This is a genomic window from Neolewinella litorea (assembly GCF_004803465.1).
Classification (GTDB): domain Bacteria; phylum Bacteroidota; class Bacteroidia; order Chitinophagales; family Saprospiraceae; genus Neolewinella; species Neolewinella litorea.
This window is the reverse complement of sequence record NZ_SRSF01000002.1, coordinates 516,480-574,150: the sequence shown is the minus strand read 5'-3', so window position 1 is coordinate 574,150 and position 57,671 is coordinate 516,480. Positions and strand designations below refer to the sequence as shown.

General features: G+C 61.6%; 43 protein-coding genes and 2 pseudogenes (2 of these 45 cut by a window edge). 24 read left to right on the top strand and 21 right to left on the bottom strand.

What is annotated here, in order from left to right; genetic code table 11:
• The 4 genes and pseudogenes from E4021_RS08115 to E4021_RS18565 all read left to right on the top strand — a co-directional run.
• Window positions 1-634: the 3' portion of an inorganic pyrophosphatase gene (locus E4021_RS08115; RefSeq protein ID WP_136458183.1), read on the top strand. 92 nt of this gene lie to the left of the window's left edge; the window shows 634 of its 726 coding nt (coding positions 93-726); its start codon lies beyond the left edge, outside the window; its stop codon occupies window positions 632-634.
• Between the two features lie 193 nt (window positions 635-827).
• On the top strand, window positions 828-1,922 hold the full coding sequence (locus tag E4021_RS08110) for an alpha/beta hydrolase (RefSeq protein ID WP_136458181.1): 1,095 nt from the start codon (window positions 828-830) through the stop codon (window positions 1,920-1,922).
• Window positions 1,923-1,962: 40 nt separating this feature from the next.
• Window positions 1,963-2,325: pseudogene (locus tag E4021_RS18570) on the top strand (cupin domain-containing protein); the annotation flags it as partial.
• A 63-nt stretch (window positions 2,326-2,388) separates the two neighbouring features.
• Window positions 2,389-2,784 carry a nuclear transport factor 2 family protein gene (locus tag E4021_RS18565; protein ID WP_406603359.1) on the top strand — a complete coding sequence of 132 codons (396 nt, stop codon included), beginning with the start codon at window positions 2,389-2,391 and terminating at the stop codon, window positions 2,782-2,784.
• 7 nt (window positions 2,785-2,791) lie between these two features.
• On the opposite strand, the gene E4021_RS08100 is transcribed toward E4021_RS18565, so the two are convergent.
• On the bottom strand, window positions 2,792-3,685 hold the full coding sequence (locus E4021_RS08100) for a helix-turn-helix domain-containing protein (RefSeq protein ID WP_136458178.1): 894 nt from the start codon (window positions 3,683-3,685) through the stop codon (window positions 2,792-2,794).
• Window positions 3,686-3,897: 212 nt separating this feature from the next.
• Between E4021_RS08100 and E4021_RS08095 the strand changes: the two genes are divergently transcribed.
• Entirely contained in the window at window positions 3,898-5,031 is a 1,134-nt protein-coding gene (locus E4021_RS08095) for a cupin domain-containing carboxymuconolactone decarboxylase family protein (protein WP_136458176.1), read from the top strand.
• Between the two features lie 29 nt (window positions 5,032-5,060).
• Here the strand turns inward: E4021_RS08095 and E4021_RS08090 are convergent, their stop codons facing one another.
• Window positions 5,061-5,828, bottom strand: a complete 768-nt coding sequence (locus tag E4021_RS08090) for a hypothetical protein (RefSeq protein WP_136458174.1) — start codon at window positions 5,826-5,828, stop codon at window positions 5,061-5,063.
• A 257-nt stretch (window positions 5,829-6,085) separates the two neighbouring features.
• Between E4021_RS08090 and E4021_RS08085 the strand changes: the two genes are divergently transcribed.
• The 6 genes from E4021_RS08085 (at window position 6,086) to E4021_RS08060 (ending at window position 11,714) form a co-directional block, all read left to right on the top strand.
• On the top strand, window positions 6,086-6,535 hold the full coding sequence (locus E4021_RS08085) for a hypothetical protein (protein WP_136458172.1): 450 nt from the start codon (window positions 6,086-6,088) through the stop codon (window positions 6,533-6,535).
• 54 nt (window positions 6,536-6,589) lie between these two features.
• Window positions 6,590-6,919 carry a hypothetical protein gene (locus E4021_RS08080; RefSeq protein WP_136458170.1) on the top strand — a complete coding sequence of 110 codons (330 nt, stop codon included), beginning with the start codon at window positions 6,590-6,592 and terminating at the stop codon, window positions 6,917-6,919.
• 81 nt (window positions 6,920-7,000) lie between these two features.
• Complete coding sequence (locus E4021_RS08075; protein WP_136458168.1) at window positions 7,001-7,948, top strand: SMP-30/gluconolactonase/LRE family protein; 948 nt, start codon at window positions 7,001-7,003, stop codon at window positions 7,946-7,948.
• 160 nt (window positions 7,949-8,108) lie between these two features.
• Window positions 8,109-8,930 (top strand): hypothetical protein, encoded by an 822-nt coding sequence (locus tag E4021_RS08070; protein ID WP_136458166.1) that lies wholly within the window; start codon window positions 8,109-8,111, stop codon window positions 8,928-8,930.
• A 92-nt stretch (window positions 8,931-9,022) separates the two neighbouring features.
• Window positions 9,023-9,721, top strand: coding sequence for a LytR/AlgR family response regulator transcription factor (locus E4021_RS08065; RefSeq protein WP_136458164.1), 699 nt, complete (start codon window positions 9,023-9,025; stop codon window positions 9,719-9,721).
• A gap of 382 nt (window positions 9,722-10,103) precedes the next feature.
• Window positions 10,104-11,714, top strand: a complete 1,611-nt coding sequence (locus tag E4021_RS08060; RefSeq protein WP_136458162.1) for a T9SS type A sorting domain-containing protein — start codon at window positions 10,104-10,106, stop codon at window positions 11,712-11,714.
• A gap of 23 nt (window positions 11,715-11,737) precedes the next feature.
• Here E4021_RS08060 and E4021_RS08055 read toward each other — a convergent pair whose 3' ends face one another.
• The 5 genes from E4021_RS08055 to E4021_RS08035 form a co-directional block, all read right to left on the bottom strand.
• Window positions 11,738-12,436, bottom strand: coding sequence for a T9SS type A sorting domain-containing protein (locus E4021_RS08055; protein ID WP_136458160.1), 699 nt, complete (start codon window positions 12,434-12,436; stop codon window positions 11,738-11,740).
• Window positions 12,437-12,477: 41 nt separating this feature from the next.
• Complete coding sequence (locus E4021_RS08050) at window positions 12,478-13,950, bottom strand: SUMF1/EgtB/PvdO family nonheme iron enzyme (protein ID WP_168797523.1); 1,473 nt, start codon at window positions 13,948-13,950, stop codon at window positions 12,478-12,480.
• A gap of 531 nt (window positions 13,951-14,481) precedes the next feature.
• Window positions 14,482-15,183 carry a T9SS type A sorting domain-containing protein gene (locus tag E4021_RS08045; RefSeq protein WP_168797522.1) on the bottom strand — a complete coding sequence of 234 codons (702 nt, stop codon included), beginning with the start codon at window positions 15,181-15,183 and terminating at the stop codon, window positions 14,482-14,484.
• Window positions 15,184-15,229: 46 nt separating this feature from the next.
• On the bottom strand, window positions 15,230-16,729 hold the full coding sequence (locus tag E4021_RS08040) for an SUMF1/EgtB/PvdO family nonheme iron enzyme (RefSeq protein WP_136458154.1): 1,500 nt from the start codon (window positions 16,727-16,729) through the stop codon (window positions 15,230-15,232).
• Between the two features lie 327 nt (window positions 16,730-17,056).
• Window positions 17,057-18,286 carry an ABC transporter permease gene (locus tag E4021_RS08035; protein ID WP_136458152.1) on the bottom strand — a complete coding sequence of 410 codons (1,230 nt, stop codon included), beginning with the start codon at window positions 18,284-18,286 and terminating at the stop codon, window positions 17,057-17,059.
• A 101-nt stretch (window positions 18,287-18,387) separates the two neighbouring features.
• On the opposite strand from E4021_RS08035, the gene E4021_RS08030 reads away from it, so the two are divergent.
• Window positions 18,388-19,953, top strand: a complete 1,566-nt coding sequence (locus tag E4021_RS08030; RefSeq protein WP_136458150.1) for a YifB family Mg chelatase-like AAA ATPase — start codon at window positions 18,388-18,390, stop codon at window positions 19,951-19,953.
• Window positions 19,954-19,969: 16 nt separating this feature from the next.
• On the opposite strand, the gene E4021_RS08025 is transcribed toward E4021_RS08030, so the two are convergent.
• Window positions 19,970-21,133, bottom strand: coding sequence for an OmpA family protein (locus E4021_RS08025; RefSeq protein ID WP_136458148.1), 1,164 nt, complete (start codon window positions 21,131-21,133; stop codon window positions 19,970-19,972).
• A gap of 142 nt (window positions 21,134-21,275) precedes the next feature.
• Between E4021_RS08025 and E4021_RS08020 the strand changes: the two genes are divergently transcribed.
• Window positions 21,276-21,767 (top strand): DUF4385 domain-containing protein, encoded by a 492-nt coding sequence (locus E4021_RS08020; protein ID WP_136458146.1) that lies wholly within the window; start codon window positions 21,276-21,278, stop codon window positions 21,765-21,767.
• Window positions 21,768-21,771: 4 nt separating this feature from the next.
• Here E4021_RS08020 and argE read toward each other — a convergent pair whose 3' ends face one another.
• Window positions 21,772-22,926, bottom strand: coding sequence for an acetylornithine deacetylase (gene argE, locus E4021_RS08015; RefSeq protein WP_136458144.1), 1,155 nt, complete (start codon window positions 22,924-22,926; stop codon window positions 21,772-21,774).
• Between the two features lie 140 nt (window positions 22,927-23,066).
• Here argE and E4021_RS08010 point away from each other — a divergent pair, with 140 nt between their 5' ends.
• Window positions 23,067-23,747, top strand: a complete 681-nt coding sequence (locus E4021_RS08010) for a hypothetical protein (protein ID WP_136458142.1) — start codon at window positions 23,067-23,069, stop codon at window positions 23,745-23,747.
• Between the two features lie 538 nt (window positions 23,748-24,285).
• The gene (locus E4021_RS08005) at window positions 24,286-25,443 is read left to right on the top strand and encodes an SPL family radical SAM protein (RefSeq protein WP_211096993.1); all 1,158 of its coding nucleotides are present in this window, start codon (window positions 24,286-24,288) and stop codon (window positions 25,441-25,443) included.
• Between the two features lie 454 nt (window positions 25,444-25,897).
• Here the strand turns inward: E4021_RS08005 and E4021_RS08000 are convergent, their stop codons facing one another.
• A complete protein-coding gene (locus E4021_RS08000) occupies window positions 25,898-32,581 on the bottom strand; it encodes a T9SS type A sorting domain-containing protein (protein WP_246050251.1) in 6,684 nt (2,227 codons plus the stop codon).
• A gap of 111 nt (window positions 32,582-32,692) precedes the next feature.
• Window positions 32,693-33,850, bottom strand: a pseudogene (locus E4021_RS18560) (FG-GAP repeat protein); the annotation flags it as partial.
• A gap of 407 nt (window positions 33,851-34,257) precedes the next feature.
• Here E4021_RS18560 and E4021_RS07995 point away from each other — a divergent pair.
• Window positions 34,258-34,563, top strand: coding sequence for a spore photoproduct lyase family protein (locus tag E4021_RS07995; protein ID WP_136458138.1), 306 nt, complete (start codon window positions 34,258-34,260; stop codon window positions 34,561-34,563).
• Between the two features lie 17 nt (window positions 34,564-34,580).
• On the opposite strand, the gene E4021_RS07990 is transcribed toward E4021_RS07995, so the two are convergent.
• Window positions 34,581-35,564, bottom strand: coding sequence for a tocopherol cyclase family protein (locus E4021_RS07990; RefSeq protein WP_136458136.1), 984 nt, complete (start codon window positions 35,562-35,564; stop codon window positions 34,581-34,583).
• Between E4021_RS07990 and E4021_RS07985 the strand changes: the two genes are divergently transcribed.
• Both E4021_RS07985 and E4021_RS07980 read left to right on the top strand, forming a co-directional pair.
• A complete protein-coding gene (locus tag E4021_RS07985) occupies window positions 35,563-36,117 on the top strand; it encodes a YciI family protein (RefSeq protein ID WP_136458134.1) in 555 nt (184 codons plus the stop codon). The genes E4021_RS07990 and E4021_RS07985 overlap by 2 nt on opposite strands.
• 205 nt (window positions 36,118-36,322) lie before the next feature.
• Window positions 36,323-42,268 carry an alpha-2-macroglobulin family protein gene (locus E4021_RS07980; RefSeq protein WP_168797520.1) on the top strand — a complete coding sequence of 1,982 codons (5,946 nt, stop codon included), beginning with the start codon at window positions 36,323-36,325 and terminating at the stop codon, window positions 42,266-42,268.
• Between the two features lie 144 nt (window positions 42,269-42,412).
• Here the strand turns inward: E4021_RS07980 and E4021_RS07975 are convergent, their stop codons facing one another.
• From E4021_RS07975 to E4021_RS07965, 3 genes are all read right to left on the bottom strand, one after another.
• Window positions 42,413-43,195: an IS5 family transposase gene (locus E4021_RS07975; RefSeq protein WP_136458130.1), complete on the bottom strand. Its 783-nt coding sequence runs from the start codon at window positions 43,193-43,195 to the stop codon at window positions 42,413-42,415.
• A gap of 125 nt (window positions 43,196-43,320) precedes the next feature.
• Window positions 43,321-44,046, bottom strand: a complete 726-nt coding sequence (locus tag E4021_RS07970) for a LytR/AlgR family response regulator transcription factor (protein ID WP_136458128.1) — start codon at window positions 44,044-44,046, stop codon at window positions 43,321-43,323.
• 38 nt (window positions 44,047-44,084) lie between these two features.
• Window positions 44,085-45,170 carry a sensor histidine kinase gene (locus E4021_RS07965; RefSeq protein ID WP_136458126.1) on the bottom strand — a complete coding sequence of 362 codons (1,086 nt, stop codon included), beginning with the start codon at window positions 45,168-45,170 and terminating at the stop codon, window positions 44,085-44,087.
• 113 nt (window positions 45,171-45,283) lie between these two features.
• Between E4021_RS07965 and E4021_RS07960 the strand changes: the two genes are divergently transcribed.
• Both E4021_RS07960 and E4021_RS07955 read left to right on the top strand, forming a co-directional pair.
• Window positions 45,284-45,547 (top strand): hypothetical protein, encoded by a 264-nt coding sequence (locus E4021_RS07960; protein ID WP_136458124.1) that lies wholly within the window; start codon window positions 45,284-45,286, stop codon window positions 45,545-45,547.
• Between the two features lie 25 nt (window positions 45,548-45,572).
• Entirely contained in the window at window positions 45,573-47,081 is a 1,509-nt protein-coding gene (locus E4021_RS07955; RefSeq protein ID WP_136458122.1) for a rhodanese-like domain-containing protein, read from the top strand.
• 114 nt (window positions 47,082-47,195) lie between these two features.
• Here the strand turns inward: E4021_RS07955 and E4021_RS07950 are convergent, their stop codons facing one another.
• Complete coding sequence (locus E4021_RS07950) at window positions 47,196-48,287, bottom strand: alkene reductase (protein WP_136458120.1); 1,092 nt, start codon at window positions 48,285-48,287, stop codon at window positions 47,196-47,198.
• A gap of 172 nt (window positions 48,288-48,459) precedes the next feature.
• Window positions 48,460-50,814, bottom strand: a complete 2,355-nt coding sequence (locus tag E4021_RS07945; protein WP_136458118.1) for an acyl-CoA dehydrogenase family protein — start codon at window positions 50,812-50,814, stop codon at window positions 48,460-48,462.
• Window positions 50,815-50,929: 115 nt separating this feature from the next.
• On the opposite strand from E4021_RS07945, the gene E4021_RS07940 reads away from it, so the two are divergent.
• Window positions 50,930-51,472 (top strand): GNAT family N-acetyltransferase, encoded by a 543-nt coding sequence (locus E4021_RS07940; protein WP_136458116.1) that lies wholly within the window; start codon window positions 50,930-50,932, stop codon window positions 51,470-51,472.
• 59 nt (window positions 51,473-51,531) lie between these two features.
• Here E4021_RS07940 and bla read toward each other — a convergent pair whose 3' ends face one another.
• Together bla and E4021_RS07930 are read right to left on the bottom strand one after the other, a co-directional pair.
• Window positions 51,532-52,272 (bottom strand): subclass B1 metallo-beta-lactamase, encoded by a 741-nt coding sequence (bla, locus tag E4021_RS07935; RefSeq protein WP_136458114.1) that lies wholly within the window; start codon window positions 52,270-52,272, stop codon window positions 51,532-51,534.
• 80 nt (window positions 52,273-52,352) lie between these two features.
• Window positions 52,353-52,826: a nuclear transport factor 2 family protein gene (locus E4021_RS07930; protein ID WP_211096992.1), complete on the bottom strand. Its 474-nt coding sequence runs from the start codon at window positions 52,824-52,826 to the stop codon at window positions 52,353-52,355.
• 303 nt (window positions 52,827-53,129) lie between these two features.
• Between E4021_RS07930 and E4021_RS07925 the strand changes: the two genes are divergently transcribed.
• Window positions 53,130-53,999: a sterol desaturase family protein gene (locus tag E4021_RS07925; RefSeq protein WP_168797519.1), complete on the top strand. Its 870-nt coding sequence runs from the start codon at window positions 53,130-53,132 to the stop codon at window positions 53,997-53,999.
• A gap of 18 nt (window positions 54,000-54,017) precedes the next feature.
• Here the strand turns inward: E4021_RS07925 and E4021_RS07920 are convergent, their stop codons facing one another.
• A complete protein-coding gene (locus tag E4021_RS07920; protein ID WP_136458110.1) occupies window positions 54,018-55,343 on the bottom strand; it encodes an MgtC/SapB family protein in 1,326 nt (441 codons plus the stop codon).
• Window positions 55,344-55,427: 84 nt separating this feature from the next.
• Window positions 55,428-55,814: a nuclear transport factor 2 family protein gene (locus E4021_RS18055; RefSeq protein WP_168797518.1), complete on the bottom strand. Its 387-nt coding sequence runs from the start codon at window positions 55,812-55,814 to the stop codon at window positions 55,428-55,430.
• A 157-nt stretch (window positions 55,815-55,971) separates the two neighbouring features.
• Here E4021_RS18055 and E4021_RS07910 point away from each other — a divergent pair, with 157 nt between their 5' ends.
• Window positions 55,972-56,613, top strand: a complete 642-nt coding sequence (locus E4021_RS07910) for a hypothetical protein (RefSeq protein WP_168797517.1) — start codon at window positions 55,972-55,974, stop codon at window positions 56,611-56,613.
• A 59-nt stretch (window positions 56,614-56,672) separates the two neighbouring features.
• Window positions 56,673-57,671: the start of a thioredoxin domain-containing protein gene (locus tag E4021_RS07905; RefSeq protein ID WP_168797516.1), read on the top strand. It continues 1,014 nt past the right edge of the window; the window shows 999 of its 2,013 coding nt (coding positions 1-999); it begins with the start codon at window positions 56,673-56,675; the stop codon falls past the right edge of the window.

Genomic DNA, 57,671 nt, shown 5'->3' with positions numbered 1-57,671 from the left:
TCCGGAGGTCGTGAGTACCTTCATCGAGGTGATCCCCTCGGATACGGTCAAGTACGAAGTGGACAAGAAGTCGGGCTACCTCATCATCGACCGCCCGCAGAAGTTCTCCAATATCGTCCCCGCCCTCTACGGCTTCATTCCCCAGACCTACTGCAAGAACCACGTGGCCGATTTCTGCATGGAAAAGACCGGCCGCGAGGGCATCCTCGGCGACGACGACCCCCTGGACATTTGTGTCCTCACCGAACGGGAAGTAACCCACGGAAACATCATCGTGAAGGCCAAGGCCATCGGCGGCTTCCGCATGCTCGACGGCGGGGAGGCCGACGATAAGATCATTGCGGTGCTCGACAACGACGAAGTATACGGCCGGTGGGACGACGTGAAAGACCTGCCCGAGTCCATCCTCAATCGCCTGCGCCACTACTTCCTCACCTACAAGCAGCTGCCGGGCGCCGCGCCCAAGTGTGAGATCACCCACACCTACGGCCGCGAGGAGGCCCAGGAAGTGATCCGCCGCAGCCAGATGGACTACGCCGAAGCCTACGGCAACCTGGAAGAGGTGATGAGCGCCACCCTGATGGAGGCTCTCAACTTCGGTCAGCGGCAACGGGGCATCCTGGACAGCCTGTAGGCCGCTCCCTTTCCCTTTTGAGTCTGAACGGCGGTGAGTATTACCGGTAAACCGGGTTGTCCTTTCCGTAATCGGGGTAGGCGACCGTAGGCTGAAGCGAACGAACTTTGCGGGACTGACTGACGCTGCATTACCGAAGCGGTACGGCACCTGCGGTAGCGCCCCCTTTTCGGTATGCGAACCAGACTACGACATGCGAAAAACCTTTGTTCCACTCCTCGGCCTGTTGCTGACCCTGACCGCCTGCGTAAGCCCACGATCCGGTACCCCCGAGGGCGGGATCGCCCTGGCCGAGCAAGGAAGTTTTACCGTCGGCGGTAGCGTGAAGACCAGTCCGGGCACCTTCGACCCCATCGCGCACGGGGCCTTCAATCCGGGCAACCAATCTACCGCCGGACAAACCCTGCACGGCGACCACGCCGCGGTATTCTACCAGGTGCCGGTACGGGCCCGGGAACTGCCGCTGGTGTTCTGGCACGGCTACGGACAGTCGATGCGGACCTGGCAGTCGACCCCCGACGGGCGCGAGGGCTTTCAGACCATCTTCCTGCGCCACCGCTTTCCGGTCTACCTGCTCGACCAGCCGCGGCGCGGACTCGCCGGGCGCAGCACGGAGCCCACGACCATCGCGGCGGCAACCGACGATCAACTGTGGTTCGGCATCTTCCGGCTCGGGGTGGGGACCGAATTCTATCCCGGCGTACAGTTCTCCCGCGACCCCGCGGCCCTGAACCAGTTCTACCGGCAAATAACACCAGATACCGGCCCGCTGAACATCGATCTGAACGTGGCGGCGGTTTCGGCCCTCTTCGATACCCTCGGAGCGGGCGTGCTGGTGACGCACTCGCACAGCGGCGGACAGGGCTGGCTGGCCGCTCTGGAGAACGACAATATTCGCGGAATCGCCGCCTACGAACCGGGCAGCAACTTCGTCTTCCCGGAAGACGAGGTGCCGGAACCCATCGATTACGCAGGTGGCACGCTGCGTGCGCGGGGCGTACCCCTGGCAACCTTCGAGCGGCTTACCCGCATTCCGATTGTCATCTACTACGGGGATTACATTCCCGACGCGCCGGTGGAGAATCCCGGGCAGGAACAGTGGCGCGCGGCTGTGGCCATGGCGCGCCAGTGGACCGAAGTAGTCAACGCCCACGGGGGCGACGTGACCCTGGTGCAACTGCCCGACCGCGGCCTGAAAGGCAACACCCACTTTCCAATGTCCGACCTCAACAACCAGGCCGTAGCCCAACTGCTGCTCGACTGGCTGGTCGAAAAGGGGCTGGACTGACCCCGCCTTTCCGTAAAAAACCAACCTGAATTATTCGATCATGCTCCATATCCTGTACCTCATCCTCCTCCTCGCTGCTGCGCCGCTGGCGGCCCAGTCTGACGCCCTCTTTCCCCGCGGTGAGAAGGCGGAGAACGTCCACCACACCGGCGACGTATGGCTCTACCACCCGAGTGATGCGGACGAGCACTTCAACTACAACCTGGCGGTAGCCACTTTCGCGCCGGGAGCGAAACTTGATTGGCACCTCCACCCGAAGGGGCAGCAACTCATCATCACCGACGGGGTGGGATATTACCAGGAAAGGAACCAGCCGGTGCGGGTGGTCCGTAAGGGAGAAACCATTAAGTGCGCCCCGGGCGTGGAACACTGGCACGCCGCCACCCCCGATGAGGGCGTTACCTATCTGGCCATCACCGGCGATGCTCCGACGGAGTGGAAGGAGGCCGTTACCGAGGAAGAATACCTGGCCGTAGGGGCCAACGCGCAATCGGCCACCGAAGCCGAGCTGCTGCAGCTGAGCCGCGACAAGTGGCAGTGGATGGCCGACCAGGACGCCGACCGGCTGGCGGAACTCTTCCACGACGACGCCATGTTCGTCCACATGGGCGGCAGCTGGGGCAAGGAGCGGGAGGTGGACATCATCCGCAGTGGCGGCATCCACTACAAGCAGGCCGATATTCACGAGGCCTCGGTGAAGGTGATTGACGACACCGCGGTGCTACTGAACCGCATCACCCTGCTCGCGGTAGTGGGCGGCAACGAGGTGACCAACCCCTTCGAGGTAACGGAAGTCTACAAGAAGATCGCCGGCAAGTGGAAGCTGGCGGCCCTGTCGTTTACGCGGCTGATGTCGCGGTAGCCGCGCCCTAGTTCACGTTCCGGTAGGCGTTAGGCGTCTGGCCGGTGACCTTCTTGAACATGCGGCTGAAGTGCTGAGGGTACTTGAAGCCGAGGTCGTAGGCCACTTCCGAGATCGACTTCCCGGGGTCGAAGAGTCGCTCCTTGGCCAGATTGACGACCTTGAGTTGGATGTGGTCCTGCGGCGATTTACCCGTTTCCCGCTTGATGAGGTCGCCGAAGTAGTTGGCCGACAGGTGCAGCCGCTCGGCGAAGTAGTTGACGGAGGGTAGCCCTTCGCTTTCCGCCTGCCCCGACCGGAAGTAGTCGTTCAACAGGCTCTCGAAGCGGGTCAGCACCCCCTGGTTGGCGGTGGTGCGGGTGATGAACTGCCGGTCGTAGAAGCGGGTGCAGTAGTTGAGCAGCAGCTCGATGTTCGTGAGCAGCAGCTGGCGGGTGTGCTGGTCGATGAGCTGGTTCAGCTCGGTGGCAATCTTGCCGAGGCAGTCTTCGATCAGCTCCCGCTCGCGGCTCGAGAGGTGGAGCGCCTCATTGGATTCGTAGGAGAAAAAAGAGTACTGGGGCATCCGCTGGGCCAGGGGGCTGCCCGGCAGGAAATCCGGGTGGAAGACCAGGGCCCGCCCCTGGGGCTGATAGTATTCGTCGCCGTTGTGGCCGATCACCTGGCTGGGGGCCAGGAAGACCAGCGTACCCTCGTCGTAGTCGTAGTTGTTGCAGCCGTAGCGCAGGTCGCCGCACTTCACCTCCTTGAGGAAGACCACGTAGAACTCGAAGCACATCCGCCGCAGTTTCCGTGGGTCGGCCCGGGAGAGGTCGATCATGGCCACCAGGGGGTGCTGCGTCTCGTGCTTGTTGAAGGCGCAGTATTGCTTTATCGTCTCGAAGATCAGAACCTCTTCCATGTCGGCTGCTTTGTTTATCCTAAGGTAGCAACTGCCGCTCCGCCGATCCAGCCCTGCTGCGGGGAAACCGTAATCGGGGTAGGCATCTCCGTAATCCGGGTAGGGTAGCGCTTCCGCCCCCGGTGGACCTTTACCCGGCAGGCCGTTAACGGCATTACTTGCCGGCGGCGCGCGGGTGCCGGGATGGCCCCACCAAAATCTGTTACGAAATTATGACCCTTAAACTTCCCCTTTACTTCCTCCTGCTTTTTGGAACCGCCGGCCTGGTCGGTCAGCTGCCGCCCGCGGAGGTCAATACGGTCTTTCCCGCCGGACAAATGATCAGCGGGGGCAACTTTACCGGTACCGCCTGGGTAGAGCGGCTGCTGGTCGTGGAGGACGAGCAGCGCCCCGTGGCCGTGGGCAACGTCACCTTCGCACCCAAGGCGCGCAGCAACTGGCACCACCATCCGGCCGGACAGTCGCTGCTGGCGCTGGACGGACTGGGCTACTACCAGGAGCGGGGCGGTCCGGTACGCCTGCTCCGCAAGGGGGAGACGGTGCAGTGCCCCCCCGGCGTAGAACACTGGCACGGGGCGGCCAATAGCCAGTGGTTCGTCCAGCTGGCCATGACCAAAGAGCACCCCGACGGACGGGTAATCTGGGGTGAACCCGTAACCGACGAAGAATACCGGCAAGGCATCGCGGTGGAACGGGTCTCCACCGACAGCCTGGCATCGACCGACGACCGCTACCGCCACATTGCCACCGTGGCTTCGCTTACTACCCTGGGCGACCTGGAGCGACTGCAAGCCGCTCTGGGCGACGCCCTCGATGCGGGACTCACCGTCAACGAATGCAAGGAAGTGCTCGTCCACCTGTACGCCTACACCGGGTTCCCGCGCAGCATACAGGGACTGCGTACCCTGATGGCCGCCGTGGAGGACCGGCAAGCGCGGGGCATACAGGACGAAATGGGTCCCGAAGCCGGCGAGGTAGATGACAGCGTATCCCGTTACGAGCGGGGCCGCGCCACCCTGGGAGAACTGATCGGGCGGCCGGTGGAAGGGCGTTCCGACTACGGCGACTTCGCCCCGGTCATCGACGTCTTCCTGAAGGAGCACCTCTTCGCCGATATCTTCGGCCGCGACGTGCTGACTTACCACGAGCGGGAGATCGCCACCATCGGTGCTCTTAGCAGCATGGAAGGCGTGGCACCCATGCTGCGCGGCCACCTGGGCATCGCCCTGAACCTGGGCTTCACCGCGGAGCAGTTATCGGCCGTACTGCAGCAGATTGAGGACACGGCCGGGGCGGACGCTGCGTCGACTGCCCGGGAGGTGCTGGCGGAGGTGGTGGAGGGGTAGCTGCCCGAACCCCGCGCCGTGCGGGTCGCTCAGATGCTCGGCCGGACCAGTTCGTATTCCCCGCCGAAGCTCCATTCCAGGGCCACGTTCCAGATCCACTTCCGTTCCGGAGCGATCTCGGTGCGCAAGCTCCGGTTAACCAGTCCGCTCAGAGCAAAGGATAGTCCGGCGCGGCTGAGGCGCCAGCCCCCCGCCAAGTAGGTGCCGTCGAGCGCATCGGTGCGCAGGTAATAGGCCTGGGGAAACAGGTCGAGAAGAAATTCATCGGGGAGGCGAATGCCGGTCACGGCGGCGTTGAGCTGCACGAAGTGGCTGCGCCGCAATCCGGCATCGAAGCCGTGGCCGAGCAGGTAGTACATTCCTACGCTTAGGCGGTCGTTGACCCGGTAGCCGGGCACCACTTCCGTAGCGACGTAGCGACGGGATTCCAGCAAATCGCGTTGGGAATGCCCGTCGTCGACGGTGATCGTCCGAAAATTCAGGGCCGGGTGGATGCCCAAGCGCAGGGAAACGCGCTCGTGCCGCAGGGCACGGTACCGGGCCCAGAACAGCATCGACCACGGTTTGCCGTCGAGGCTCATGCGCAGGTCGGGCTCGAAAGAAAAGCGGTCACCGCCCACCTTGAGATTCACGATCAGAGCGGGCGCGTCCAGGGAGAAGGAGGGGATGATGGAAATGCCGTTGTGCGTGACCGTCACGCGACCGGAAAACTCGTGGTGTATGTCGGTGGTATCGCTTTGCTGGGAAAAAAGGCTGAACGGCAGGGCGGCGAGACAAAGGAAGTAGAGATACCGCATGCGGTGGAGGGGTGATTTTTCCCCAAAGGTAGGCTCGTGCCGAAGCGGGAGGGTAACCAGGTTTACGGGTGTTTGTACCCCGATTACGGAATTGCGTAGGGGTGCCTGTCGACGCTACATCCCGGGTAAACTCCTGCTATCTTTCGGGCATTCCTTATTTTAGGTGAATGCCGTCGGTGCCCCCGCTACCGGTTGGTTTCGCCATCACCCTGGGGAGTTTACGGAGCCCCATTCCCTTACCCCTTACTGACCCTGCCATGAAAATCATCCTGCTGCCCCTCTTCTTCCTGGCCCTGGTGCGCACGGACGGCTGCGACAAATCGAAAGCCGAACCGGCCCCGGCCGTCACCGACTGCGGCACCGAGATCCAGGTGCGCAACCCCCTTCCCCGCCTCACCTCCGATAATTTCAGCGTTGTGTCCGCCGAAGCCGAAGGCAGCTGCCTCACGGTCACCATCTCCGCCACGGGCTGCAGTGCCCAGGCCTGGCAACTCCGCTTGTGGACCGACGGCACGGTGCGGGAAAGCTATCCTACACAAACTGCGGCCCTGCTAATCTTCGACGACGGGGTGGGGGAGAATGAAATGACCTGTCAGGCCATCATCGAGGCCACCTACCAATTTGACCTCAGTCCCTACCTGGACGACCAAAACCTGCCCACTACCTTCGAACTTACCGGTACCGGCACCACCGTGGACATCGAGTAAAGTGAAGGGAACCGGGGCCGGTATGATGCGTTCGGATAGCAAAACCCAAGCACTATGAAACTCAACAAAAGCGCCGAATCCAAGGCTAAGGAACTCATCAAGGCCAACCAGTACGTCAAGGACAGCGATTGGAGCGAGGCCCAACCCACGACTGAGGACGAGAACGGATACCTAGAGCGCCACAGCTGGAAGGAGTACGGCGAGTGGCACCTCGGACTGCACGAAGACGCTGGCAAGGACACGAAGAGTCATTACGGTTTTCCCTACGGCGATTTCCGCCGTGTGCACCATTCCGGACTCATTGCCATTAAGCAGCGGGCCGCCCAACAGAATTATTCGGAAGTTGAGAAGGCCGCTGATCGATTGTTGAAGCTAATGGGCTAAAAGTCAAAACATTAAAAATGTAATCCCGTTGCGTTGGCAGCGACTCCGTCGCGGTTATTTTCCTCATCATATTCCCCGATCATGACCCTACTGCGACCCTGCCTCTGGCTTTGCTTTATCGCCACCCTGTTCACCGCCTGTACCCCCGAATCCGAATCCCTCGAACCCGCTGGTCAGGCGGTGGAATTCCGAAAGGCCTTCCCCGAGGTTATCGCCCTGCCCGATGGCTTTCAGCCGGAAGGTATCGTGGCTGGCACCGGCAACACCTTCTACGTGGGTTCTTTGGCCGACGGCTCAATATACCGGGGAGACTTCCGCACCGGCACCGGGGAGGTTATCTACACGCCCGAATCGGGCATATCGGTCGGGCTTGCCTTCGACCCCCGCACCCAGTACCTCTACGTTTCCGGTAACGGGACTGGCGGTGCCTTCGTGCTCGATACGCGCAGCCGGCAGGTAGTGGCCACCTTCGACTTCGGCGGCGGGTTCGTCAACGACGTGATCGTTACCCGCGACGCGGTCTACTTCACGGATTCCTTTACCCCCAACCTTTACGTGGCCGAGCTGAGTCCCTCGGACCAGCCCACGGGCGCCACGGCGACCCTGCCACTCTCCGGCGATTTTCAATTCCAGCCCAATGCATTCAACGCCAACGGCATCGAGGCCACGCCGAACGGGGATGCCCTCATCGTCGTGAACAGTTCCTTCGGCGAACTCTACCTGGTGGACCCCGCGACGGGCGTTGCCGAGACCATCGACCTGGATGGCGGATCGGTCATTGCCGGCGACGGTATCCTGCTGGTGGGTAAAACCCTCTACGTGGTACAGAACGCCTTCAACCAGATCGCGGAGATCCAACTGAGCCCCAATTACCGTTCGGGACGCATCACCGACGTCATCACCGATCCAGATTTTCGGGTACCTACCACCGTGACCCGCAAGGGCAGCACACTCTACGCCGTGAACGCCCGCTTCGGTACGCCTCCCGGTCCGGACGTCGATTATGAGGTCGTTTCCGTGTCGCGTTAACGCTATTGTAGGTAAGGAGCGGACAACCACGCGGTTTATTTCGTGTTTAGGCTTAAAGGGATGCACTAATCCGCATCCCGATTGTTTCATTGCACCTGCGCGCCGCGACCAGCCCCGGTGGTGCAGCAGGGCAAGCCCAGCTTATTTTAACCTTATGAATATGCACCTCAGTCCCGCCCAGCGCGAGGAATTTACTTACCTGAATGAACGCCTTTCCCGGTTTGCCGGGCTGGATCCCGCCCGGGTGGAGGACGCCTACGCCGACCCCGAACTAATCGAGCGCTTTATCCGGGACGCCGGTGAGGAACTCACCGACGCCCAAAAGCAGGCGGTGCGCAATTTCGTCGGGTATAAAAAAGGGCATTTCTACCTGGTCAAGCAATACAAGAAGTACGCCGTACTCCTGCAGCAAAATACCCTCTACGGAGTAGTGGGCGTGGACCAGGCCCCGGCCGAAATGGTCGACAAGGGGCTGCCCGTGTATATGGAAGCGGCCCTTCTTCCCTTCAACGACACGATCGTGATGACTTCCTCGACCGTCTGTGAAGACGGCAGCAACGGCAGTGTCTCCCGCTCGGATATCGAATACGAATTTAAACAGATCAAAGACGTGCGCGGCATAACCGAAACCCTTGACCCCCAGACCCTGGAAGAGCAGAATTCACCCGCCGCCCAGGCCGCCGAGCAGGAGTTGCGGCAGTACCTTCGCAACGCCGCCACCCGCGACAAGCACGCCGGCGACATCAAGAAGATCCTGGACCAGTACCCCGAGTTGCACGACGTCTACATGCAGATGTACTCCAAGATCAGCGCCCGGTCCATTAAGAAGGACCTGAAGGCCTGCGGCGTGCGTGAGCGTCATTTTGCCGTGTACCACAATTCCGTCGTGGCCGTGGCTCCCACCCGCGGTGAGCTGCTCGAACAACTCAGTGATCTGAGCTTCGACGGCATGATGGGACAGTGCGCGCTGTTCCGGTTGTAGGAGCGGCAGACCCGCTTTTTACCGCAAATATTGCGGCCGGCAGGCCCTATATTTAGTACGGGGCGTGCATTAGGCATGGCCCCGTCCCCGCAATGCACACCAATGCAACAGCCCTTGTCCTTGACGGTGTAAATGACGATGCCCAGCGCGTCGCCTCACTCCTGCAGGCATTGGGTTTTGAAATTCTGGTCGTCACTCCCAGTGGAACCGAAGCGGTAGCGCACTGCCGCCACGTCACCCCCGATCTGCTCGTGGTGGGCAATGACCTTCATGGCCTCATCGGCCCCGAGGTGGTCCTCCGCATGATCGAAGAATTTGCGCGTATCCCCGTGGTTCGCCTCGCCGATCTTACTGCCCCGAAAGAATCTTCCCTGCCCCGGAAGAGCTCCCGGGCCGATCTCGCCCAGTGTATTGCGCACGCATTCGGGGTCGTCTCCTGGCACGCCGCTTCCGGGCCGCCCCAGGACTACATCCTCGACGACCGCATACTCCTGCGCCATAATGAGCGCATGATCCGGGTAGCTATCGATGATATTCTCTACGTGTCCGACCAGTGCAACTACTCCAGCCTGGAACTCGCCGACGGCAGTTACTTCATTTCCATTCCCATCCAGCTGGTCGAGCACCGGCTCGCGCCCCACGGCTTTCTGCGTGTACACCGGGACTATCTGGTGAATTACCGGCACGTTCGGGAGGTCCACGACGACTTGTGGGTGCTTGAGCGGGTAAAGATGCCGGTAGGGCGGGCCTATCGCCGCAGCGTCAGCCGCCGGATCAGGCAGCTTATCTAGGCGCTTCTCCGGTGCCGATGCTTCAGCAACTGTTGCGATTTCGTAATCCCGGAGCACCGGAGCTTGCAGGGAGGATCCTGATTCTTGTTGGGCTACCGCTCCGCCGTCCCCACCGGCTGCTTATTCGCAAATGGTTAATAATTAAAACTCAACCTTTTACTTCGAATTGATCTGAACGAAGCGTGGAACCATATCTTTTTGCGACGCTGCGTCGAGGCCCGGCACCCGCCCCGCCGCCGCCCGGGGGCTGATTACATGGCCAAACAGCATTCCGCTGACAAACCGGGCAATAGGGAAGGAGGATGGGTTCGTTACCTTTGACGATCAGCGGTTTATCCCGCTGACCTGCTTTCTCTCGTGAATTTGCCTAATTTCTACTACCATGCTTTTTTTCTACAGGTGCCTGGTCGGAGCGCTGCTCCTGCCTATAGGGCTCCACGCTCAGAAAGGGGTGCCTATCCCCTTTGACGAACGGGGTACCTGCTTCCTGCCCCCCGTGTACAGCGAGCACACGTACTCGCGCCCGTACACCTTCCGGGAAGGGATACGACCGAAGGCCCTTACCTACGCCATCAATTACCTGACGACCGGCGATACCCTACAGGGGCGGCTCTGTTCTCCCTGGCCGGACTCGGCCAGGAACGCCTTCGAATATGCGGCGGCCATCTGGTCGGACGTGCTGCAGAACGACCAGCCGATCAACGTAGATGCCTGCTACTCACTCGATATGCCCGCAGGCACCCTGGGCTCTACCTCGCCCAGCCTGCGGGCCATAGGCCCTATCCACGGGCGCGATGCGGTGATCTACCCCCAGACGATGGCCGAGCAAATCGTAAATGGGCAGTTTGAGGGTGCGGACATGAACGTTTTCATCAACGGAAATTTCGCCCCGAACTTTTACTTCGGTACCGATGCCTTGCCCCCCAGTGGCAAAATCGACTTCGTCACGCTCACCCTGCACGAAATGGGCCACGGCCTCGGCTTTCTCGGTACCGCCCGAATCGACGACGGGTCGCCTGCTACCGGGATGGAATGTGACGGTGTGGCGGGCAACGGTTGCCTGGGCTACTACTTCTCCGCCGGCGCTAACCCGGCCACCTATCACCCCTCGATCTACGACATCTTTGTCGACCTGGGTACCGACACGTCGGCCCTGACCGCCCTTCTTCCCAATCCCGGGGCGGGGGTGGCGGCCGCCCTGCAGGGGGACAGTGCCGGGCTCTTCTACGACGAGACCAACCTTTCGACCTACCAAAGCGGATCCGGACGGTACCAGCTTTACGCCCCGGCTACCTTCCGGCGGGGCAGTTCATTCAGCCACTTCGCCGACCCCAGCGAGGTGATGTACTACGCCCTTTCCTACGGCAATGCGAACCACGACGTGGGTACGGCCGCGACGGTACTGAACCACATGGGCTGGCCGGAGGCGGCGGCCGGACTGCCGGTGGAATGGCTGGCTTTTTCCGGAGCCGTGGCCGATCGGGGTATTCAACTGGACTGGGCCACGGCGGCCGAGAGCGACAACGCGGGCTTCGGGGTGGAGGTAAGCCGCAACGGCGGTCCGTTCATCCCTATCGGCCGGGTTGCCGGTCGGGGAACGACGCGCAGTCCCTCCGATTACCGCTTCCTGGACCTTCTGCCGGCAGCGGGCGACAATCACTACCGCCTGCGGCAGACCGATTTCGACGGCCGGGAAACCCTCAGTGAGGTGATCAGCGTACCGTTCGCGGTTGTAGCTAACCAAGTAAGCGAGGTGTACCCCAATCCGGTTCGCGCCCGGCGGGCGTCCATCGACTACCTCAGTGAAACTTCCCGCCCGGTAAGGGTAAGCGTGCTGGATGCAGCCGGCCGGACGTTGCATAGCCGGAATCACCCCCTGCAAGCCGGAGCGAACCGTCTGGACCTGAACCTTGCGGGGCTTGCCGCGGGCGTGTATTTTCTACGGTTGGAGGATGGCCGACAGCCGGTACACCGGCGGGTCGTAGTGGAATAGGTCAGCGAGAGCAAACGCGATATTTAACGGGCCGGTCCTACAATGAGCCGACTGGTCCGCGATCCGCTACCGGGCTGGCTGAGGCGCAGCAGGTAAGTGCCCGCAGGCAGGCGATCCGCGAGCTGTACCTGGAGGTAGTCGCCCGGAATGACGCGGTAGTTACGGGTGGCCAGGCGGCGGCCGGTGGCATCGAGTACTTCCACCAGCAGGGGCTCGGCGGCGTTCAGGGCTTGCACTTCTACGCCGACCGTGCCGCCGGTGCTGGGGTTGGGGTGGATGGCGAAGGCCAGGGGCTCGTGGTCATCCCCGCGGTTCACCTCCACCAGATCGGAGTAGGTGAAGGAACCGTCCAGGTCTATCGCCTTTAGTCGGTACAGGGCACTGCCGGACAGGGGGGCGGGGTCGATGAGTTGGTAATGTAGCACGGTAGCCCGTTTGGCGTTCCCGGCGGCGGCTGCCCGGCCTACGGGCGAGAAGGTCCTTCCGTCGGCGGTGCGCTCGACTAGAAAATGGCTGGCACCGGACTCGTCAATCGTGGACCAGGCGAGCTCGACCCCGTCACCGTGAGTTTCTGCCTTGAAGTGGAGCAGGGTCAGGGGAAGTTGAGCCTGACCTTCGTAACCACTGGCGGTGGCACCGCTACCGAAGCCACCGACGAACTGGGCGCGGGCGGGGGTGGAAGCCGCCAGCAAAACAAGAAGGGAAAGGTAAAGGAAGCGCATAGGGAGCGTCTATTTGGCAGGGGTAAGGAGTGGTGGCGGTATTACAGTCCGCGTACGCCGCGAAACTGCAGCCAGTAGGGGCGGAAGTTTTCGCTAGACAGCGCATTGGTCATGTGAGCCCGGTCGGCGACCTGGAGGTCGTCAACGATACTGTTTCCGTGACCGCCTTTGATGCCGATGCCGTTGTAGGTCTGGGGCCAGGTGGGTACGTCAGCGTAGCCCGTTTCGGGCAGGAAGCCGTTGCCGTGCTGGTTCGTGAAGGCCCGGCCATCGGCGTGGGTAATGCTGATCACCCCCTCGGCCTGGTTGCCGGAGAGTTCCATATTGCCGTAGTAGCCGGCACCACTCCAGACGCGGGTGGTGCCCAGGTCAAGACTACCGGAGAATATTCCGGAGCGCAGGGGACCCAGGCCAAACCGCGTGTTTGGAGTCGTCATGTCGTAGGCGGCGTAACCTTCGTTCGCATTGAGTTTGTTGAGGTTAGTCAGGATTTCGTTAGGCGCATTGGGTAGGGAGGGGAGGAATTTCCACCGAGCCACCTGATCGGTGCCCCAGGCAAATTCCGCATCGACGGGGAAAACGGGTCCGCGGCACAGTTTCTCGAATTCCATTTCCGTCATGGGGCGCAGCCCCGACCAATCCAGGTACGCCAGCATGTCGCGGACGGAGACGTAGCCCACCGGCACGTGGGGAGCGGTGGTGACGGCATCTTCACCCGTGAGGGGGTCGTACGAAACACAGTTGCGTGCCTGGTCGCCGTCGGTATTTTTGCCCGTGGCGTCGGTAATGTCGTGTACGGCTTTCTGCGCGGGCGTCAGGGTGTTGAAGAAGTCAACGTACTGCTGCTGCGAAAGCTCATACTTCATGGCGTAGAAGGCACGAAAACCCTTGGGGAAAGCTGCCGGTATGGGGCCGGCCACATCCGCACCGTTACCGTAGACGTCGTCGTAGTACAGGCTGTGGGAAGCATTTGCCACCGGGATCGCATCGGACGAGGTGACGGGGTATGGATCCTTTTTGTTGGGGTGGCCACCTTCGTACAGCTTGTTGATCTCCTGGCCCTTGAAGGTGCTGCCCAGGTAAAAGGACCCCCCGGGAACGTAGACCATCTCCACGCCGAAGATTCGGAAGTCCATGATCTCGATCAGGTCGATTCCGTTGGCCGTCAGGCTCCACCGCAATTGTACCTGGGAATAGGTGGCGGGGCCGGTCATTGGGGCAGCGGCGTAAACCATTGCGCCGGTCCCTTCCATAACCTCTATAGCGGCCCCGTTTGGGGTTTGTCCGACATTCGATAGGATGAGGTGTTGCCATTCGCCGTCCGGTGCCGGGCGGTACTTGGCGAAGACCCAAGCGGCATCCCAATTGGCGGGAGCGGAGGTGGTACGCCACGCATTCTCCCAGGAAAGGTCAAAGGTGAGTAGGGCGTAGTCGGGATTACCGACCTCGTATTCCACCCTGAGGTTTTCAATGAGGATGTTGTTGCCCATCAGGGCACTGCACGAAATTAGCATGCAGAAAATGAAGTAATACTTTACCATAGTAAAGATCCAGGCACCTCACTTCAGCGGATATCGCACGGTCGACCCTGCTACGCAGGCAGTAGAAATGGAAAGTCAGGTCGATCTTGCCGCGATCCTGTGTACTGCCTAGCCAGCAGGAACAGCGATCGGATACCCTGGCGAAGCCAGGCTAATTCATGAGGAAATGTGTTTTATCGATCGCCAGGGCAATAGCCGGGAGATCTGTGTCTGGTTTCAAAGCAATTACATCTCGAAAACTATACTTAAAACGGGAGGGCAGTGCCTGAATTGCGCGGTAACGTTTTCGTTAACGCAAAAATTTCGTGCACCGGTTAATATTTATTTACCGGCGGCAAGTAGGCGGTAAGCGGTAGTACTTTGGTGGAATGTGGGATGGTCTTCAGAAGTTTCCGGGAGCAAAATGAGTGTCCGAGGATGTGGTAAACAGAAAAAGGGAAAGTGTCGCCACTTTCCCTTTCCTCTATACCGCAGCAATAGTTGCGGACACCACAATAGTGGCAGTTATCTGGACTGACCTACGATCAGTCGGCTGGTGTGCGAGCCGGTAGAAGCCTGGCTCAGGCGCAGGAAGTACGTGCCGGCGGGTAGCCGGTCTTTCAGTTCCAGCTGCAGGTAATCGCCGGGATTGCCCTGCATCCGGCGGCTCACCAACTGGCGGCCGGCCAGGTCGAGTACCTCGACGAAAAGGGTTTCTTCGGCAGAGAGCGCTTCGAGACCTACGCCGATGGTCGAACCGGTGCTGGGGTTTGGGCGAATGGCGAAGGCGAGGGCCTGATCGTTTTCTTCCCGGTTAACTTCGACGAGTTCGGAGTATGTAAAGGAACCGTCGAGGTCAACCGACTTGAGGCGGTAAAGCGAACTGCCCATAAGCGGCGCGGCATCGGTCAGGTGGTAGCTCCGGGTCAACCCCTGGGGCGACATACCCGCGGCGGAGACGCGGCCAACCGGCGAGAAGGTGTTGCCATCGGCGGTGCGCTCGACAACAAAGTGCGAGGTGCCGATCTCGTGAATAGTAGACCACTGCAGCGCCACCTGGTCGTTCTTGAGTTCAGCATCAAAGTTGAGCAGGGTAAGGGGCAGCTGGGCCTGACCACCGAAGCCGGTGGCGGTGGCACCGCTGCCAAACCCGCCGACAAACTGGGCCCAGGAAGGGGTGGCTATGCAGAGGGCGACGAGCAGGAAGAAGGAACGTAGGGTTGCCATGGGCTTATTGATTTCTTGTGACATGATGGATGGAGTTGTCGGTGAATTATAAGCCGCGCACACCGCGGAACTGCATGTAAAAGTTGCGGGAGTGTTGGTCGTATTCGGTCAGGGTCATGTAGCTGCGGTCGGCTACCCGGAGGTAGTCCTCGTCGCTGTTGCTGCGCCCGCCGCGGGCGCCGATGCCGTGCTCGGTTTGGGGCCAGGTGGGTACGTCGGCGTATCCACTTTCGGGCAGGAAGCCGTTGCCGTGGCGGTTCGTGAACGAGCGGCCATCGGCGTGGGTCACGCTCACTACGCCTTCCCACTGGTTGCCCGAGAGCTCCATGTTGCCGTAGTAGCCGGCACCGCTCCAGACGCGGGTGCTGCCGAGTCCCAGACTGGCGGAGAAGATGCCGGAGCGGAGGGGACCGAAGCCGGACCGCGTAGCCTTCGTAGTCTTCTCGTAGGCGGCGTAGCCGTCGGTGGGCTTGAGCTTGTTCAGGTTGATCAGGATCTCTCCGGAGCCGTTTACGTTGGCGGGTTCAAACTTCCACTTGGCGATCTTGGCGGTGCCCCAGGCGTATTCTTCCTTGACGGGCAGTTCGGGTCCGCGGCACAGTTTTTCGAATTCCATTTCCGACATCGGCCGCAGTCCCGACCAGTCGAAGTAGGCCATCATATCGGCGATGGATACAAAGCCGACGGGTACGTGGGGCGCACTCGTAGTGGCGTCGCCCCCGATGCGGTGATCGTAGGAGATGCAGTTGCGGCTGTGGTCTTCGTCGGTACCTTTTCCGGTGGCGTCAGTGATGTCGTGCACCGCTTTCTGAGCCGGGGTAAGGGTGTTGAAGAAGTCGACGTATTGCTTCTGCGACAGCTCATACTTCATGGCGTAGAAGGCACCGAATCCTTTGGGGAAATCGGCCGGGATGGGACCGGCAAAGTCCGCCCCGTCACCGTCCTTGTCTTCGTAGTACAGTTCACCGTCGTTGGTGCCGACGGCGATCTCGTCAGCGGAGGCCACCAAGTATGGGGGACGCTTTTTCTTGTCACCGGCGGCGTAAAACTTGTTCGTTTCTTTTCCTTTCTCCGTACTGCCGAGCCAGTAGGCACCTTCGGGTACGTAAACCATTTCAATGCCGAATACTCGGAATTCCAGTTCGTCGATGTAGTCTACACCGTTGGCCGCCAGGTTCCAGCGCAGCTGGGTCTGCCGGTAATGGGCGTGGGTAGCCTGGTCCGCAGCGGCGTAGACCATGGCGCCGGTGCCGTCCATCACTTCCACGACGGCGCCGGTTGGAGCCGGGGCCCCCGCGGTGAGCAGGATGTGTTGCCACTCGCCGTTCGGACCTACACGGTATTTGGCGAATACCCAAGCCGCATCCCAGTTGGCGGGTGCCGCGCTGGTGCGCCAGGAGTTTTCCCACGAAAGGTCGAAGGTCAGCAAGCCATAACCGGGATTGCCGGTCTCGTAGTCGACCCGCAGGTCGGTGATCTGAATGTTGTTGCCCAAAAGAACAGTACAACCCAGAGAAGCTAAAAAAATGAGGTAAAGTCTTACCATTTTCGGGATTTATAGGACCGCGCCACCTATACTGCATCGGGCTGCCGGAACACTGAGGGTCGGGGTTCATCTCCGCATCAAACGGGGATGGACAAGGGACCGGACCGGCGGCTGCAAGGGAACAATTAGGTGAGTAAGGTCAAATTCATGAGAGTAAAGCAACCGGGTAATCCCTGCGCTAACAGTTTGTACCCGTAACTTCCATGCGGAGTTGCCACCGGCGGAAGGTTGTTTGAAAAACGGGAGCCGGTACATCAAATTGTAACACAACAGGAAAATTTCCCGGGTTTTTGTGAACCTGCGAAAAAGTCATCCTGTTCCGCCGCCCTACTGCGGGCTGGTGCCGTCGTTTCTCAGCTGTACAGCTTGCCCGTATTGCGGGGCCAGTCCTACCCGTTCAAGCAAGTTGCGGTAGGCGCGTTCGGCCTCCCGGGCTGCCGCGGCGGAAGCGTAGCGCGTCCCGGTGTACAGGGCTACCTCACCCGTCGCCGGCACGTCACGCAGACAGGCCGCCGGTAGCCGCTCGTGACCCCGGATCCCGGCCGCAGCGAGTTGCTGGAACCTTCTATTTGCTTCTTCACCAGGTAGCACCGCATCGACCACCACGTAGCTGATCTCGTTGATTCCCACTGGCGGACATTCGGGGGCGGGTTTCGCGGGTTCCGTACCGGTACCGAAGGGGTCCGCCGGGGCTTCCTGGGCAGGCCCCTGAATCTTGACGTCCGCCGGCGTCCGAAACCGGGGATCGGCAAAGGGGTCCGGTACCACGGGTCCGTAGTTCCCCTCGTAGACCAGGAGCATGAGCAGGCCCACCAACGCGAGCAGCAGGGCCATATTCAGGAAGCGGCGCCGGTTCTGCCGCCGCTCGGCGGGGGTGGCCCCGTAGGCCGGCCTGCGTCCGATTACCTCCATAATTTCCTGCTTGCGACCGTAACGGGAGAGGTAGTCGTTGAAAACGTGGCGGGGTCGGGGAATTTGCTTCAGCGATAACCGCCCGCGGGCGTCGATCACGATCAGTCCCACCCCGTTCTTGCGGCACTGCTGGTGGAGTATGCGGTACTCTTCGCGGTTCACGAAGGTGTCTTCGCCTACCGCGATCCAGCTTTCATTAGCCGGGTACCTTCCCAGTTGCTCAATGGCGGAGATCGACCGGGCGAACCGCAGGCGCAGCGCGGTGACCACCGCCGTTATCAGAATGGAACCGATCAGGAAGACGGCCAGCAGCAGCAGGGTATTGAAGGCGTTGAAGTACCACTGGTAGCCCACAATCGCGGAAAGCCCCACCACCAGTCCCATGCTCAGCAACCTGCCCGTCCATTCCGCCCGCCCGCGGTTGACGCGCAGTTTGAGTTGGTGGATGGTGTTGCGGCTTTTCGCTTCCACCACCACCACATAGGGCCGCGAGCGCGTCCGCAAGAAAGCCAACAGCACGTCGGCTCGCTTCAGCCGGGTGTATACCTCGGTACTTACGTAGGCCGACCGGCGCCGGTAATGGTCGCCGTTCAGGCGGTCGGCCACGGCGTGCTGAATGAACTTTTCCGTCAAGGGTGCTGCCATGGCGCGAAGGTATACGAAATAAAATGTAGCTGAAAATTCAATTAATAAACAAAAGGGAGTATAATTGTGGCAGGATGAGACGTGCTGCCAATTTGCAGCATATGTTAGTTAAGACCTTTGCCAGCGCCGTTCAGGGAGTGGACGCGCGATCCATCATCGTAGAAGTGAACGCCGGTGGTCCCGCCCCGGAAAACAAACCCTGGTACAACGTCATCGGGCTGCCCGACAACGCTATTCGGGAAGGCAGTTACCGGGTAGAGACAGCAATCAAGAACTCCGGGTTCAGAAACAAACGGCTCCGCACCGTCATCAACCTCGCGCCAGCCGATGTGCGCAAGGAAGGGGCCGCCTACGACCTGCCGATTGCCGTGGCCTACCTCCAGGCTACAGGGCAAATTTCGTCGGCCCGGGCCGAAGGGCTGCTCATAATGGGAGAGCTTTCACTCGGCGGCGAGGTTCGTCCCATAAAGGGGGCCCTGCCCATGGCCATCCAGGCACGCCGTCTTGGGTATCGGGCCATGCTCCTGCCCCAGGAAAATGCCCGGGAAGCCGCCATTGTAGACGGGATTGAAGTCTACGGGGTGCGTACCCTGCGGGAAGCTGCCGGATTCGTAGATGGACGTCAGGAGCTACAGGCCGTCGAGGTAAATACACGGGACGAATTCTTCCGCAACCGGATGTCGTTCGACGTCGACTTTTCCGACGTCTGCGGACAGGAGAACATCAAACGCGCCCTTACCCTCGCCGCTGCCGGGGGGCACAACGTGATCCTGATCGGACCCCCCGGCGCCGGTAAGACCATGCTGGCGCGCCGCCTGCCCACCATTCTGCCGCCCATCAGTCTGCGCGAGGCACTGGAAACCACGAAGATTCATTCCGTGGCCGGCGTACTCCCTGAAGACGCTGCCCTCATTACCCGGCGTCCCTTCCGCGCACCCCACCATACGATCAGCGACGTGGCCCTGGTAGGTGGGGGAAGCTTTCCCTGCCCGGGAGAGATCAGTCTGGCGCACAACGGCGTACTCTTTCTCGATGAACTGCCGGAGTTCAAGCGCAGTGCCCTGGAAGTTATGCGGCAACCCATGGAGGAGCGCCGCATTATCATCAGCCGCGCCAAAATTTCGGTGGAGTTCCCCTCCGGCTTCATGCTCATCGCCAGTATGAACCCCTGTCCCTGCGGCTACTTCAATCATCCCGACAAGGAGTGTTCCTGCCACCCGGCGCAGGTCAAGCGGTACCTCAACCGCATTAGTGGGCCCCTGCTGGACCGTATCGACCTCCACGTGGAAGTGACGCCCGTGCCACTGGAAAAGCTTACCGACCATGCCAACCTAAAAGGGGAGGGAAGTGCCGCCATCGCCTCGCGCGTGCAGGCCGCCCGCGCACTGCAGGATAGCCGGTTCGCCGACCACGTCGGTATCTATTGTAATGCGCAAATGCCCAGTCGGATGGTACGCGACCACTGCCGCTTGTCCTCCGCCGGCAATCAACTGCTGAAAACGGCCATGGATCGCTTGCAACTCAGCGCCCGGGCCTACGACCGCATCCTGAAGGTGGCCCGTACCGTGGCTGACCTGGAGGCAAGTGACGACATTGCTACGCATCACCTGGCCGAGGCCATAAATTTCCGTAGCCTGGACCGGGGTACGTGGGGGGAAAAACGGTGAAGGGTAGGCGAGGCTACTACCGGCTTTCGCGGACCTTCAGGATCTTGACTTCCACCCGCTGGTTGCGCTCGTTGCATTCCGGAGTATCGGTCAGACAGACCGGCCGGCTCTTGCCGTATCCCCGGGGCAGCATCTGCGCGGGACCTATTTCCAGGTCATTGAGGTAGTCGATCACCGCTACGGCGCGCTCTTCACTCAGGCGGGCCGCGAAGACTGGACCGGCCCGATAACTGGCGTGTCCGCCAATCTCGACCACCACGTCGGTATTATCGCGGAGGAATTTGGCGATCTCTTCCAGGGCCTCCTGGCTCTCGCCCTCGATCTCGGCGCTGTTGGCCTTGAACTTGATGTCCTCGATGGCGAAGACCTGTCCGATCTTCAATTCACCCCGCGTTTGGCCGAGTTTCACCTGGGGCGCAGCGGGCTTGGCGGGGGCGGGTGGGGTAGTGGTGCGGCGCGGAGTCGGTGGGGGCGTTACCGATGGGCGAGCGGGGGCGGGAGCCGCGGGCTCGGCTTCGGTCACCGCATCGGGTGATTCCCACAGGTCCTGGTCGCAGGCCACTGGTGCGAGTGGCTGGACGTTGTCCAGCAGGACGTTGCCGTTGTAGGGAAAAAGTATGGGCGTTTTGTAGTACGCCTCAAGCATTATATGGGTGTAATCCTGCTCGGGTTTCAGTTTGATGCGGTACTCCCGCCAGGTCTGGCTGGTGACCAGGGGGCTTTCGCCGATTACCTGGCCGACGTCGCAGATGTCGTAACCGCCGCGAATGCGCAGCTTGATGGGGGTATCGTAGTTCTCGTCGTTGTCCGTGAGGCGGCTTTTGGAGAGGTAGCGCTCGGAGCGGGCCAGGCGGACGTTGAATTCGTAGCACTGGCCAGCCTTCAGGGGCGCGCTGAGGCGCTGACTGATCCGCTCGTAGGTATCGTTGTCGCGGGTCACCATACCAAGGTAGGTGTATCCGTCCTGGGCGGGTTTGTCGACCTTGAACAACCGCATGGGGTCGGGCTGGATGTCCACCGCCGATTCGCCGGGAAAGCCACAGTCCGTCCATCCCCGCGGCGCGGCCGCTACCCGGGGCATGTCCTCGAAGGAGGGGTTGGTGAGGAAAATGGTTCCGTCGCTCTGGGCCGCCAGGGCCCCGGTCATCAACAGCAATAGCGGCAGAAAGTAGTTGTACATCGCGTGTCGGTTGTGCCCGCCGGAGAATAGGGCAGGTCGCTGTCGGCCCCGGCGTGTCCATAGTATTCTTAGTAACGCTCCAATCAACAAATTGGTGCAAAAATTATGTTACCGTCACGAGGCGGGGCCTCACTTCTGCAAAATGCGAAAATTCGACTACTCCCTGGATTACGCCCAACTCGACCTGCGCGAGCACCCCGAACTGTACGCGGTCGGCCGGGGCGAGCAGGGCGTGTTGCTGGTGCAGCCTTACAAATCGGAATTGCTCCCCCTCTGGCGGTTCAAGGACCCGGAAGTGGCCCGAGAGTCGTCAAAGGCGATTTACGCACGCTTCCTGCAATACCTGGATGCGGATGATTTTGTGGGGGCGCACATGGCCCGCAAATTTCTGCAAATGGGCTACACGCGGTCGCGGCGCTACGCCAATTATCCAGGAGGCAAAAAGTACGACGGCCCGGTACCCGACGACAAGAAAGGACAAAGCGGAGCCCACGGACGCGATCAGCTTCCCCGTGGGGAGGAAGACCCCGTCAAGGCGGAATCCGCATGCATTTTCAAGGCCCGGTGGGAGGAAGCCAGGGACCACCCCGAGTACCAACGGCAAAAGAAGGCTTTTCAGGAGCGATACGGTTGAGGGTTCAGCTCGCGGCCAGGTCCGCGGCCAGGGACTGGATCATGCGGTCGCACAGCTCCAATTGTTCCACGGCCACGAATTCGTTCGCCCGGTGGGCCTGAGCGATGTCTCCGGGACCGCAGATCACGCTGGGAAATCCTGCATTAGAAAACTGCCCCGCCTCGGCGGCGTAAGCTACCGTACCCGTCGTATCTCGACCGCTAATCCGCTTGGCCAACGCCACGATCGGGGCCTCTTCGGCCGTGTCCAGGGGTGGCACCGGCGGGTGAAAGGGCACGTGCGTGATGGAGAAATCAGGGTATACCTTCCGCCGCAGTCGCTCCCGTTGATGGCAGAAGGCCTCAAAATCGGCGAAGATCTCCCCTGCGTCGTCACGCGGGATGTTGCGGTAATCCCAGTCGAAACTGCATTCGTTGGCGATGATGTTGAAGGCGGAGCCCCCGGCTATCTTGCCCACATGAATACTGGTGTGGTTGGGGGAGAAGCGGTCGTCGGTACGCCCGGCCGAGATTAGTCGGTGCATCTTCTGCTCCAGCCACAGGATAAGGTGAGCGGCTTCGTGCACGGCGTCTACCTCGTCGAGGATGCGGCTGCTGTGTCCCTGACTGCCCCTCACCACGGTGGTGTAGACCATGATGCCCTTTTGCCCGACCATCGGCTGCATCATGGTCGGCTCCCCGATGATGGCACCAGCGGGGATTTCTTCGTAGTGATCGCGGATGGCGGTGGCAAGTAGGTCACCAGAGCGACAGCCGATCTCCTCGTCAAAACTGAATGCGAAGTAGATCGGGCGCTTGAGGTCGACGGACTGCAGCTGGGGTACGGCAGACAGGCAGCTGGCCAGAAATCCTTTCATATCGCAACTCCCCCGGGCGTAAAGGTTTTCCCCCTTCAGCGTGAGCTGAAACGGATCGGTATCCCAGGGCTGCCCGACGGTCGGCACCACGTCGGTGTGGCCGCTGAGGATTATGCCCCCGTCGGCGGCGGGGCCTATCCGGCAATGCAGGCACGCCTTTTCGCCGGTTTCGTCCGGAACCAGCGTGTACGCTACTCCGTGACCGGAAAGGTATTGCTCGATCCAGCGAATGATGGAGAGGTTGCTCTCCCCACCCAGCACGGGAAAGGAGACGAGTTGGGAAAGGATTTCGGTGGTGGTCATGCGGCGGAAGGGGGTTGGGGCGGGACAAAGCAACATAATATTCCCGGGACGCGGGGTCAGCTTGTCGGGCCGGAGCGTGCAACAATTGTTACTTTACAACTATTGAACCGTCCTAACCAACAGTACACAAACCGGACCCTATGAAAGATTTCGCCTTTACGCTTGCTTTTTTTCTCCTTGTATTGGGCGCGGGAGCCTCGCTTACCGCCCAGGTGACGGCCCGCCAACAGATTATGAGTCGCGGAGATCAGGCTTCCATCGTACTGGAATTGCCCGGCGCGGAAGACGACGACGTCGAAGACCTGTGGGAAGACTGGTTGAAGGACACCTACGGCGTCAAGACCAAAGCGACCCGCGGCGACAAGCGCGGGGAGCTGTCCAGCCTGAATTTCGAACTGCCTGGCGTGGGCAACGGCTCAAAAGTCGATATGTACAGCACCGTGCAGGAGGTCGGCGACGGCAGCGAGCTTGTGGTCTGGATCGCCACGCCGGCCGGCTACGTAAGTCCTGCCCTGGACCAGGGCCAGTACGTTGCCGCCGAAAAAATGCTCATGAATTTCGCCCTGGCCGTGAGCCGCGAGCAGATCGAGCAGGACGTCGAGAACCAGGAAGACCGCCTCGACGACCTTGAAAAGGAACTCGACCGCCTGAGAAAAGACAAGGAAGATGCGGAAGATGACATCGAAGATGCCCGCCGCAAAATTGTCGAACTGGAAGAAGAGATCCGCCGCAACATCATCGAGCAGGAGAACAAGCAACGCGAAATCGAGGAACAGATCCGCAAGGTCGAAGCTACCAAGAGCAAGCTCAAGGGATATTAGGGGTTGAGCGCTTCTATGCTCGATCCCGTAGCGCCGCCTTAATCAGGTTTGGTGTTACTGTAACGCCGCCTTTAGCCGGCAGGCAGCTATTTCTTTCGGGTATTACGGGCAGCTTAACGGCTGAAGCCGTCGCTACAGGAACGTTGGCTTGCGTGGTTGCGGGCGGTACGCGTAGCGCCGGCTTGAGCCGGCACGCTGCTGTGATTTCTGCCTGGAGGCTGCTTGAGTAAGCGTGGTTAGGTGATTTACTGCCTCAGGCCTGGAGGCCCTCGACCCATTATTGCCACGGGCTGAGCTTTTCCGTAGCGCCGGCTTGAGCCGGCACGCTGCTGTGATTTTTGCCTGAAAGCTGCCTGAGTAGCGTGCTTCTGTGATTTACTACCTCGGGCCGGGAGGCCCTCCACCCTATATGGGCTGAGCGGCTCTTGGCGCGATTGAAACGCTGCGGTGATTTGTAGAGTCGGGCCTGGAGCCCCTCCACCCAAGTCTCCAAAACCCTCTTTAACCTACGGCCGTTAGGCGGGAAATACACAATCCCATGCCGCGCCAATTAAAGGACGCCCCGCACATCAGCGGTCGCCTGCCCGATACCCACGATTCTTCGGATGCGGTGCCGCAATCCGCCGCACCGCCGGTGAGCACCTTTGCACCCGCGCCCGGCGCCCCGGGTCGGTCCGCACGGCTATGGAAACCCCGGCACATCTACTTCACGGCAGCGGCTCACGCCGAAGAACACGGACGCCGAATCGCCGATCGGCTGGACCAACTGCGGTTACCGTATGAAGTGCTTTCGGCCAACCGCCTGCCGAAGCTCGGTGGGTCCACCGTTCGAGAAACGTACCAAAAGGCCAAGAACACCCTGGCCATCGTCACGGCCCCGCCCAGCGCCCTGAAACTGACGCCGATACCGCCCTCGGCCGACTGGCAGTTTCACCTCGCCAAGGGCTGTCCGGCCCACTGCCAGTACTGTTACCTGGCCGGTAGTCTGCCCGGCGCACCCGTGACAAGGACCTACGCCAATCTCGAGGCCATCCTGGAAAATAACGCCAACTACATCGACCCCCACCGCGCGCTGACCACCTTCGAGGCCAGCTGTTACACCGATCCCCTCGGTATCGAGCACCTGACGGGCTCGCTCAGCCGCGCCATCGAGTGGTTCGGACAGCAACCGGAAGCGCGCCTGCGCTGGGTAACGAAGTACGACGCCGTGAACCCGCTGCTGAACCTGCAACACAACGGGCAAACCCGCTGCCGCATCTCGCTGAACGCCGGCTGGGTCACCCGCCGCCTGGAGGGAGGTACGGCCGACCTGGAAGCACGATTGCACGCCATGCGCCGACTGGCACAGGCCGGTTACCGCGTAGGGGCCGTGCTGGCTCCCCTAATGCCCTTCGAGGATTGGAAAACCGAGTACGCAGACATGCTCGACCGGCTACGGGAAGCCCTGGACTTTCCCGTAGACCTCACCTTTGAGCTCATCACCCACCGCTTTACGCCCGGCTCGAAGGAGATCCTGCTGGACTGGTACCCCAACACCTCTCTCGACTTCAACGAGGAAACGCGCGCCAAAAAGCGGAACAAGTTCGGCAGCCATAAATTCGTCTACACGCGGGAGCAGATGGATGAACTGAAGGGGTGGTTCTCCGCGGAGATCAAGGCGCGGTTTCCGGAGGGAGAGGTCCTGTATTTTACGTAGTCATTCCTAAACCCTTCAGTGGCGTGTCTGCGGTCTATACGGCCGCCCATGCGTACATATGATGCTCCTCGGCCTTGCACGTAGCGTGTGGGGTTCGCGCTGAAGAAAGGCGTCGTGCATAGCAACCGATGACGGCTTCGATCCCCGCCCGGCGCCGGCAGCGGTTCCGCTGCTTTAGTTTTTCGTAGTAAGTCTGCTCTTTTGCTTCCTGGCTGATGCCGGTTAAGGCTGTCCGGGCCACCGATACCTTACAGCCGAACTCGTGCTTCAGTTGGCTATACGCTTGGCGATACACCTCCCGGAATTCTTCCGATCCAAAACACGCTGAGTGCTGCTGCGGGACGTAAGGCAGGTTCAGGAGGAGAAGCATAGGTGGGAAGTGCCCCTCTCGATAAGCACAAAAAAGCCGCCCCGGAATCGCTTCCCGGGGCGGCTTACTGCGATCGCCGAAAGATCAGTGCTTTACGATGCGGTGCGTTTCCAGTCGCTCACTGTCGTCGAGTAGGTGCAGCAAGTACATCCCATCGGGTAGGGCAGACAGGTCGATCCGCTGCCGGTGCTCGAGGTTGTGGATGTCCTTGACCATCCGACCGTGCACATCCGTGACGGTGAGCCGGAGGGGGCGGCCAGGGACGGCAGATTCCAGCGCCACGGTAATCTCGCCTTCCGTCGGAACGGGATACACGGTGAGGGAGGGCGCGGCCGAGCGTGTATCCGTGGCCTTGTCCTTTTTGTTGCCCTTCTGGTTGCTGCTCGTTTGCTGGACCACGCCCTTGGCATGAACCTGCAGGTTGCCGCCGCCGAGGAATTGCATGCCGGTAGCAGTGCCCGTCCAGTGGCTGGAATACTGCAGGTTACCCTGGTTGTCGTAGAGGGTGAAGCCGATCAAGTCGTTGGTGCCGGGCTCCCCGTTGTCCCACATGCGGACCTGGAAGTCGCCGTTGCCGAATACCGATACCGGGTTGTTGGGGTCGGTGACATCCTGCACATTCGCTTTGCCGTAGAAGAGGGCTTCCCCGGTAGCGGGATCCACCGACAGCGAGCTCATGGAGTTGCCCTTGATCTGGTAGGTATGCCGTAGGCCGTCGGCTTCGGTGCGGCGGATTAACAGGCGGATTTTGCCCTGCAGGTTGGTGCCCCGCTTGTTGTAGCGGATGTTGAAGCCGAAGTTTTGCTTCGTACCCGGATCTCCGGCGATGGGGCCCACGGACTGCTGCAGGTTCAGGTAGCCCCCACCGGTCACGAACTCCTCCAGCGGCTTGGATACGGTGACAATCACGTCGTCCTCGGAGGTGTTACGGGAGTAGTATCCGCAGACGCGTACGCCCACCGCGAACTGTTCGGAGTCGGCGTTGCCGATATCCACGCCCGTCCAGTTGTACACCGCTACGCCCGTGCTGGGGTCGGTTGGGTCGACGAGGGAAACGGGGATCGGACTTGGATTGATTACCCCGCCGTCGCGATCGATGAAGTCGACCGTGGCCAGGCTGATATCGCCGGGCTTGCCATCACCGCCGGCATCGGCCGTGGCGGAAATGTCCTGGACCGTGACGGCAAGCAGCACGTCCGCCTGGCCGCTGCGTACGGAGGTGGTCGACACCAGGCTGGCGCCCGTATAGGTGACGCGCGCGTCTTCGGGGGCGATGGGGAAGTCCGCGACGGTACTTTCGCTGGAGCGGTAGATGTCGGTTTCGGCGTAGGCCACCGTCAGCGCGTTGGCCGTAGCCGGGTCAGTGGCGCATCCCGCACTGGGTTGCTGATCCACGGTCAAAGCGGCCGTTGCCAGGCCATTGGCGTCGGTGACGGCACTAATCGTCTGCGATCCGAGGGTGAAGGTCACCGTTTGGCCGGCAATGCCGCTGCCGGTCAGCTGGTCGCGTAAGACGGCGGACAGGGCAAGTTCGTCGGAGTACTGAACCCCGTCATCCCCCGTGTAGGTAAGGGTGGTGGGGCGTTTCACGACGGTGGCGGTCGTTGCGCAGGTGCTGGCATTGCCGTGGTTATCCGTTGCCGTCAGGGTGACGGGGTAGGTGCCGGCGGCGGTGAATTGCGTGGCCGGTACCGTCAGACTGGCGATGCCGCAGGCATCCGAACTTCCACCACCGATGGCTTCCGCGTCGGTTTGCGAGAGCGTGTAGGTGCCTTCGCTTGACAGGTAGATGGTCAGCGGCTGGCAGTCGGCCACGGGGGCCACGTTGTCCTCTACGGTGACGGTGGCCGGGGCGGTGGAGCTGTTGCCGTTTACGTCGGTGACGGTGAGGATGACAGCATTGTCGCCTACATCAGCACAACCGAAACTGGTCCGATCGAGGCTTAAGCTAGCGATGCCGCAAGCATCACTGGAGCCATTGTCGATCTGGGTGGCGGTGATGGTCGCGTTGCCGTTAACATCCAGCTGGACAGTGATATCCTGAGCGACGGCTACGGGGGCTACATTGTCTTCCACGTTGACGGTAGCCGGGGCCGTAGAGCTGTTGCCGTTCACGTCGGTGACGGTTAGCACGACTGCGTTGTCGCCGACATCGCCGCAGCCGAAGGTGGTACGATCCAAAGCCAGGGTGGCAATCCCACAGGCATCATTGGAGCCGTTGTTGATCTGGCTAGCAGTGATGCTGGCGTTGCCGTTAGCGTCCAGTTGCACGGTGAGGTCTTGTGCAATGGCCACGGGGGCTACATTATCCTCGACAGTCACGGTGGCCGGTGCGGTGGAGGAGTTCCCATTAACGTCGGTGACGGTGACCACGACCGGATTCTCGCCTACGTCAGCACAGCCGAAAATGGTCCGATCGAGGCTAATGCTAGCGACGCCGCAAGCATCATGGGAGCCGTTGTCGATCTGGCCGGCGGTGATGGTGGCGTTACCGGTGCCATCCAGCTGGACGGTGATATTCTGCGCGATGGCCACGGGGGCAACATTGTCCTCCACGATCACGGTGGCCGGGGCGCTTGACTCGTTGCCATTTACGTCCGTGACCGTCAGCACAACCGGATTGGTACCGACATCGGCACAGTCGAAGGTGGTACGATCCAAAGCCAGACTTGCAATCCCACAGGCGTCACTAGAGCCATTGTCGATTTGGGCGGCGGTGATGGTGGCATTCCCGTTTGCATCCAGTTGTACGGTGATGTCCTGGGCGATGGCTACGGGGGCTACGTTATCCTCGACGGTCACTGTAGCCGAGGCGGTGGAGCTATTACCGTTCACGTCGGTAACGGTCAGTACTACCGGGTTGAGACCTACATCAGCACAACCGTAACTGGTCCGATCGAGGCTTAGGCTAGCGATGCCGCAAGCATCATTGGAGCCGTTGTCAATCTGGGCGGCGGTGATGGTGGCATTCCCGTTTGCGTCCAGTTGCACGGTGATGTCCTGGGCGATAGCTACGGGGGGTACATTATCCTCGACAGTCACGGTGGCCGGGGCCGTAGAGCTGTTGCCGTTCACGTCGGTGATGGTCAGTACGACTGGATTGTCGCCGATATCGCCGCAGCCGAAGGTGCTGCGGTCTAGGCTTAGGCTAGCGATGCCGCAGGCATCACTGGAGCCGTTATCGATCTGGCTAGCGGTGATGGTGGCGTTGCCGTTAGCATCCAGTTGCAGGGTGATATCCTGCGCAATGGCCACGGGGGCTACGTTATCCTCCACGGTCACAGTTGCCGGTGCGGAAGAGGAGTTACCATTCATGTCGGTGACGGTGAGCACAACTGTGTTGACACCTACGTCCGCACAGCCGAAAGTGGTACGATCCAAAGCCAGACTTGCAATCCCACAGGCGTCACTAGAGCCGTTGTCGATCTGGGCGGCGGTGATGGTGGCGTTGCCGGTGGCATCGAGCTGGACGGTGAGGTTCTGCGCGATGGCAACGGGGGCTACGTGGTCCTCGACGGTAACGGTGGCTGGGGCGGTGGAGCTGTTGCCGTTTACGTCGGTGACGGTGAGCACGACCGGGTTCTCGCCGACGTCGGCACAGCCAAAAATGCTGCGATCGAGACTCAGGCTAGCGATGCCGCAGGCATCACTGGAGCCGTTATCGATCTGGCTAGCGGTGATGGTGGCGTTGCCGTTAGCATCCAGTTGCAGGGTGATATCCTGCGCAATGGCCACGGGGGCTACGTTATCCTCCACGGTCACAGTTGCCGGTGCGGAAGAGGAGTTACCATTCATGTCGGTGACGGTGAGCACAACTGTGTTGACGCCTACGTCCGCACAGCCGAAAGTGGTACGATCCAAAGCCAGGGTGGCGATGCCGCAAGCGTCACTAGAGCCGTTGTCGATCTGGCTAGCAGTGATGCTGGCGTTGCCGTTAGCATCCAGCTGGACGGTCAGATCCTGCGTGACGGCTATGGGGGCCACGTTATCCTCCACGGTGACGGTAGCCGGGGCGGTGGAACTGTTGCCGTTCACGTCGGTGACGGTTAGCACGACCGCGTTGTCGCCGACATCGCCACAGTCGAAGGTGCTACGATCGAGGCTAATGCTTGCAATGCCGCAGGCGTCAGTAGATCTATTGTCGATCTGGGCGGCGGTAATGGTGGCGTTGCCGGTGGCATCGAGCTGGACGGTGATGTCCTGCGCGATGGCAACGGGGGCTACGTGGTCCTCGACGGTAACGGTGGCTGGGGCGGTGGAGCTGTTGCCGTTTACGTCGGTGACGGTGAGGATGACTTCATTCTCGCCAATATCGCCGCAGCCGAAAGTGGTCCGGTCGAGGCTTAGGCTGGCAATACCGCAGGCATCGGTGGAGCCGTTGTCGATTTGGTTGGCAGTGATAGAGGCGTTGCCATTTTCGTCGAGATGGAGCATCAGGTCCTGTGTAACGACGTTTGGCGGCGCAGCATCTGTGCCTGGGGCAACGGTCAATATGCCGGAGGTAACGGTGCAGCAGATATTGTCATCCAGCGTGACCGTAACGGTGTAATCCCCCGGCGGTAGTCCACTGAAATGGCCAGTGTTATTGGTTTGTCCGACCGGGCCGTTTAGGGCGAAAGTCAAAGACCGTTCTGAGACACCCCCAACCTGTATCGCGATAGCTCCGTCCGATGCATGGGGACAGCTCTCTCCACTAATCGTCGATCCGGTCAGCTCAAGCCCGCATCCACCGGGACCGTAGAAGTAGGCTGCACCGGCATCATTGCCATTCGCATCCTCCAGGTTTGCTCCTACAATGATTTGCGAACCACTTATACCTACATGAGAGCCAAAAAGGTCGTTGCTCTCTCCGTCGCATGCCGTGAGTTTAACGACTGGCCCCCACTGATCCGTGCCGCCAACATGGCGGGCAAATAGATAGGCCGAACCGGAGGCGCTGCCCAAGTCATCATCGAAAATTGATCCTACAATGGCCCGGTCTGCATCAATCCCAACGCTCCAGCCAAAAAAGTCATCCGCCGTGCCGTCATCGGCGGTCAGTTTTGTGACTTGGCCCCAATAGTCAATACCTCCCTGGTTACGGTCAAAAATATAAGCCGAGCCGGACCTGAAACCATTATCATCGTCCTGGTAGGCTCCTACTATTACCTGGTCACCACTGATGGCCACGCTATTCCCGAATGCAGCGTAGGCCGTCCCATCGGCGGGGACCAATTTCTTAACCTGCCCCCATTGTTCGGCACCGCCCGCGTGGCGGGCAAATACATAGGCCGAACCGGAGTCGGTCCCATTGTCATCATCGAAGAGCGCCCCAACTACGGCTTTATCGCCGCTGATGGCCACACTCCAGCCGAACGAATCGGCAAACCTGGCATCCGAGGCAGTCAGTTTGGCTACTTGCCCCCACTGGTCGCTCCCCCCCGTGTCCCGAGAAAAAAGGTAGGCGGCACCGGAATTTCCGCCATTGTCATCATCGCGCATAGCTCCGATGATAACCTGCTCCCCACTGATGCCTACACTATAACCGAACCAGTCACCGGCGGCACCGTCGGCGGCGGTTAACTTCGCAACCTGCCCCCACTGATCAGGTCCCCCTGCATGGCGGGCAAAGACGTAGGCCGCCCCCGAATTGTCTCCTTTGTCATCAGCGTAATATGCTCCCACGACGGCCAGGTCTCCGCTGATCGCCACGCTGAAACCAAAATAGTCATCGGCCGAGCCGTCGGTGGCGGACAATTTAGCGACCTGCCCCCACTGGTCGGTACCACCCGCGTTGCGGCCAAGGATATAGGCCGAACCGGCCTTCTCTCCCTGGTCATCGTCTTGGTAAGCTCCCACTATGGCTAGGTCGCCACTAATGTCGGTACTCCATCCAAAGTTGTCACCGTCCTGCCCGTCCAGGGCAGTACGTTTCATAACTCCCGAAAGATCCGACTGAACCAAAGTGCCGATTTCTTCCACCGTTACGGTAGCCGGAGCGGTGGATACATTACCTGCTGCATCAGTAACGGTAAGCCTCACGGGGTTAGGGCCAAGGTCCGCGTTGCTAAAATTCGTGCGGTCAACATATCGCGCAACAATGCCGCAGACGTCACTGGAGCCGCCATCAACATCGGAGGCGGTAAGTACACCTCTGCCACTAGCGTCCAGCCGTAAGGTGACGTCTTGCGCGATGGCCACGGGGGCTACATTGTCCTCTACGGTCACGGTGGCCGGGGCGGTAGAGCTGTTGCCGTTTACGTCGGTGACGGTGAGCACGATTGCGTTGTCCCCTACATCGCCACAGGCGAAGCTGGTACGATCGAGTGCTAAACTAGCAATACCACAATCGTCACTGGATCCGCCGTCGACCTCTTCGGCGGTGATCGTAACACTTCCAGTCGCATCCAATTGGACGGTGAGGTCCTGCGCGATGGCCACGGGTGGTACATCATCCACGCCCGGAGCGACGGTGAGTACCTCGGAGGTGACCGTACAGGAAGGGTCGTCGGTGACCGAAACGGTGACGGTGTAGTCCCCGGCGGGTAAGCCGGTAAACTCACCGGTGGCGTTGGTTTGCTCGACCGGGCCGGTGAGGGTGTAGGTGAAGGAGTCGGCGGTAGCCGTGTCGACCTGTACGGTGATGGAGCCGTCCGAGGCACCGGGACAGGTTTCAGCAGATAGGGTAGTAGCTAGAAGCTCAACCCTACAATCTTCGGAACTGAAAAATCGGACCGCACCATTATCACTATCACCCGGGCTTCCTACTATGATTAAGTCTTCACTCAAGACGATGCTATTGCCAAAACGACCACTTTGATCCGATGTGTCGGCCTTTGGTATTTTCGAGATCAGACTCCAATCGTGGGTTTGGCTGGTGTCACTGGCGAAAACATAGACCGCCCCCCTGTTTTTTAGTCCTCCATCGGCGAATGGAGCCCCTACTATAGCCATGGAATGGTTTATATCTACACTGTATCCGAATAAATCATTTCTGGCTCCATCAAAAGCAGTGAGTTTTGCCAGCTGTACCCACTCTGCTCCCACACTTTGCGCGCTCGAAAACACATATGCAGAACCGGAGGATGAACCGTTTTCATTGTCCCTTATCGCTCCAACTATAGCTAAGTTCCCATCTATTGCAACGCTAGATCCGAGTTGTTCATAACCCTCCGCATCTTCGGCGGTAAGTTTTGCAATTTCTTCCCATTCGCCGGTATTCGACGCGTTTGTAGTAAAAATATAGGCTGCACCCGCAGCGGGTCCCTTCTCATCGTCCCCTTTCGCTCCCACAATAGCTAAGTTCCCGTCTATTGACACGCTAAATCCAAAATACGCGTAGGGGCCGGCATCGGATGCGGTAAGCTTGGCGGTATTATTCCACTGGTAGGCACCTGCCTCGTCACGCGTAAATACGAAAGCTGAACCAGACCGATTATACGCCCCAACCAGGATAAGGTCCCCATCTATCGCAACGCTATGCCCAAAGAAAGCCTGTGACACTTCACCGTCACCGGTCAGCGTGGCCACCTGTCCCCATTGGTTTGCTCCTCCCGCATTGCGGGCATACACGTAGACGGCTCCGGCATCCATCCTTACATCATCATTCCGGTACGCACCCACAATAGCTACATCTCCACTAATGGCTACACTGTAACCGAAGAAATCACCATCCTGTACATCGGGAGTAGCCAATCTGGCTACCTGCTCCCAATTGTTAGAATTTACTTGGCTTCGAGTTAAAATATAGGCTGACCCGGCAAAGTTGCCAACGCCATACGCTCCTACAATGGCTAGATCCCCGTCAACGTCCACGCTGTAGCCGAAGTAATCCCCCGCTTCCCCGTCGTCGGCCATGACTTTAGCAATCTCGCTAAAGTCCTGCCCCGCGACCGGCACCGCCAGCAGCAAAAGCAGCAGCAACCAGGCAATACCTACCCAGCCGTGGCTGCCTCGCGTGCGGGAAGGGCGTTTTAACCGGTGGTAAGGATGGTCGCCCGAAGGGCAAGAAATTGAAGTGTTGGGAGTGAATGCAAGTCGAGTAGTGTGTGGCGACATACCGCGTTTGTAGTTAGTAAGCATTAGAAGGGTAGTACGGCCACCGCCTTCCGGGTGAAGCCGGAGGGGGCATTGCCGTGCCAAAGTTTTTATCGTGGGAATTAGGATTTAAACCGCAAGGCAAGCGGTTTTAAAGGCAGGTTTCATAGGGTCCATACCCATACCACATAAATGGTAACCCTGATATATTATTTTTTTGACCATCTGCCCGTGCTTAAAAGCGAATCCACCATACTTCAGGTCCCGACTCAGGTTGTATATGCCGGGCTTTCCGATCATTGCGCCCGGTGAAATTTCGTTGCACCCGCGCCTACCACCGCCCCGGTTGCGGAATGCCAACGCAGGTATGCCGGCATTCCTCTCCCTTCCTGAACGCTAGGTGGGGCCGTCCATGCTAAAACGGCCAGATGGGTGCCGCGGTCACGTCAGCAACTCCCCGGCCCGCTCACTCACCTCCAAACCCGCCCAACTCGCCCGGCTCGAAGGAGATCCTGCTGGACTGGTACCCCAACACCTCACTCGACTTCAACGAGGAAACGCGCGCCAAAAAGCGGAACAAGTTCGGCAGCCACAAATTCGTCTACACGCGGGAGCAGATGGATGAGCTGAAGGGCTGGTTCTCCGCGGAGATCAAGGCGCGCTTTCCGGAGGGGGAGGTGCTTTATTTTACGTTGTCATCCGGCCGCCGGAAGCACCCAACGAAGGCGCGGTAAAGGACCTCCGATTCCCACTAGGCACCCAATAGCTCTGGCGCATTCTCGCTCACCTCCAATCCGGCCCAGGAAGCCGTACCCTCGTACACCACCGTTTGGTCCTTTTCCAGGCGCACAGCCAGTTCCGCCTGCAGGCTCTCCTGGATTTTGCCCGTCATGGCCCCGCCGATCGGACTGGCAAGATGGCCGCCGGGCGCCGGCTGCCCGGTGATGGTAAGTCGGTGGCGTCGGTTGCTGAACACCAGGGTGACGCTCTCCGCGTTCGGGGCGAAATCGACCTCGACCCGCGCCCCGGACCAGGTGGTGAAGGTGTACAATTCGCCGTCGAGCAGCAGCGTACACAAGAAGCCGCGGAAGCTCGAAGTCAGCCACGGTATCACCGCCACGCTCAGCATCAGACTGGCCGGCTCGCGGGTGCCGCTCAGGTGGTTGGACTGCCCCCAGATCCAGGCTTCGGGGAACCCGCTGCCCCAGTCCTTTTCGGTGTAACCGACCCCGGAAGAGGCGTCGTAGACCTTGCGCCCTACCTGGATATTGCCTTGGATCCGGTGGTGGAAGCTCACCAGTCCGTGGTAACACTGCATCCGCGGCACGAAGCTGTACCACCCCATGATGCCGGGCGCCAGGAAGCGCGACGGCCAGGGCGTGACGCCCTCGAAATTCAGGTCGACCTGCAGTTCCGGTAGATCCACCCGCAACCGGTCGGTGGCGAAGCAGTGCGGCCCCACCTGCACGTCGAAGCGGTAGGCCGCGGAGCGGAAATCGACCGTGGTGTATTCGTGGTAACTGGCGGTGGCCGCCACGCCGTCCAGCACCTGCAGAAAGCTGTGCCCCTCACCGGCCGCATCGTAGCTGATGCCCGGGATGAAGGCGTAGGCCAGGCGGTGCTCCGGTACCACGACCTTGAAATACCACCCTTCAAAGTACCGGCGGCGGCGCCCCCAGCCCTGAAAGCGCGGAGGATCGAAGGCCGCCCGCCGGCGAAGCAGGAAATCATCCATGCCGGAAGATAAGGCCCGCTGGAGCGGATTGGGCGAATCCCGCTATTTTGGAGCTATTACCAATCCCGCCGCCGCCGTGAAGCCGTACCCATTTTTCAGCTTATTGCTTCTCTTTTTCGCCTGCACGGACTCCGGCCCCGCCCCGGTGCCCTACACCGCCGCCGGCGTGAACGAGGAACTGATCGAGGAATACGGCGCCGACGCCTACGGTATGAAACCCTACGTCATGGCCTTTCTCCGGACCGGCCCCAATCGGAGTCCCGACAGCACCGCCGCCGCCGAACTGCAGCGGGCCCACCTCGAAAACATCGAACGCATGGCGGAGGCCGGCGACCTGGTCCTGGCCGGTCCCTTCCTCGACGAGGGCGAACTGCGAGGCATCTACGTATTCAACGTAGCCACCGTGGAGGAAGCCCGCGCCCTCACCGCCTCCGACCCCGCCGTCCGGGCCGGCACCCTGGTCATGGAACTGCACTCCTGGTACGGTTCGGCCGGACTGATGGGCCTGAACGAACTGCACCGTACCCTCGAATCCCGCTCCCCGAGCCAGTAGGCCCGGCACTTGCTTTTCCGTACCGCACCCGCGACCGCGCCCCCGTAACCCAGGTTTTGCCGCGCCCGCCGGTGCCGTATCCCCACCAAAAGCCAAGCCGGTGGCGACATCCCCCGCCGCTTTGACGTTTCCTTAACGGAGGTGGCCTGTGCAATGCGGTTCCACCTTGCATCAAAGGGACATGAACCGCCCCAAGCCCAGCACTATGCAGTACCTTCTGATCCTTCTCCTCTCCCTCCTCACCGGCAGTCTTATGGCCCAGGACCCCGACGATACCTACCGGCGCATTGACGCCCTGATCGAACAGGGCAAGTACCGCAGTGCTCTGCAGCTGGCCGACGAACTGTACGCCGGCACCGAGGGAGCCGACCACCGCGCCCGCGCGCTCGACTACCGCGCCACCCTCACCCGGCAGCTGGAAGAAGACGGCGAGGCCGCAGCCGTCAACCTCCTCCGCAACGCGCTCCGCGACACGACCGCCCCGCCCGCACTGGCCACCGTCACGCACCTGCTGCTGGGCGAGTTCTACCACCGTTACGCCGAGAGCAACGCCTACCGGCTCAGCGAGCTTACCACGGTCGGGGAGGGGGCGGTGCCCGATACGCTGCCGCTGGCCGACTACGGCCTGGACCAGCTGCTGTACCTGAGCCAGCGCCACCTTTATCGCGCCCTGGAGCTTGCGCGCGCCAACCAGACGCCCCTGTCGGCCATCCCCGCCCTGATCACCGGTGGGGAAAGTCGCCGGCGCGAGGTGCCCACACTTTACGACCTGATCGTCGACCGCGCCATGGAGGTGCTGGGGAGCAGTCTGGGCACCGTGACCGACGAGTCGATCGCCCGCCCCGAACTGGCTCTGCTGCCCGCCGAGGCCTTCGTGGAGCAGGACCTCAGCCTCAACTTCAACCTGAGTAAGGGCACGCCCCGCAAACTTCAGCTCTACCAGCAGTGGATCGCTTACCACCTCGACGCCGGCGGCCCGGCCCTGCTGCACGCCGACCTGGAACGGATGAAGTTCGCACACCGCAACGGTGCGCCGGACTCCCTCTACCTCACCGCCCTGCAGGGGATGTACGACAACTACCCCGGCGTAGTGGAGCGCGACCGCATCCTGGTGGAAATGGCCCGCGTGCTCGACCGCGACGATGAGCAACTCGGTCCGCGGCCGCGCGTACGGGCGCTGGCCCTGCTCGACCGGGTAGGGGAGGCCGACCCCGTGGCCCGCGTGGAAGCCCAGCAGCTGCGGGCCGGCATCACGACCCCGGTGCTGGGGGCGCGTGCCCTTACGTTCTACCCCCGCAAGCAGCACCTGCTGGTGGGCCTGATCTACCGAAACGTAGCGCGGGTACACTACCGGGTGTACGCCTACGACCCCGCCGCCGGCGAACGGAACTCCTACCGCGGCGACGAACGGCTGGCCCAGGTGATGAAGGGCCGACAGGTGGCCAGCGGCAGCCAGCGCCTGCCCGAAAACGACGACTACAGCCAGCACCGCACGGAGCTGGACCTGGACCCCCTGCCCGCGGGCGGCTACCGAATGGTGATCGCCGACGACGACCGGTTCAGCGCCAGGAGCTCCAACTTTTCGGTGATCAGCTTTCAGGTCACCGACCTGGCGGTCGTGCGCGTGGAAGGGACCGACGGGGCCTACGTGCAGGTGGCCGACCGCAGCACCGGCGCGGCGATCGAGAACGTACGCGTGACCGTGCGCGAACAGCAGCGCAACGGCAATTATGTCCAGGTGGCTACCCGGCAATCCGACGCCAAAGGCACCTTCACTCTGCCTGCCGCCGACCGCTACCGCAGCTACCAACTGATCCTGGCCCACCCGGCTACCAGCGATCGGCTAGTTACCGAGGAATATGCCTACAATAATCTGCAGGCCCCGGCCCGCGAGAACTTCTTCACCACCCTCCTGACCGACCGCGCGATCTACCGGCCCGGACAGACGGTCCACGTCTACGGGCTCCGCTACCGCACGGGAACCGATGAGCTGCCGGTCATCGTGCCGGGGGCGACGGTCAGTGTGGTGCTCCGCGACGCCAACTACCAGGAGGTCGCCCAGCGGGAAGCCACCGCCGACGCCTACGGGCGGTTCAGCCTCGACTTTGCCCTGCCCACGGGGGGGCTGACGGGCGATTTCAGTCTGCAAACCGAGAACGGCAACGCCGAATTCCGGGTGGAGGAATACAAGCGGCCCCGCTTCACCGTCGAACTGGAGACTCCGCCCGCCGTAGAACCGGGCGCCACGGCCACCGTAACCGGCACGGCCCTCACCTACGCCGGCCCGCCCGTGGCGGAAGCGCGCGTGAACTACCGGGTCTACCTGGAGGAGGTGCGCTGGTTCTTCAGCTACTTCCGCGGCGGGGGCGGCGGCGGTGACCGCGAACTCCTCGTCAGCGGCACCACCGACACCGACGCCGGCGGTGACTTCACCTTCACTTTTGAGACCCGCGGGGACCTCAATACCGACGGCTTCCGGCGCTACCGCTACGTAGTGGAGGCCGACGTAGCCGATGCCACCGGGGAAACCCACCAGGCGACCACCACGGTGGCCGTTCGCGGACAACGTCCGGCCGTCGCCGTCACGCCACAGCGGGAGACCGTTGACCGGGGCGACAGCCTGCAGTTGCTCGTCACCACCGACGCGGCCGATACCTCACTGGAGCTTCAGGTCAGGATCGTACCGGTCACTAAACCGAACGCCGCCCTCATCGACCGGGAGTGGGAGGCCCCCGACCGGCCCGTCATCAACCGTGCCGCTTTCGAGCGTCACCATCCCCACCTGGCGTATGGTCCCGTGCCGGAGTTGTCGGAATGGCCCACGACCGGCCCCGCCGTGTACAATGCCGCGGTGACGCTTGCCGGTGCGGAGCGGCGGATGGCCCTGCGGGCCGACTTTCCCGTCGGGCATTACCGCATTGAATTTACCTACCCCGACGGTACCGAGGGCGTGCCCGCTACCTTCAGCGTGTACAGCTCCGCGGCCGCGGAGATGCCGTCCGGCGTGTTGTACCTGCTGCATGGCGCACCGGACACTGTCTCGGTGGGTGAGCCCGTACAATTACAGCTGATCTCCGCCCTCGACCTGCCGCTCGTCCTTTACCAGTGGCAAGGGCGTACTACCACCATTCCGGACCGGGCGTCGGGCGAGCGCAGCATCCGGTTTACCTATACGCCGACGGAAGCGGACCGGGGCGGACTGGCCTTTGAACTAGGGTTCGTGCGGCTGAACCGCATGCACCGCGTGGGCCGCCAACTGGCCCTGCCGTGGGAGAACAAGGAAATTACGGTCACCTACGCCACCTTTCGCGACCGACTGCGGCCGGGCTTTCCGGAGCAGTGGACGCTCACCTTGCGCAACGCCGACGGCTCACCCGTGGAGGCCGCGGCCCTGGCCACGATGTACGACGCCAGCCTGGACCAAATCTACGCCGGCCGGGGATGGGACTTTGCGCCCTACCCGCGCTTCTACGGCGGGGCGGCGCTGATCGGCGGCGGCAGCTTCGGCAGCGATTGGGGCTGGAGCTTCACTGCGCCGCGGTCGTTGGGCACAGACACGATCCCGGCGCTGCCCCGGCTGCGCCTCTCCGGCGACCGCCTGCAGGAGGTAGTGGTGACCGGCATGGGCCGCGCGGCCCGCTTCCGGGGAAACGTGGAGGCCATGGCTATGGAAGCTCCCGAGGAAGAAGTACTGATGGATGCGGAGAAAAGTATAGTGGCAAATCAGGTGTCAGCGCCCCCGCCGCCCCCCACGCCCGGGGAAGCGTCCGAAGAGGAGCAGGATCCCCCGGTGAACCTGCGCACCAACCTGCGGGAGACCGCCTTTTGGTTGCCGCAACTCACCGCCGGAACGGACGGCAGCCTGCAGATTTCCTTCACCAGTCCGGAGGCCCTCACCGCCTGGAAATTCCGGCTGTTCGCCCACGACCGGGAACTGCGCTACGTGATCTCCGAGCGCGAGATCGTCACCCAAAAGGAGCTCATGGTACTGCCCAACGTCCCGCGCTTCTTCCGGGAGGGCGATTCCCTCGGCCTGACCGCCCGCGTTTCCAACCTGACCGACCGGGAGCTGCCCGTGACCGTACGGCTGGAGCTGTTCGATCCCGCGACCGATAAGGCGCTTTCCGTTGCTGATTTTGGCGCGTCCGCGGGTGCCGTAGACCTGACCCAGGAGGCGACCCTCGCCGGCCAGGGCTCCGCAACGGTGCGGTTTCCGCTCAAGGTGCCGGAAGGACTGTCGGAGCAAGGCTTGCTGGGTTACCGCATCACCGCACGCGGGGGCGATTTCAGCGACGGGGAGGAGAACGTGGTGCCCGTGCTCACCGACCGTACCCTCGTTTCCGTCACCGTGCCCTTTTACCTCAAGCGCAACGAACGCAAAACCGTGTCCCTGCCCCTGCTGGCCGACTACGACAGCGAGACACTCCGGCACGTTGGCTACACTTTTCAGGTGACGACCAATCCTACGTGGCTGGCCCTCAAAGCCCTTCCTTACTTGATGGAGTACCCCTACGACGGCACCGAGCAGGTGGTCAACCGCTACTTTGCCAACCAGCTGGCTTATGCCACGGTCGCCAACAAACCGGTGCTGGAGCAGGTCTTCCGTCGGTGGCAGGCCGACAGTACCGCCCTGCTCGGCGAGCTGCAGCGCAACGAATCGCTCACGCAGGCCCTGCTCACCGAAACCCCCTGGGTGCGGGAAGCGGAGTCGGAAACCGAGCAGCGGGCCCGGCTGGCGCACCTTTTCGACCTGAAAAAACTGGCCCGCGAGCAGGAAGCCACCCTGGCCAAGCTGGCCGCGCGCCAGGAGAGCGACGGTGCCTACAGCTGGTTCCCCGGTGGCCCCTCCGACCGCTACATGACGCAGTACGTCGTGGAGACCCTGGCCCAGATGCGGCAACTCGGCGTGGTGGCCAAATCGCAATCGACAACGGTTGAGCGAATCACCCAACAGGCCCTGGTGTACCTCGATGCACAGCTCACCGACGATTACCGCCGGCTGCTGGCCGACCAGGACTCCGTCAACGTACGGAAAAGCTACCGCCCTTCCGCCCTCCAGGTGCACCACCTGTACGCCCGCGCCCAATTTGGGGCCGCCGCGACCGAAGCCGTTGAGTTCTTCCGCGCGCGGGCCCTGGACCGGTGGACCGATTATGGGCTCTACGAACAGGCCCTGATCGCCCTGATCGGCAAGGCTGGCGATAGCCCCGTTGCCCCGGCCATCGTGGAAAGCCTGCGCGAGCGGGCCCTGCATTCGGACGAGTTCGGCATGTACTGGAAATACCCGTCCGGGTACCAGTGGAACAACCTCCCCATCGAGACCCACACGCGGCTGCTGGAGGCTTTCCGCACGATCGATCCGCGGCCGGAAGAACTGGATGAAATGCGCCTCTGGCTCCTCAGCAACAAGCGGACCAACCGCTGGTCAACAACCAAAGCCACCGCCGCGGCCGTCTTAGCGCTGCTGAATACGGGGGTTGAATACCAGGTTGACGATCAGACGCTGCCGGTGGAAGCCACCTGGCCCGGCATTCCCGGCGACGGGCCCGGCACCCGCGTACTCGCCCTGCAGGAAACGGCAGAAGTGGGTACGGGAGAGATCACCCTGCGCCTTTCATCGGAGGAGGTGAACCGCGACCTGGCCACGGTGAAGGTGCGCAACCGCGGAAACGATCTGGTGTGGGGAGGCGTGTTCTGGCAGTACACCGAACGGGCCGACCGCGTGGAATCAAGTTCCGGCGGCGCCCTGAGTCTGGAACGGCAACTGTTCCGCCGTGCGGGCGACCGCCTTATCCCCCTGACCGAGGATGCACCACTCAAGCCCGGCGACCGCGTGACCGTGCGCCTGACCGTGCGCAGCGACCGCGACCTGGACTACGTACACGTCAAAGACCGCCGCGCCGCCACCTTCGAACCGGTAACCGCACTTTCGGGCTATACCTACCAGGGCGGGCTGGGCTACTACTTCGCGCCCGGTGACCTGGCTACCAACTTCTTCATCGACCACTTGCCCAGAGGTACCTACACGCTAGAATACGACCTCTTCACGACCTACGCCGGTAATTTCAGCAATGGACTGGGACGAGTGGAGTGTATGTACGCGCCGGAGTTCGGTGGGAATAGTGAGGGGGGAAGGGTGTTGGTATGGTAGTCTTTTAGTCTTTTAGGGTTTTAGTCTTTTAGGCACTTAGTTCTTTAGGCGAATAGTTCTTTCGAGATGGCTCCGCCAGGGACGCTACCGCGTATAGTACTACTCAACTAAAGCCCTAAAGAACTAAGAGCGTGTCTAAAAATTTCAAGTCACCAAACGGTCCAGTGACGAAAGAACCATCTGCATGTTAGCCATCAGTACGAAGCTGGCAGAATTTTCTACCGTTCGCTCGTAATCTTTGATTAATCGACGATACCAATTCCACCAGGCAAAGGTCCGTTCGACTACCCAGCGCCGCGGTTCCACCACAAAGCCCCGCCGCGCCGGATTCCGCAGGGAACACTCAAAACCAACGCGATCTAGTCGCTGCATCATGGCGGCAAACTGTCCGGTGTAGGCCGTGTCCGCCACCAACTTTTCGGCCCGGGGCAACTGTCCGGTAAAGTCGGGGTAGATGAGGTCCAGACCAGCTACTCCATCATGCACATTTGCCGCATGTACCTCGACTCGCCACACCCGTCCCAGCGTATCGGACAGGATACTGCGCTTGCGCCCGTTGACCCATTTACCACCGTCGATACCCTGTTGGTGACCGATCCGCGGCAGAAGTCGAACGCTCTGAGCATCAACTAGTAAGAGACTGGGGGTAGACGGTCGAGCAAAGACGAGTTCGCGTTCCCGCCGGTTGAGCGCGTCGTTCATCGTTTCCAGAGTATGGTCACGCGACCACTTGCTGAAGTAATAGTGGACTACCTGCCAGGGCGGAAATTGTCGATCCAGGTTACGCCACTGGCAGCCGGTGCGTGTGACCCACAGGATGGCATCAAAGACGTCGCGCAGGTCGTGTTTACGTTTGCGTCCGATGGGCAGAAAGGATTTAACTTCGTCCCACTGGCTGTCGGTCAACCGAGCGTACTGCTGGGTCATGTTCTGTGTAGTTTGGCGACTTACAAAACACGGCCGGCAGCCATCTTTCGCCTCACATAGCAGAAATCATAATTTTAGACACGCTCTAAAGCCCTAACGAACTAAAGAACTAAAGAACTAAAGCCCTACAACTTCAGCTTCTCAATCCGTTCAGCCAAGGTATCCCGGTAGCTTTTTCCCACGGGCAGACTGGTAATCTTGCCTTTTTCCTTCACTTCGACCATGTTTCCCTGTAAGGCTTCGATGCGTTCGAGGTTTACGATGTAGCTGCGGTGGATGCGCTGGAAGGTGCTGGTGGGCAGTTTGTCTTCGAGCGACTTCATGGTTTGTAGGGTGATCACGCGGTCGTCGGGCAGGCGGATGATGACGTAGTCCTTGAGGCCTTCGATGTAAACGATCTCGTCGAGGTTGACGCGGACAAGTTTCTTGTCGGCCTTCACGAAGAAGTAGCCGGGGCCGCCGTCCTGTACCGGTAGCGCTTTGGCCTTTTGCTTTAGTTCGGCCTGTTCGACGGCGCGGTTGCAGGCCTGCAGGAAGCGGTCCATGCTGATGGGCTTCACGAGGTAGTCCAGGGCGTTGAGCTCGAATCCGTCGAGGGCATAATTGGGGTAGGCCGTGGTGAAGATGGTCACCGGAGGATCTGTAAGTCCGCGCAGGAAGTCGGTGCCCGTGAGCTGCGGCATATTGATGTCGAGGAACATCAGGTCGACGTCCTCCTTTTTAAGGACCTCATTGGCTTCGAAGGCATTATCGCACTTGGCGACGAGTTCGATCTCCGGGATCTTTTCGAGGTAGGTTTCAAGGATATCCTGGGCCAGGGGCTCATCGTCTACGATTATGGCGTTGATCATGGGTGGTGAATTTTGTAGTTAATGTGTAAAGCGACCGCCTATAGTTCGAGATCGAGGCGGACGGTGTAGGTCGTGGGGGTTTCGGTGATTTCCAGGTCGTGGCGGTCGGGGTAGAGCAGTTCGAGCCGGCGGCGCACGTTGACTAGGCCAATGCCCCCGCTGGGCCGGGCTGCGTCGGGGGAGCGGGGCAGCACATTGCCTTTCGTGTTTTCGAGGAAGAAGCGGATGGCCCGGTGGTCGACGCTGAGCGTGGCGTGGACGAAGCCTCCCTTAAGTGCCGCATTGATGCCATGCTTGAAGCTGTTCTCGAGGAAGGGGATCAGCAGCAGGGGGGCAATCTGCTGGTCTTGCACCCGCCCCTTCACGTCTAGGGTGATGTCGATGGTGTCCCGCTGCCGCAGCCGCTCCAGGTCGAGGTAGTTCTGCAGGTAGTTGATCTCCTTGCGCAGCGGCACCTTTGGTTCGTTGCACTCGTAGAGCATATAGCGCATCATCTCCGAGAGCTTGATGACGATGTCGGGGGCCTTGTCCGACTTCTTGAGGGTAAGGGCGTAAAGGCTGTTGAGGGTGTTGAAGAGAAAGTGGGGGTTGATCTGCGACTTCAGGAAGCGCAGTTCCGACTGCATGGTCTCATTCTCCACCTCCTGTTTTTTTCGATTTTCGGCGAGCCAGTCGGTCATGATCTTGCCCATGGAGCTGATGCCGCCGATCAGAAAGTTACCCAGGAAGTAGGCTTCCATATGCTGCAGCAGGTCGACCTGGATCGACTCGCGGTAGGAGAAGAGGAAGTATTTGATCACCAGCTCGAGGGGGGTGAAGAGCAGCGAGAGCCCCACCAGGGCGGCGAGGTAGACCAGGTACCGTCCCTGCTTGAGGTAGGCGGGGAAGAGGAACAGCAAATTGGTGTACACCACGATGGCGAACACCCCAACGGTGATGAACTCGTTGAGCACGGCCAAACCGAGCCCGATCTCGCCGGTCTGCAATTGCAGGATGACCAGGATACTGAAAAAGGCGAACCAGGCCAATCCGTGGTAGAACGGACGGCGGACCAGGGTGCTCCCCAGTCGGTCGAGAAAATTACCGAGCTGGGAGCCGGCGGTTTCACGGGTGGCCACGGACATCTAGGGCAAAGTACGGAAGGAGGCGGCAAACCCCCGAAAGGCAATCTACCAATTGCGCCCCGGACCGGACGAGCGGCGGCCAACCATCCGCTGCATCCTCCTGTTTACGCGGCATGGAAATCTTACTCGTCACCGCAGTGGCCGCGGCCATCATCTACAAGATCGGCCGCGAAGTACTGGGCAGCTTCCGCCACCCCGACGACGAGGACCTGCTCGAGTACTGGCAGGGCATCACCCGTGAGGAAGACCGCTCGGCCTACCGGCAGATCAGTGAGCACCTGGCCAGTTGCGATCAGTGCCGCGATCGCCTGGACGAACTCCGCAAGCGGCCCGGCGGCCCCGGTGCCCACTCGCCCATGATCACGCGGCGGTACTAAACATCCGGGGGCGGGGCGGTGATTAATGAAAGAATCACCCAACGTATCCCCCATGAACATCCAGCGCTTCCACGACGAGACCCTCGACCAGTTTTCCTACCTGATCAGTGAAAAGGGGGAAGCCATCGCGGTAGACCCGAGCCGCCGTATTGAAGGGTACCTGGAGTACCTGAAAGACAACAAGTTGCGCCTGATTGCCATCGTCATGACGCACTGCCCCGGCACCTTCGCCAGCGGCTGGGAGGAGTTGCGGCGCCTTACCGGGGCCGACGTTTACGGCGCCTCCGCTTACCGCTTCCACGGCGAAGGCCGCTACGTGAAGGCGGGCCGGGCCACCATGATTCCCTTCGGCGAAGGCAGTCACCTGCAGACCCAGCTGACGCCTGGCTTCACGGCCGACAGCCTGAGCCTGCTGGCCATCGACAAGGATCGCAAGGTACACGGCATCTTCACCGGGGGGACGCTCCTGCACCTCGGGGCCGGTTATCCGCTCCCGCGCCCCGCCGACAAAAACCCGTTGCACGGCGTGAAGGACTACGCCAAGGAACAGTACAACAGCATCTACAAGGTGATCGGAGGATTTGCGCCGCGCGCCACCGTGTTTGCCGGATTCGGTGAGGACAACCACTTCACCAAAATGGACGGGGCCACCCACGAACGCTTTAACCTCACCGAAGCCAAGGCCGAGAGTCCCGCCTTCCAGCACCAGGACGCCAACCAGTTTGCCGACTGGCTGCTGAAGGATTACCCCTTCGTACCCGCCTACGTGAAGGGATGCCTGGAACACAATCGGGAAGGCTATCCGGACTGGGCACAGGCCATGGCCCCCTTCGCCGCTTTCCTCACCGATGAGCACCGCGACGAACTGGAGCCCAGCCAAACCGTAGTCTCGAGCCGGGGCGGAGCGGTGATCCTGACGGAAGAAGACGCGTCAAACGCCACCACCGCCGCCGCCGCTCCCCGCGTGCTGCCCCTCGGCGACGATCAATTGCTGATCGATACCCGGCCCGCCCCCGACTTTCACGCCGGTCACGCCCGTAACGCCATAAATATCCAGGCGGACGGACCTTTTGCCCTGTGGTTGGGCACCATCGTCCGCCCCGGCGAAGATTTTCACCTCCTCATCGACCGGAAAGAGAAGGCTTACCCCCTGGCGCAGGCCATCGCCAAGATCGGTTACGACCGGCAGGTGCGGGGCGTGACCCAGTGGACCGGCGGACTAACGGAAATCGAACAGCCGCCACTGGACCCGAAAAAACTGAAGGACGACTACGTAGGCAAGTACACCATCGTGGATGTCCGGCCGGAAGCGGCCGCGGCGGAGGACACGCGTTTCTACGGCGCCCTGAACGTCCCCCTGTGGCAGTTGCGCGACCGCTGGCAGGAGATCCCCCGCGACCGCCCCGTCGTTGTACACTGCGGCGACGGTTACGCCTCGGCCATCGGGGCCAGTCTGCTGCGCAAGCACCTGGGCAACGACGTCATGGTCCACGACCTGGGGCACGGGATCAAGAAGATCAAGGCCGCCGGATAAAGGGGGCGGGGGCCAGTGACATCCGGTCCGGGCTACGGACTGTCTCGTAAACGAAAACTGCCGGACGCTACGTAAGCGCCCGGCAGTGCCGTTTTTAGGGTTTGCGTAGGTTGGCTAGACCGATTCCGCCAGCGTGGGATAGGTGATGTAACCTTCCGGGCCGGGGGTGTAGAAGGTATCGTAATCCGGTACGTTCAGCTCGGCACCTTCGCGGAAACGCTCGACCAGATCGGGGTTCGCGATGAAGGGACGGCCGAAGGCCACCAGATCGCAGCGGTCGCTGCTGACGTCCTGCTCGGCGCGGTGAGCGTCGTAGCCGCCGGCCAGGATGAGGCTGCGGCTGAAGGTTTCGCGGATTTTGGCCTTGATCGCTTCGGGGACGGGGGGGGCGCCCATGTCCTCCTGGTCGACCAGGTGGAGGTAGGTGACGCCGATCTCGTCGAGCAGTCGGGCGGCGGAAACGAAGGTCTCATCGACCGTATCGAAGGACCCCATCTCGTTGAATACGCCATAGGGCGACAGCCGCACGCCGACCCGGTCGCCGCCGATGGCCGCAACGGTGGCTTCGGCGACGTTGCGCAGGAAGCGGAGGCGGTTTTCCACCGAGCCGCCGTACTGGTCGCTGCGACGGTTGGTCTTGGGGTGCATGAATTGCTCGAGCAGGTAGCCGTTGGCGGCGTGGAGTTCCACCCCGTCGAATCCGGCCTCGATGGCCAGTTTGGCGGCGTTGGCGTACTCCTCGATGGTGAGGGTGATGTCTTCGATGCTCATTTCGTGGGCAACCGGAATGTCCAGCAGGCCTTTACCGTCGACGTACATCTTGGTTTCGGTCATTTCCACCGGACTGGGGGCCAGGACGCGGCCGCCGGCGGGCACATTGTCGGGATGTCCGACGCGGCCACAGTGCATAAGCTGCATAAAGATCTTGCCGCCTTGGTCGTGGACGGCGCGGGTTACTTTCTTCCAGCCCTCGATCTGCTCGGTGGAGAAGCTGCCCGGGATGCGGGGGTAGCCCAGTCCGTTCACGCTGGGGGAGGTACCTTCGGAGATGATGAGTCCGGCACCGGCGCGGTTGCCGTAGTAGGTGGCCATCATATCGTTGGGCACGTTGCCCTCCGCCCGCGAGCGGGTCAGGGGGGCCATGACGACGCGATTGGCAAGTTGGGTTTGGCCGAGTTGGTACTCGGAAAGGAGATGGTCTAGCATAATATTGGTTTTCAGGGTAATAGTGTTTAAACGGCGGGGTGGGGGGAAGGTTCCGATTTAGTGTCGATACATTGGATTTGGGGCTGGTCCAAGGAAATTTTATTGGACGACTAAGTGGTCCATGGTGAACTGGTCGGACCACTTAAGGGTCCAACCACTGGGCGTTGGACCACTACACCACCGCGATCGGCGCCCCCAGCAGCTTGTCCGGTATCCCGAAGCCGTCCACCAGCACTCCGGCCTCCGGCCGCAGCTCGGCGCAGAGCTTGTCCACCAGCTTGCGGATCGCCTTGCTCTTCTGCCCGCTGATGTAGCCACTCTCCAGGTACCAGGCCGCGTGGCCCTCGATGGTGTGGACGGCGTAGAGCTGGATGGTCTTATCGAGGAGGTCGGTGACGTTCGCGTCGGCCTCCTTCACCCCTTCATTCCTTTTCTCCTTCAATCCTTTTAAACGATCCAGCGCGGCATCCACCACCAGCTGCTCCACGTAGGCCTCGGCGGCGGCGATCATGTGGGTCTGGCAGAGGAGCCCGGCCTCGTAGGCGCTCTTGCCCTCCTTTATGTAGGCCCGCAGCCGCTGGGCCAGGGTGGTCACCAGCCGGCGGGCGCGGAAGTGGAAGGCCGTCTGGTAGAAGCCGGGGCTTTCCAGGTGCTCGCGGTCGGTCTGCCGCACCACGTAGGGGTTCTGCTCCGTGACCATGGTGGTGACCCGGCGGCCGATGAACTTCAGTACGGCGATGTTGCCGTCTTCCTGGAAGGACTTCTTGAACTCGGTTAGCAGGCTCTTGGCCAGCAGCTGCATGAGTACGGTGTTGTCGCCCTCGAAGGTGGTGAAGATGTCGGTGTCGGCCTTCAGGTCGGCGATGCGGTTCTCGGCCAGGTAGCCCTTGCCGCCGGTGGCCTCCCGGCACTCCTGGATGGCGGCGGTAGTGAACCAGGTGGCGTAGCTCTTCAGTCCGGCGGCCATGGCCTCGATCTCCCGCATGTCGTCCGGGGTGCGGGCCACGAAGCGGTCCAGCAGGTGGTCCAGTCCGAACTGCAGGGCGTAGGCCTTGGCCACCAGGGGCAGAAGGCGGCGCTGCTGGTTGGGGTAGTCCAGGATGATGGTTTCCGAGCGCATGGATTCCGAGGGGAACTGCCGGCGGCGCAGCCCGTAGCGGACGGCGATGGCCAAGGCCGACTTGGCCGCGCTCAGCCCGGCGCGCGGGACGAACACCCGTCCGCCCACCAGGGTGCCGAGCATGGTAAAGAAGCGCTTGCCGGGACTCTTGATGGGGCTGTGGTAGCTGCCGTCTTCGGTGATGCCCCCGTACTGGTCCAGGAGGTTGTCCACCGGCACCCGCACCTGGTCGAACCAGATGCGGCCGTTGTCCACCCCGTTGAGTCCCATTTTGTAGCCGTTGTCCGCTACCCGGATGCCCGGCAGCACGTGGCCCTCCGCGTCGCGGATCGGCACGACCACCGCGTGGACGCCGTGGCTTTCCCCGTCGACGATCAGCTGGCAAAAGACCGCCGCCAGGCGGGCGTGCATGGCGTTACCTATGTACTCCTTCCCCGCGGCAATGCTGGGGGAATGGACGATGAGCTCCCGGTGTTCGTGATCGTACACGGCCGTGGTTTCCAGTCCGCGTACGTTGCTGCCGTGGCCCGTCTCCGTCATGGCGAAGCAGCCCGGCAGCTCCAGTGTGCCGGTTTCTCGCAACCAGCGATCGTGGTGCCGTTTGCTACCCAGGTTGTACACCGCCCCGCCCCAGAGACCGAACTGTACGCCGAACTTGATTACCAGACTCAGGTCGTGGTAGGCAATGGCCTCGAAGGCACCGGCGTACTCCGACATGCTGTCTTCGCCCCCGTATTCCGGGGGGTAGGAGAGGGCCCCGATGCCCTCCTGGGCCAGTTCGCGGCACCAGCGGAGCACCTGCTCCCGGTAGTCCTCCTTGATGCGCAGGGTGGGGCGGTCGAAGGAGGGCCGCAACAGTATCTCCTTGGTCCGGGCGATGATTTCCGCCCGCTCGCCCTCCAGCACGCGCTGCAGCTCCGCGGGGTCGATGCGCGATTCGGTGATCGCCTCGGCGAGCTTCTGCCGCTGGTCGTAGAGCGGGAAGAGCGAGCGGTAGGTGTCTTCCTGCACACCGCCCAGGTTCGCTTCCAGTTCTTGCAGGGCGGGAAGCTGCGCGGCCCAGAAGTCGCGGCGCGCATCCGGGTCTTCTTCCGCGGCCAGCCCCAGCCAGACACCCAGTTCGGCCAGACTGGCGGTGCGGTCCTCGGGCAGGGCCTCCGCCGCCAGTCGTCCGCTGCTCAGCCACTGCTGATAACGCTCGCGGCTCGGGGGGCGGGCCGGATCACTCCATTCCCGCAGTACCGGCCTGTCCTCCTTCGTAAGGAAGGGCAGGGCCCCGGCTTGCTGCCGCAGGGATTCCACCTCGGGTACGCTCAGGTGGCGGTCCGACCAGGCGGCGTACAGGAAGGGTAGCATCGCCTGGATGCCGGGGGAAAGGGAAGTGCTCGTAGGTAGGTCGACGCCCATGCTGTCCGGAAGTTTGGAAGGGAACGTCGATTTGTCCTTTACGGTTGGTAATTGAGTAGGTAAGCGAAATTTTGTCCGGCAGTCGTAACTTCGGTACACACCTGAATACCCACCCATGGAAATTCTCACCGACCGCCTGCGCCTCCGCAAATGGACCAACCGGGATAAGCCCGCCTTCGCCGCCATTCAGGCCGACCCCCGGGTGATGGAGTATTTCCCCGCTACGCTCACCCGTAAGGAGTCGGATGCCGTAGTCGAGCGCTTCAAGAAACACCACAAAGAACACGGCTTCGGTTACTTTGCCGCCGAGCGCCGGACCGACAAGCAACTGCTTGGGTTCATCGGACTGTCGCGGCAGGAGTACCCGGCTTTCTTTACCCCCTGCGTCGATATCGGCTGGATGCTGCACCCCGACGTCTGGGGTCAGGGGCTGGCGGCGGAAGGGGCCCGGGCCTGCCTCGAACACGCTTTCGGCGCGTTGGGACTGGATGCCGTGCGGGCCGTGACCGTCCACCGCAACATGCCCTCCATCCGCGTCATGCATCAGCTCGGCATGGCGTACGAAGGTGCCTTCATCCACCCTGATTTTGCCGATCGCCATGACCAACAGCCTTGCCTGGTGTACGTGCGCCGAGCGCCCGCGGAAGGGCAGCCGTGATAGTTTGGTTGCGGCGGAGCGCGGGTGCCGGGTTTTTTGATGAAGCCGGATCGGGTGGTTCACTCGAATAACTGCGCGGTATAGTCCAGGAGTGTAGCATCGCCTACGGGGCCGTGGCCCGGGATTACCCACTTAACCTCAGGATAGGCCCGGCGAACCGCAGCGACCATGGTGGGCCACGCATCCACATCGGCATCCGCCAGATTGCCCTTTCCGGCGCCGTCGGCCTTGATCAGGCAGCCTCCGAAGAGCACCTCGGCCCCGGGGAGGTAAGTAACGATATTGTCGCGGGTATGGCCGGCGCCGATGTAGCGGTTTTCCACCGTGCCTGACCCCACGCCAAGGACCAGCAGGGAGTCGAAGCCGTGGCGGGGGACCGCTTCGCCGCGCGCGGCGGCCAACTCGAGGGTCCGCAGGTGGGCGTAGGAGGGGATGCGCCGTGCGTGGAAGGCATCCAGTCCGCCGGTACAGTCGGCGTGAAAGTGGGTAGCCACCACGGCCGTCGGATGGGCCAACAGGGCGGTGTCGATCCACGCGAGTAATTCCTCCGCGCCCGGACGATCCGCAGGAGTATCCACCACTACTGCCTCACCGTCGCTGGCGTACACCATGCCGTTACAGGGCACGCGACCGAAGGATTCCGTCTCCAGGTAGCTTACGTGGACGAACACCCCGGAAGTCAGCCGGTCGATGCGCAGCGCCGGGCTTTCGTAAACCGTGGTGACCGGCGCCTCAGCCTGGGCCGGTAAGGCAGTAGAGAAGGCCAGCAGCAGCGCCAGCGGCAGGAGGAACAGCATCATGGGCACCAAAGATAGGGGAGGGGCCCGCCCGCGGGCGGGATTTCCGGCGTCACGCGGAACCCGCGCGCCGCCGGATGCAGTTAGTGGAGACTGATGACCCGCGCCATGCGCCAGCGGTCGCCGTCGCGCCGCCATACCGTGATGAAGCGGCTGGGGATGGAGGGGGCGTCGGGCTCGGCGGCGTTCTCGAAGCGGTGGTAGCCGATCTCGATGGCCCCGAAACCGGGTATGGGGTGAACCTCCACGGTCTCCGGCAGCAGGATTCGGCGGACCTTGCCGCAGATGTTCGCTTCAATTCCCTGGAGGATTTCTGCCTTGGAGGTCGACAATCCGCCCCTATCGTGGTAGAACTCCAGGTCGTCGGCGTAAATGGCCGCCTGGGTCTCCATGTCGCAGTCGTTGTAGGCGTCGAAGTACCGCCGGTCCATCTCCAGGATGGCCCGGTGCAGGGCAGTATCGGATGGGGCGTAGGCGGGGATGGGAGACTGGGCGGCGAGTATGGTGGTGCCTAAAAGGGTGATAAGGAAGAAGCAGATAGTGGGGAGAGGACGCATACTGGGGGAGGGTTTTGGCTAAGGACGGGGGAATTTTTGGTTGGTGGTAGGTTTTACTGGGATTGGCGCGGCTGGAGGCCGCGTTTTGCTTTGCCGCGGCCGGAGGCCACGTTGTGCTGCGCGACTGGAAGTCGCGATCCATTACGCGACAGGATGTCGGGAACCACTGCGCGACTGGATGTCGCGAACCGATAGGGAAGTCGCGATCCGCTACGCGACAGGATGTCGCGAACCGAGAGGGATGTCGCGAACCGAGAGGGAAGTCGCGATCCAAATGGGGACGCCGCGTTGTACTTTTGGGGAATGCCTCGGTTTCGGTTTTTCTTTCCCTGGTTTGATCGCAAGGCCTTTCCCGTGCTGGCGGGAGTGGTGGTGGGATTGTATTTACTGGAAGAGGTGCTGACCCTGCGCGAGCAGCACCACTCCAAGGTCAAGCGCTCGCTGACGAACACCGCGGTGGCGGCCACCGGATTTGCGGTGGTGCGGGCCGCGCTGCTGCCGGCCATGGTGTACGCGGGCGACTGGAGCGAACGCCGCCGCTTCGGACTGGTACACTGGCTGGGACTGCCCCCGTGGGCGCGTACCGCTGCCGCCTTTCTGTTGCTTGACTACACGAATTACTGCTGGCACGTACTCACCCACCGGGTGCCACTACTGTACCGCATGCACCGGGTACACCACAGCGATCTGGATATGGACGTGACCACGGGTTTCCGCTTCCACCTGGGCGAACAGGTATTCTCGATTATTTTCCGGGGCGGCATGATCGCGCTGATCGGCGCACCTTCGCGCCTGGTGCTCGGCTACGAGGCCATCTTCGAGGGGTGTACGGCCTTTCACCACAGTAACCTGCGGCTTCCCACCACGGTGGAGCGCCAGCTGGCCCGCGTCCTGATCACGCCCCGCGCCCACGGTATTCACCACAGCATCGTGGAGCAGGAGTTCAATTCCAACTTCGGGGTGGTACTTCCCTTCTGGGATTGGCTGCACGGTACACGGTGCCTGGATGTTCCGCAGGAAGAGATCACCATCGGTCTACCCGCCTGGCGTGATCCGGACGAACTGACGGTACCCTTCCTGCACCGGATGCCCCTCGAACCGATTCGCCCGTGGGCCCTGCCCGACGGTTGCGTGCCCCGCCGGCTGTCGAGTGGACGTGCGGCTCTAGAGTAAGGAACCCGCGAACCCGGCCTATTCGCTTTCGGGGGTACCCGATCCGGTACCCGCACCCGTGACCTCAGTGAGGCTGCCGATGGCCCAGCTTTCCGGCCACAGCCACAGCACCAGCGCCCCGGCGACCAAAGTGAGCACGGTAGCTCCGATGATGTATTTGGCCAGGCTGCGCGAGCCCAGGACCACGGCCATGCCGGCCTTGAAGATCATGTTGGACAGGGCCGCGATGAGGATGAGCGACCACCCGCGTTCCGCCGTAAGGCCGCCGTCCTTGATGGTATTGCTCAGGCTGAGGGTGATGGCGTCCACGTCGGTGAGCCCGCTGATGACCGACACCACGTACAGGCCCTCCTGCCCGAAGTAATCCTTGGCCACGGCCACCGCGAAGATGATTACGGCGTAAAGCGCGCCGAAGATGAGGGCGGCCTTTAACTGCGCGGGGTTGTCGGGGTCGGGCAGCTCCTCATCATCCTTCTCGTTGTTGAACAGGTAAAGGCCCAGGCACAGCAGGGCCATGAACAGGATCATGGCCGCGATCGGCGGACCAATCACCCCGATGCGCCCGGGAATGACCACGCTGACCTCGATCAGCACCCGCACGAAGGAGATGGTGGAGGCGATAAAAATCACGAGTGCGGCCAGTCGTCCGGCCCCCTCGGCCCCCGAGGTGCGCTTGGCGTAGGTCACGGTCGTAGCCGTACTGGAGATGAGTCCGCCGAGTATGCCTCCGGCAATGGTGCCGACGCTCTTGCCCGCCCACTTGTAGATGAAGTAGGCCGTCACGCTCAACCCGACGATCAGTACCACCATGGTCCAGATTTCCCGCGGATTCAGCACGTCGTAGGGGCCATAGTTCGCGTCCGGCAACAGCGGCAGGATGATGAAGGCAATCGCGGCCAGTTGCATAATGGCGCGGACGTCCTCGCGGGTCATGCTGCCGGAAACGTAGTGCAGGGTGCGCTTCAGCGAAAGCAGGATGGCCACACCGGCTCCGGTAGTGACCGCCACGGCGGTGGGTCCGATGGGCAAGAAGGCTCCGACCAGGAACATGAGAAGGATGGCAATTTCGGTGGTCTGTCCTACGCCGGCGTCGTCCTCTTCCAGGCTTTCCCCGCGTACGATGTTGGCGGCCACCACCAGCAGGCTCACCGCCAGCAATCCGGCGACCACGATCCAGGCGGTATGCAGATGCTCGGCGAAGAGGCCGCAAAGGGTGCCGGTCAGGGTGATGAGGGGAAAAGTGCGGATGCCCGCCAGTTCCGAGTTGGCGCGTTCACGTTGCAGGCCGACCAACAGGCCCAAACCGAGGGAGGTAGCCAGGTGCACGAAAGGTGTATAATCCATATCGGAAAATGGAAGTGCCTTTAGGGGGGATCTGTTCGTTGATTTTCGGTTCCGGGGGCCTGTGGCGGGCTCCGCAACCGGGGGTTAGGATTCGTGGCGCCGCTCCGCTTCCATTTGCGTGCGCAGGGCGGCGGTGTCATAGTAGACTTGCAGGGCGGCTACCTTGCCGTCGCGGATCTTGTACCACTCGCAGATGTCAAGGGGGAGTTCGCCACCTCCCGGGGCGGCGATGCGGACCGTTACCTGGGTGATGACGGTGTGACCGTCGACTACTCGCCGGTGCAGTTCGCCGCCGCGCACCGATGCGTAGAAGGGGGCCCGGTTCTCGATGAACTGGGCGCGACCGGTAGCGACCGAAAGGGGGCCGATAAAAGTTACCTTTTCCGTCAGCAGCTGCTGCCAGCGATCGTCGCCTACCAAAGTGCTGTGGCGGAAGGCATCGAATACTTGGTCGGGGGTTTGCTCGGGCATATTTATACAGTTATCAGGCTCGCTAGCCAAGGTAAGAAACCCGGCCGATGTGCCCGGAAAGCCCGCGTCTGGCGGGGAAGAGCGCGTGGAAGGTGCGGGCCGGCTTACGGGAAAAGAGACACGGGTAGCCGCTTGCCGGGTCCTATATATTTGCGGTATGGATACCCCCGCCCCCCCGCCGCCACCGGTGGAGCCCGCCGGGCCACCGCCCCCCGAACCTGCGCCCCGCCGCCCCGCCCTGGACCGCTCGGATGTTATCGCACTCATTGCACTGGCCATCAGCCTCATCGGCACCCTGGTGGCCATTCAGGAGACCCGCATTCTGAAGGAGCAGCAATCGCTTATGGTCGCCCAGCAATCGGCCAGCGTGCTTCCTTACGTCACCTCCAACAAGCGATTCGAACTGCGGCGCGACACGGCCGTGCGGGTCACCTATAACGTGGTCAATACCGGCGTGGGCCCGGCCCTGCTGAGTAATCTGACCATCACCCTGGATGGGGAGGCGGTGCGCGCCGATTCGCTGGCGACCGTGATCCAGCGCACGCACCCGGCAATGGCCGCTACGCAGGTCCTGAGCAATACCATGGTGGAAGGGATCCTGCCCGTCGACGCCGACGTAGGACTGTTCACCCTGGAGTTCGACCTGCGCCGTACCGACTTTGGCGCCGTCACCCGCTTTATGGACCACGTCCGGGTAGATATCTGTTACTGCAGCGTCTATGGCAACTGCTGGACCTACCATCCCGACGGGTGGAACCAGCGGACGGAAGACTGCCGGCCGCCGATACAGATCGAGTGATACGGCAAATGGGCGAACCCTGCGCGCGCGCCGCGTTTATAACTGCCAAAGCACCGCCCATGAACCGACTCCAGCACGAGACCAGCCCCTACCTCCTCCAGCACGCCCATAATCCCGTCGACTGGTACCCCTGGGGCGAAGAAGCCCTGGAGCGCGCCCGGCGGGAAGACAAACCCATCATTGTCAGTATCGGGTACTCCACCTGCCACTGGTGCCACGTAATGGAGCGGGAAAGCTTTGAGGTGGAAGCCACCGCGAAGGTGATGAACGAACACTTCGTCTGCATCAAAGTAGACCGGGAAGAGCGGCCCGACGTCGACCAGGTGTACATGGACGCCTGCCAAGCCATCAGCGGGGGAGGGGGGTGGCCCCTCAACGCCTTCCTGTTGCCCGACGCCCGGCCCTTCTTCGCCGGAACCTACTACCCGCCGGAACCGAAATACAACCGCCCGTCGTGGACCCAACTGCTCCGGCACATCGCGCAGACCTTCACCGACGACCGCGCCAGTCTGGAGGAACAGGCCCAGCGTCTGGTGGACAACATCAGCGGCGGCCGCGACCGCCTGCTCGGTATCGAAACAAAGCAGGAGGACGGCAGCCGGGCCATGATGGAACAACTGCGCGCGGCCTACGACGGGGCGCGCGGCGGATTCGGGGGCGCACCGAAATTCCCCATGAGCCAGGCCCTGGAGCTTCTGCTGGCCAACGGCCTGATGACCGGCAACAACCAGGACATCTACCACGCCGGCCACGGTATGCGGGCCATGCTGGCCGGAGGAATTTACGATCAGATCGGCGGTGGATTCAGCCGCTACACCGTCGATGCCCACTGGCGGGTGCCGCACTTCGAGAAGATGCTGTACGACAATGCCCTGCTCCTGCGCCTGCTGGGCAAACTGCAGATGGTCACGCCCGATCCCCGCTACGTGCAAGCCATCGAGGAGACCACCGACTGGCTCGAAGCGGAGATGGCCCTGCCCGAGGGCGGCTACCGCGCGGCCCTCGACGCCGACAGCGAAGGCGTGGAAGGCAAGTATTACACCTGGCGCTACGAGGAA

Coding starts and splice junctions, on each gene's coding strand:
- E4021_RS07930 (WP_211096992.1), bottom strand. CDS start 52,826: ATGCGTCCTCTCCCCACTATCTGCTTCTTCCTTATCACCCTTTTAGGC.
- E4021_RS07945 (WP_136458118.1), bottom strand. CDS start 50,814: ATGGGCGTCGACCTACCTACGAGCACTTCCCTTTCCCCCGGCATCCAG.
- E4021_RS07985 (WP_136458134.1), top strand. CDS start 35,563: ATGCCGGAAGATAAGGCCCGCTGGAGCGGATTGGGCGAATCCCGCTAT.
- bla (WP_136458114.1), bottom strand. CDS start 52,272: ATGATGCTGTTCCTCCTGCCGCTGGCGCTGCTGCTGGCCTTCTCTACT.
- E4021_RS07995 (WP_136458138.1), top strand. CDS start 34,258: ATGGGTGCCGCGGTCACGTCAGCAACTCCCCGGCCCGCTCACTCACCT.
- E4021_RS08070 (WP_136458166.1), top strand. CDS start 8,109: ATGCACCTCAGTCCCGCCCAGCGCGAGGAATTTACTTACCTGAATGAA.
- E4021_RS08100 (WP_136458178.1), bottom strand. CDS start 3,685: ATGGAAGAGGTTCTGATCTTCGAGACGATAAAGCAATACTGCGCCTTC.
- E4021_RS08010 (WP_136458142.1), top strand. CDS start 23,067: ATGAAAGATTTCGCCTTTACGCTTGCTTTTTTTCTCCTTGTATTGGGC.
- argE (WP_136458144.1), bottom strand. CDS start 22,926: ATGACCACCACCGAAATCCTTTCCCAACTCGTCTCCTTTCCCGTGCTG.
- E4021_RS07975 (WP_136458130.1), bottom strand. CDS start 43,195: ATGACCCAGCAGTACGCTCGGTTGACCGACAGCCAGTGGGACGAAGTT.
- E4021_RS07980 (WP_168797520.1), top strand. CDS start 36,323: ATGCAGTACCTTCTGATCCTTCTCCTCTCCCTCCTCACCGGCAGTCTT.
- E4021_RS08045 (WP_168797522.1), bottom strand. CDS start 15,183: ATGGCAACCCTACGTTCCTTCTTCCTGCTCGTCGCCCTCTGCATAGCC.
- E4021_RS08030 (WP_136458150.1), top strand. CDS start 18,388: ATGTTAGTTAAGACCTTTGCCAGCGCCGTTCAGGGAGTGGACGCGCGA.
- E4021_RS08090 (WP_136458174.1), bottom strand. CDS start 5,828: ATGCGGTATCTCTACTTCCTTTGTCTCGCCGCCCTGCCGTTCAGCCTT.
- E4021_RS07990 (WP_136458136.1), bottom strand. CDS start 35,564: ATGGATGATTTCCTGCTTCGCCGGCGGGCGGCCTTCGATCCTCCGCGC.
- E4021_RS08080 (WP_136458170.1), top strand. CDS start 6,590: ATGAAACTCAACAAAAGCGCCGAATCCAAGGCTAAGGAACTCATCAAG.
- E4021_RS07920 (WP_136458110.1), bottom strand. CDS start 55,343: ATGGATTATACACCTTTCGTGCACCTGGCTACCTCCCTCGGTTTGGGC.
- E4021_RS07955 (WP_136458122.1), top strand. CDS start 45,573: ATGAAAGAATCACCCAACGTATCCCCCATGAACATCCAGCGCTTCCAC.
- E4021_RS18055 (WP_168797518.1), bottom strand. CDS start 55,814: ATGCCCGAGCAAACCCCCGACCAAGTATTCGATGCCTTCCGCCACAGC.
- E4021_RS08075 (WP_136458168.1), top strand. CDS start 7,001: ATGACCCTACTGCGACCCTGCCTCTGGCTTTGCTTTATCGCCACCCTG.
- E4021_RS08065 (WP_136458164.1), top strand. CDS start 9,023: ATGCACACCAATGCAACAGCCCTTGTCCTTGACGGTGTAAATGACGAT.
- E4021_RS07970 (WP_136458128.1), bottom strand. CDS start 44,046: ATGATCAACGCCATAATCGTAGACGATGAGCCCCTGGCCCAGGATATC.
- E4021_RS08095 (WP_136458176.1), top strand. CDS start 3,898: ATGACCCTTAAACTTCCCCTTTACTTCCTCCTGCTTTTTGGAACCGCC.
- E4021_RS08085 (WP_136458172.1), top strand. CDS start 6,086: ATGAAAATCATCCTGCTGCCCCTCTTCTTCCTGGCCCTGGTGCGCACG.
- E4021_RS07925 (WP_168797519.1), top strand. CDS start 53,130: ATGCCTCGGTTTCGGTTTTTCTTTCCCTGGTTTGATCGCAAGGCCTTT.
- E4021_RS08050 (WP_168797523.1), bottom strand. CDS start 13,950: ATGCTAATTTCGTGCAGTGCCCTGATGGGCAACAACATCCTCATTGAA.
- E4021_RS08055 (WP_136458160.1), bottom strand. CDS start 12,436: ATGCGCTTCCTTTACCTTTCCCTTCTTGTTTTGCTGGCGGCTTCCACC.
- E4021_RS07965 (WP_136458126.1), bottom strand. CDS start 45,170: ATGTCCGTGGCCACCCGTGAAACCGCCGGCTCCCAGCTCGGTAATTTT.
- E4021_RS08035 (WP_136458152.1), bottom strand. CDS start 18,286: ATGGCAGCACCCTTGACGGAAAAGTTCATTCAGCACGCCGTGGCCGAC.
- E4021_RS07910 (WP_168797517.1), top strand. CDS start 55,972: ATGGATACCCCCGCCCCCCCGCCGCCACCGGTGGAGCCCGCCGGGCCA.
- E4021_RS07940 (WP_136458116.1), top strand. CDS start 50,930: ATGGAAATTCTCACCGACCGCCTGCGCCTCCGCAAATGGACCAACCGG.
- E4021_RS08020 (WP_136458146.1), top strand. CDS start 21,276: ATGCGAAAATTCGACTACTCCCTGGATTACGCCCAACTCGACCTGCGC.
- E4021_RS08040 (WP_136458154.1), bottom strand. CDS start 16,729: ATGGTAAGACTTTACCTCATTTTTTTAGCTTCTCTGGGTTGTACTGTT.
- E4021_RS08025 (WP_136458148.1), bottom strand. CDS start 21,133: ATGTACAACTACTTTCTGCCGCTATTGCTGTTGATGACCGGGGCCCTG.
- E4021_RS07960 (WP_136458124.1), top strand. CDS start 45,284: ATGGAAATCTTACTCGTCACCGCAGTGGCCGCGGCCATCATCTACAAG.
- E4021_RS07950 (WP_136458120.1), bottom strand. CDS start 48,287: ATGCTAGACCATCTCCTTTCCGAGTACCAACTCGGCCAAACCCAACTT.
- E4021_RS08005 (WP_211096993.1), top strand. CDS start 24,286: ATGCCGCGCCAATTAAAGGACGCCCCGCACATCAGCGGTCGCCTGCCC.
- E4021_RS08060 (WP_136458162.1), top strand. CDS start 10,104: ATGCTTTTTTTCTACAGGTGCCTGGTCGGAGCGCTGCTCCTGCCTATA.
- E4021_RS08110 (WP_136458181.1), top strand. CDS start 828: ATGCGAAAAACCTTTGTTCCACTCCTCGGCCTGTTGCTGACCCTGACC.